Raw genomic sequence first — 57,671 nt, 5'->3', positions numbered from 1 at the left:
GCGAGCTCGTGGCGCACGTGCGTCTTGCCCTCCTCGTACGGCGAACCGTTCATGGTCATGAGCACGTCGATGTTCCGGCCGGCGAGTTCGGCGACAGGGCCGCCGTCCTGCCAGATGTCCTCGCAGATGGCCACGCCGATGCGGGCGCCGTCCACGTCGAGCACGACGGATCGGTCGCCGGCGGTGAAGATGCGGAATTCGTCGAACACGCCGTAGTTGGGCAGGAAGTGCTTGTCGTAGCCGGCCCAGACCACGCCGTCGTGCAGGACGACCATGCGGTTGCGCGGCTTGTCGGAGGCGTGGTCGGTGCCGACCGTGCCGACCGCCACGTACAGGTCGCCGAGACCGTCGGCGGCCAGTTCGGTGGCAAGCCAGTTGGCCTTGTCCCATGCGGCCTTGCGGAACGTGCGGCGCAGGGCGAGGTCTTCGATCGGGTAGCCGGTGAGGGTCATTTCGGGGAAGACGACGACCTGCGCGTGGCTTTGCGCGGCACGATGGGCGTATTGCATGATCTTGTCGGCGTTGGCGTCGAGGTCGCCGACGCAGGTGTCGATCTGGGCGAGTGCGAAACGAATCTGTGTCATGGTGCCTAGTGTAATGCGCGTGTTTTACCGCAACGCGATGGATGCTCGCTTTGCCGTGTCCGTCGCGACGTCCCGTCGGGGATGCGCACCGGCTATCGCAGTTCGTCGAGCACGCGCAGCGCGGCGTTGACGTAGAAGTTCACGGCCGGTTCGACCGCCTCGTCCAATCCGACGAACCGCGGGCTGTGCCAGTCGGCGCATCCGGGTTGTCCGTTCGAGCCGATGAACGCGAAGACCAGCCGCGATTTGACGCCGAACTCCACGAAGTCCTCCCCCGCCATGCTGGCACGGATCGGTTTGAGCGTGGCGTATTGCGGCACGTCGGCTGCGACCGCCTCGGCGAGCGGCGCGTCGTTGACCAACGGGATCTGGATGCAGTCCCAGTCCACGTCCGCGTCGATGCCGTACGCTTCGGCCGTGTGCTTGACTTCGGCCTCGAAACGGTGGTGGACCAGCGTCTCGTCGTCCGTGTCGAAGAAGCGCACGGTGCCCTGGAATCCGGCTTCGGCCGGCACCACGTTCCATACGTGGCCGCCGTGCACTTCGGTGATGGACAGGACGACCGCGTGGAACGGGGAGATGTTGCGGCTGACGATGGTCTGCAGGGCGAGAATCATCGTGGCGAGCGCCTCGATGGGGCCGGTGCCTTTCTGCGGATAGCCGGCGTGCGTGCCCTGCGCGTGCAAAGTCACCTTGAACTTGACGCAGCCGGCCATCATCGGCTCAGGGCCGACGGCGATCTGGCCGGGCGCGTAGTTCGGGTTGTTGTGCGTGCCGATGATCGCCTCGACGTCGTCGGCGACGCCGGCCTCGACCATCGTGCGAGCGCCGAGGCCGAGTTCCTCGGCCGGCTGGAACACGATCTTGATGCTGCCGGCGATCTTCTCGCGGTGGTCGGCGAGCCAGAAGGCGGCTCCGAGCAGCCCGCTCATGTGCAGGTCGTGGCCGCAGCCGTGCATCACGCCGTCGTTGAGCGAGGTGAACGGCAACCCGCTTTCCTCCCGGATCGGCAGTCCGTCGATGTCGGCGCGCAGCGCGATGCGCGGACCGGGACGCGCACCTTCGATCAGGCCGACGCAACCGGTTTCGAGCGGCGTGTCGAGTACGGCGATGCCGTGGTCCTCTAGCTGGCGCTTCAGGTAGGCGGTGGTGTCATGCTCCTCGAAGCTGCGTTCGGGATGCTCGTGCAGATAGTGGCGAATGGCGATCAGATCGTCGCCGACGGTGATGTGTTCGACCATGATGTTCCCCTGTGACTCGGCAGCCGGCCGTTGCCCTTGGCGATTGCGGATTGGCGTTTGCCGCAACGCCCCCATCATACGACGTGCCGCCGCATCCCGCCTCGGGACGGCTGGACCGTACACTGGACGGTAGGTTTTTCGTTGCGTGAGGCGGAGGTGTTGCCATGACCATGATCGATCCAACTGCCGGTGTCCGGCTTCCCGACGGCGGCGACATCCGCGCCGCGTTCTTCGACATCGACGGCACGCTGACCAGTTTCGTCACGCATGTCGTGCCGGATTCCACCGTCGACGCGCTGCACCGGCTGCAGGATCGCGGTGTGAAGGTGTTCATCTGCACCGGCCGTGCTCCTTCGCATATGACGGTCGTGCTCGACACGATTCCGGTGAGGTTCGACGGCATCGTCGGCCTGAACGGCCAGTACTGCTTCGACGACCACGGTTTTCTGGAGAAGCAGTCGCTGGACAAGGACGATATCGCGACGATCATCCGCTGGCTGGACGCGCATCCGGACGTGGTGGCGAACTTCTGCGAGAAGGACTACGTGTACTTCAACCAGATCACCGATGCGATGCGTCGCACATGGGCGCAGCTGGGCAAGACCGCGCCGGCCGTGCATGTGGACGATCCGCACGAGCGGGCGATGAGCATCGAGACGTTCCAGATCAGCCCGTACATCACGTTGGAACAGGAGGCCGAAGTGACGGCTCTGTGCCGCAACGTCAAGGGCGTGCGCTGGCATCCCGATTTCACCGATCTGATTCCAGCCGATGGCGGCAAGCCCGAGGGCATGAAGCGATTCATGCGCCATTACGGGTGGACGCGCGAGCAGACGATCGCGTTCGGCGACGGCGGCAACGACGCGGCGATGCTCAAGTTCGCCGGGATCGGCGTGGCGATGGGCAACGCCACCGAACCGGCCAAACATGCGGCCGACTACATCACCGACGACGTCGACCACGACGGCATCATGAACGCCCTGCTGCACTTCAACGTACTGTGAACGCTCCGATATCCGCCCAGACTTCGTACAAAGCGAGGATCGAATCGCCGATCATCCCGCAGGATGACGGTCGATTCTTCCGCATGGGAAACGACGCGGAAGATCACCCATGCGGATGAGGGTGGGCGGCTGCGATTCAGGGAAGAATGGGGAATGTCCCCGATGGTGCGTCACGACCGAGTCGGCCATGATGGAAACCGTCGGAGAACGAACGATCTTTACCAGGAATCGAGGCAATCATGTGGTTCGCACACAGGCGGCGCCCCGCATTGGCGCAGGTGGCACGCACCAGCAACGCACGACGTTACGACCGCAACGGCAACGTCACCTCGGAGACGACGGTGGAAAGCATCGTCAGGCAGTTCCGGACCATTCCGCAGTCGGCCCGCGAACGGCTGACCGGCTCCCCCACGGTGTACGCGCGCTGACGGCAAACCGGCCCCTATACGCGGCAAGCTCCCGCGGAACGGGAGCTTGCGTGACGATCACCCAACCGGAAACGTCCGGTCGACGGTTTGCATTACAGCACTTCGATCGATTCGATCATGGCCGGTTCGAGCGGCGCGTCGGAACGGTCGGTCGGCACGGCCTCGAGCTTGTCGACGACCTTCTTGGACTCGTCGTCGGCGACCTCGCCGAAGATCGTGTGATGACCGTCGAGCCACGGGGTCGGCACGGTGGTGATGAAGAACTGAGAGCCGTTCGTGCCGTGGATCTTGCCGTCGCGACCGCGGCGCAGACCGGCGTTCGCCATCGCGAGCAGATACGGACGATCGAACTTGAGACCGGGGACGATCTCGTCGTCGAAATCATAACCCGGGCCGCCGGTGCCGTTGCCGAGCGGGCAGCCGCCCTGGATCATGAAGTCCTTGATGATGCGGTGGAAGGTCAGGCCATTGTAGAACGGCTCGTGCGACGGCTGGCCGGTGAACGGGTCCGCCCACTCCTTCTCGCCGGTGGCCAGGCCGAGGAAGTTCTTGACCGTGATCGGCGTCTCGTCGTCGAACAGGTTGATCTTGATGTCACCTTCGGAGGTGTGCATAGCAATAGTAGTCATAACGGTACAGTCTTACAGACGCCGCAGACTACCGGCTACTCCTGCATCTTGCGCAGCCTCGGCTCCTGCGATTCCTTGGTGCCGGTGATACGGTACACGTCGAACACGCCGTCGATCTTGCGCACGGCGGCAAGCAGCCGGTTCAGATGCTGCGGATCGGCCATTTCGAAGCTGAACTGGCTGATCGCCACGCGGTCGCGGCCGGTGGCCTGCGCGCCGGAGATGATGTTCACGCCATGATCGGCGAGCACGCGCGTCACGTCGGACAGCAAATGCTGGCGGTCCAGCGCCTCGACCTGGATCTTGACCATGAACAGGCCCTTGGTGCTGGTCCACTGCACGTCCACCACACGTTCGGGCTGGCGTTTCTTCAGATCGATCATGTTCTGGCAGTCGACGCGATGCACCGACACGCCCTGATTGCGCGTGATGAAGCCGACGATCGGATCACCCGGCACCGGCATGCAACATCGAGCGAGCTTGACCCACACGTCGCCCACGCCCTTGACGGATATGCCGAGGGAGCTGGTGGTCTTCTTGGTGGACTCCACCTGACGCAGCGGCAGCGCCTCCTGCTCGACCTCCTCATCCACCTCGTCGCTGCCCGCGTCCTTGACGAGGTGCGCGATGACGTTCTGCGTGGAGATCTGCCCGTCGCCGATCGCGGCGAACAGGTTGTCGGGACTGGAGAAGTTGAGCTCGTCGGCCACGCCGACCAGCGCGCTCGGCGTGAGCAGCGTGGCGATCGGCAGGTTGCGCTTGCGCATGGCGCGCGTCAGCTCGTCGCGCCCCTCCTCGATCGCCTCGGTGCGGCGTTCCTTGGAGAACCACTGACGGATCTTGTTGCGGGCCTTCGGGCTTTTGACGAAGCTCAGCCAGTCGCGCGACGGCCCGGCCGTTTCGGACTTCGACGTGAGCACCTCGACGGTGTCGCCGTTCTCGAGCTTCGTGTCGAGCGGCACGAGTCGTCCGTTGACGCGCGCTCCCATCGTGCGATGGCCGACCTCGGTGTGCACGGCGTACGCGAAGTCCACCGGTGTGGCGTCGGCCGGCAGGGAGACGATCTTGCCCTTCGGCGTGAACACGTACACTTCGGCCGCGCCGAGATCCTCCTTGAGCGAGCCGAGGAACTCGTTGGAGTCCGGGGTTTCGGAAGTCCAATCCGCAAGCTGCTGGATCCACTTGAGGTTGTCCGCCTCGCTCAGTTCCTGGTTCTCGGCGTTCTCGCCGCTGCCGCGTTTGAGATCGGACTTGTCCGGCAAGCTCAGCGCACGGCCGGCCTGACCGTTCTCCTTGTACTTCCAGTGCGCGGCGATGCCGAATTCGGCGCGCCGGTGCATGTCCCATGTACGAATCTGGATTTCGACCGGCTTGCCGCCCGGCCCCACGACCGTCGTGTGCAGCGACTGGTACATGTTGAGCTTCGGCATGGCGATGTAATCTTTGAACCGCCCCGGAACCGGGCTCCAACGGGCGTGGACCGCGCCGAGCGCCGCATAGCAGTCCTGGATCGTGTCGACGATGATGCGCACGCCGACCAGATCGTAGATGTCGGAGAAATCATGGCCGCGTACGATCATCTTCTGGTAGATCGAGAAATAGTCCTTCGGACGGCCGGTCACGTACGCCTTGATGTGCTGTGCGCCGAGATCCTCGTTGATCTCCGCCAGGATCTGCTTGAGGTATACGTCGCGCTGGCCGGCGCGACGAGCGACGAGCACGACGATCTCGTTGTAGATCTTCGGATAGAGCACCTTGAAGCTGAGCTCTTCAAGCTCGGTCTTGATCGCGTTCATGCCGAGGCGGTTGGCGAGCGGTGCGTACACGTCCAGCGTCTCACGAGCCTTCTTCTGAGCACCGGACGTCTTCACATACCGCCACGTGCGCGCGTTGTGCACGCGGTCGGCGAGCTTGACGACGAGCACGCGCACGTCGCGGCTCATCGCGACGACCATCTTGCGGATCGTCTCGGCCTGCGCCGAATCGCCGTACTCCATCTTCGAGAGTTTGGTGACGCCGTCGACCAGACCGGTGACCGTGTCGCCGAACTCTGCACGACATTCGTCGAGCGTGTAATCGGTGTCCTCCACCGTGTCGTGCAGGAGACCGGCCGCCACGACGAGCGGCCCCATGCCCAGATCGGCGAGGATCTGGGCTACGGCGAGAGGATGGATGATGTACGGCTCGCCGGACTTGCGCCGCTGGGGCGCATGCTGGGTCACGGCGCGACGGTAGGCACGTTCGAGAATGGACAGATCCTCGCCCGGATGGTGGAACCGGCACGCCTCCATGATCGGCTTGAGCGGATTGACCGGATCATCGCTGATTTCGCAACCCAGCTTCCGTGCCGCCGCATATTCGCCTTCTGCGTTCGCCATGATCCCACCTCTCTCGTGTATGTGTTTATCCTACTCTCTTCACCGCGCGCCGGTGCACGGTCACGACGACACGCCGGTCGATCCGAAGCCTCGCTCGGCCCGATCCGATCCAGGCAGCGTGGCCGCAGGGATGAACGTCGCCTGGGCGTAGCGTTGGATCACCATCTGCGCGATGCGGTCTCCGGGCTTGAACTCGACCGTATGCTCGGGGTCAAGGTTGATGAGCGGCACCTTGATCTCGCCGCGGTATCCCGCATCCACGGTGCCGGGCGCGTTGAGCACGGTGACGCCCTGCTTGGCGGCCAGTCCGGAACGCGGATGCACGAGCGCGACGTATCCCGCGGGCAGCGCGATAGCCACGCCCGTGGGCACGAGCGCACGCTGGAACGGCTTGAGCGTCACCGCCTCGGTGGTTCGCAGATCGGCGCCGGCATCGCCGGCATGGGCGTAGAACAGTTCGGCCGGATGATCGGGGTCGAGGGACTTGACCAGCACCTCGACGGTTTCCGGTTCGTTGTAGGTCTCGTCGATCGCCATCAGGCGGCGCACTCCTTGCAGACCGGCTGGCCGTCGTCGGTGGTGTAGGCAAGCTGGCTGCGATGCTTGACCAGATAGCATTCGGAGCAGATGAACTCGTCGCCCTGCATCGGGATGACGGTCACCGAAGCGTCCTCGTTGCTCAGATCGGCGCCGGGCAGCTCATAGTCCTCGGCGATGGCGTTCTCGTCGTCGTCGATATCGCTGGAGGAGTTCTGCGATCCCTTGCCGAGCTCCTGCAGGGACTCCTCGTCCTCGTCCTTGTTACGAGGGGAATCGTAATCCTGAGCCATCGTGATCCTTTCGTCGAAGTGACTTCTTCTGCGCCATAGAATACATGACTTTTACTCGGCATAGGATACACGATTCGAAATACTCGTAAAATACGACACGTGGGGCACAATAGAAACAGTTGGCCCGTTGGACGAGGAAAGTGGTGCGAATGCCTGAAAATCCGCTGGAGCAAGCCCATTTCGACCATGTCGATGACACCGGCGATCTCGTGTTCGCGGCCGGAGCCTCACGTTTTTCCGTCGCCGTGGACGACACGCTGGAACGCGCCATTCTCGAAGCCAAGCAGATCCGTTCCGAATCGCGGCCCGTGCAGCCGCAGACCTCGGCGACGTTGCCGATCTCGCAGATCCAGTCGCTGATCCGCGCGGGGGCCGACCCGCAGAAGGTCGCCGAACGCTACGGGCTGAGCGAAGCGCTGGTACGTCGCTTCTCCGCCGCCGTGGAAACCGAGAAGCAGTATGCGATCGACCAGTTCCTGACGGTTCCCGCGCCGAAGAACAGCCGTATGCGCACCATTTCGGAACTGATCGAGCATACGCTGGCCACGGCGAGGATCGGCATGGAGACGCTGAACTGGCAGGCCACCCGGCGCGGGCTGGAACCGTGGCGGATCGTCGCCACGTTCTCCGTGTCGGGCCGTGCGATGCGGGCCGAATGGACGTGGAACATGCACGGCAACACGGTGGCGTGCGTCAACGCGACGGCGAAGCAGCTGCTGGGCGAACGCACCGACACCGTCGGCGTGCCCTATGCCGTGGAGGCCATCGGCCGTGACACGTTGACCGATTTGACGGCGAACGGCGATCTGCCGGGCGATTCGCTGCGTTCGGCGCGCATCGAGCGCGCCGTGTCCCAGTGGAACGACGGGGACCGGCCGCAGCAGACCGCCCCTCGCGCACCGTTGTGGGACCCGCCGCATTGGGACCCGTCCCCCGAAGGCGGCGATCGTCTCATCGCCGGACCCGTCACGGCGGCCTCGGCGGACGTCTCATCGTCGAATCCCGCCGATTCCGGCAGCGCTGCGTCAAACGCACCGGCCGATACGCGCACGACGTCCGAAACGTCCGAGAACGAGTCCGCCGCATCCTCCGTGCCGGCCGACGCAGCCGCCGCCGATCAGGCAGCGGACCCAATGGCGACCTCCCAGCAGTCTTCGGCGGGAGATGCCACCGATCGGCCGCCGTTTGCGAAACCGGAAAAGCGCAAGTCCGGTCGTTCCCCCATGCCCAGCTGGGACGAGATACTGTTCGGCGAGTAGACGACGGTCTTTCCGGTCCGGGTAACGGTTGCGCGCGGACCGGAAAAGCCGGCCGATCATCAGTCGACCGTCACGCCACGTCGATCAGGCAGGGGATGTCGGATTCCAGCCAACTGTGGGAGCCGTGCACGCTCGGCAGCTGCATGGCCTTGTCCGATTGGATGCGCGAGTCCACGATCGTGACGGCCTGACGGGCCGAAACGATCACGTCGCCGAGCATCGGGCGGATGCGCTCGTCCACCGGGCCGAACAGTCCCTGGCCGATCGCCTCGTCCTTGGTGCGCACCAGCGCGAGATCGCCGAGCCGCTCACGCCAGTGCGAGGCGATGTCGGCCGGATTCTCGTCGTCCTGCGCATAGAGCATGAGCGAGCGCGGCTCTCCCCCGACCACGGCTACGCCACGGCTGAGTTCGGGTTCCGCGGCGATGTCGATGCGCTGTTCGGGATCGGCCGTGATCATGCCGTGGTCGGCGGTGATGACGATCAGCGTGCCGGCGGGCGCGCTGCGTTTGAGCAGGGCGAGCTGCGCGTCGATGCGTTCGAACACGGCGATCCACTTGTCGGAATCCCAACCGTAGCCGTGGCCGATCTTGTCGGCGTCGCGGATGTACAGGTAGGTCAGTCCCGGTGTCTTCGCCGCGTTGCAGGCGACCATGACGCGGTCGCGCGGGGTGACGGAACCGATGTAGTCGCTGCCGCGCAATGCTGCTTCGGTCAGCGGCGAATTCTTGAATTTCGGCAGACCGGAACTGGTGACGCGCACCTCCTGCTCGCGCAGCCGTTCGAATACGGTGGGCTGGCGTTGCAGGTCGGCCGGCTCGGGCGCGTCGGTGAATTGGATGAGCTGGCAGAGCTTGCCGGTGTGCGGGTTGAGCTGTGTGTATCCGGCCATGCCGGTCAGCCCCGGGCATGTGCCGGTGCCGAACGCGGCCATCGCGGCGGTTGTGGTGCTGGGGGCGCAGGTGGCGATGGGTCGCTGGTTGGCCGGCTCGTTCATCAGCGAGCGCAGGTAGGGTGCGTGGCCGAGCCGCATGGCGATGTTCCAGTAGCCGAGTCCGTCGACGAGCACGACGATCGCGGATGTCGCGTCGGGCAGTCCGAGCGCACGTTGCGCCGCGGCCGGATCATGGTGGATGGCGGTGGCGATGGGGTGGCCGATCGCGGCGCTGACGGCGGGCAGTACGGCCGACAGGTGCAGCGCTCCCCCTCGCGTGCCGTCGCCGTTATCATTGACGTTCGCGTGACCGTTCGAGGCATCGGCCGGGTCGCCGGTTTGGCCGGGGTCGTGATCGTCGTATCGTGCGATCGGCGCGAATCGCAAGAGTTCTTCCATGTCCGGAACATCCACATTCATGGCTCCCATTCAATCACTGCGGGGTGAATTTCGCATGGCTTGGCGTGCGGTTTCGATATCATGGTGCGGTTGGCCGGCATGAATCGCCGGCGTGAGGGATCATCGACATTCATCGACACAGTGGGGAGCACGCACGCATGGCATCGCATCGCAAGCCGGCACAGCCCGCCTATGATCTGCGCAAGGTCAAGGAGCATATCGTCGAAACGCCGTTGAACGAGGAGATGAGCAAGTCGTTCCTCGAGTACGCGTATTCGGTGATCTATGCGCGCGCCCTGCCCGACGCGAGGGATGGTTTGAAGCCGGTGCAGCGGCGCATCATCTACCAGATGGGTCAGATGAACCTCAATCCGGATCGTCCGTACATGAAGTCGGCGCGCGTGGTCGGCGAGGTGATGGGCAAGCTGCATCCGCATGGCGATTCGGCGATCTACGAGGCGATGGTGCGTCTCGCGCAGCCGTTCGCGATGCGTCTGCCGCTAGTGGACGGCCACGGCAATTTCGGTTCGCTGGATGACGGCCCGGCGGCCTCGCGTTACACGGAGGCCCGTCTGGCTCCGGCGGCGCTCGGCATGAACGCGGACATCGACGAGGATACGGTCGATTTCACGCCGAACTACGACAACAAGCTCAAGGAGCCGACCGTGCTGCCGTCGGCGATTCCGAACCTGCTGGTCAACGGCGGTTCGGGCATCGCGGTGGGCATGGCCACGAACATGGCGACGCATAATCTCGGCGAGGTGGTCGCGGCCGCCAAGCATCTCATGAAGTATCCGACGGCATCCCTCGAGGAGCTGATGCGCTACGTGCCGGGGCCGGATTGGCCGGGCGGCGGCATCATCATCGGCCGCGACGGCATCCGCGAGGCGTATGAGACGGGCCGTGGGTCGCTGACGACCCGCTCCAAGACGCATATCGAGAACGTGACGGCCCGCAAGAAGGCAATCGTCGTGACCGAACTGCCGTACATGGTCGGTCCCGAACGCGTGCTCGAACGCATCTCCGAGGGTGTGAAGAACCATAAGTTGGAAGGCATTTCGGGCGCGATCGACCTGACCGACCGGCATAACGGCACGAGGCTTGTGATCGAGGTGAAGACCGGGTTCGATCCGAACGCGGTGCTCGCCCAGCTGTTCCGCAACACGCCGCTGCAGGACAACTTCACGATGAACAACGTGGCGCTGGTGGACGGCCGTCCGCACACGATGGGCTTGAAGGAGATGCTCTCGGTGTGGATCGACCATCGGCGCGTGGTGGTGCGCCGACGCAGCGAGTTCCGTCGCAAGAAGGCGTTGGAACGGCTGCATCTGGTCGAGGGCCTGCTGCTCGCGCTGCTCGACATCGACGAGGTGATTCAGGTGATCCGCACGTCCGAGGATGCGGATGCGGCGAAGAACCGGCTGATCGCGGTGTTCGATCTCGACGACATCCAGGCGCAGTACATTCTCGACCTGCGGCTGCGTAGGCTCACGAAGATGAGCCGCATCGAGCTGGAGGCGGAGCGCGACGATCTCAAGCAGCGCATCGAGGAGTTGGAGCGCATCCTCGCGTCGGCCGAGGAGCTGGACCGCGTGGTGGTGCGTGAGATGGACGAGGCCGTGGCGGCCTATGGCTCTCCGCGACGCACGGTGCTGCTGGATGAGGGGCCGGATGGCGCGCTCACGCCGGTGACTGCGCATGGCGACGATGCGGCGTCGTCCGCGGCGTTGGAGGCGGCCCGTACCGCGACCAGGCTGTCGTCGGCCGCTGCCGATGTGGCCGCGGCCGCGGCGGCGGCGAAGAAGGCCGGCGAGGACGGTGCCGCGGTGACGGCGGCCGCCTTGCAGATCGACGACGAGCCGTGCGTGGTGATGCTGAGCGCGTCCGGTCTGATCGCGCGTACGTCGCAGACCGCTTGGGATGTGTGGGAGTCGCGTTCGGTGTCCGATCCGCGCAAACCGGATGATCAGATCGTGTCGATCATCCGCACGTCCACGCGTTCCTCGTATGGACTGGTCACGTCGGCCGGCCGTCTGGTGCTGGCGCATGTGGTGGAGCTGCCGTCGCTGCCTGCGGCCGAATCGTTGAGCGTGACCGGCGGCGTGCGCGCGGACGAGCTGATCGGCATGACCGAAAGCACCGAGCCGGTGCATGGCGAGCATGTGGTGGCGGCCGTGGCGTTGACCGGCACGCTGAACGGTGTGGAGCAGCCCGAGTTCGCGGCGGGCCGTGATGCTTCGGGCGATGCGGTGACCGAGCTGCCGCCGTTGGCGATCGGTACGCGCGGTGGCGTGGTGAAGCGTTGGAACCGTGAGGCGCCGACCACGATGGATTCGTGGAGCGTGATCGATCTGAAGGACGGCGACCGCGTGCTGTCCGCGGCGGATGCGGCGGATGATGACCGGCTGGTGTTCGTCTCGTCGGATTCCTCCCTGCTGACGTTCGAGGCGAAGAATGTGCGTCCTCAGGGACGCACGGCGGCTGGCATGGCGGGCATCCGTCTGGCCGACGAATGCGTGGCGTTGTCGTTCAATGTGGTGCCGGCTGGCAAGATCGCGTGGACCGGTGGCGATGATGCGGAAGCCGGTTCCGGCACGGTGGTGCTCACGGTGGCGGGAGACAAGGATGCATTGGCCGGCACGGAGAACGGTTCGGCGAAGGTCACGCCGTTCGAACTGTACCCGACCAAGGGCCGTGGCACGGGCGGCGTGCGTTCGCAGCGCTTCCTCAAGGGGCAGAACACGCTGATCCTTGCATGGGTCGGCGCCTACCCGCTGCATGCCTCCACCGAAGCCGGTTCGCCGGTGGCGTTGCCGGCGCCCGACATGCGTCGTGACGGTTCGGGCGTCGATCTGCCCGCTCCGATCACGTTCATCGCGTAAGTGCGGACCGGGGAAACGGGCAGGGGTAACGACCATCTCCTGCCCTGCTGGCGCACGTTCGCACATGCCGTTCCATGCCGTTGCCGGACTTCTTTCTCCGGTCCTGATCCATTCCGTTCACCGGTAGAGCTTCATCCCCTGTGGGCAAGGAGTGAAGCCGGCGGCGTGCAGGATACGGGTTGCGTCGCCGCGCCGGGTCAATGGCTCGCCGTTGAGGTCGGCGAAGGTGACGCCGCCCGGCAAGGCGCCGGGCAGACCTGTTTGCCGCTGCAGGGTATAGGCAAGTTCGGCGCAGGCGGGACGCAACACGTTCTCGTCTTGGTCGAAGGCGAGCAGATGGTGGGTGCGCGGCGCGGCGTACAGTACCGGCTTGCCGTGTTCGAGCACGATCATGGTGCCGGCTCTGCGTGTCGGCCGGCCCGTGTTGGCCGGCCATGCGATGACCGATCCGGTGAGGTTGGCGGGATCGGTGGCATCCAGTGCGACGTCGGATTGGCTGTGCCATTGGCCGTTGCTCTCGCGCAGCATGTTCACCGTATCGGAGGCGGCGAACTGGGCCGCGCCGAACCCGGTGACGAACATGCCGCGCGTGAGCAGACCGTGCTCTTCCATCCGTTTGAGCACAGGATACAGCGCGGAGAATCCGCCTTCGATGTCGTCCTGCTCGACCAGTGGCTGCGCGATGACGCCATAACGGTCGAGTAGTATCTCCACCTGTGCGATGGCACGGCGTTCGGGCGTGACCGTCTCGCCGCCCACCGATGCGTCCATATCCGCCGTCGATGGAGGCAACGGCTCACTGTCTTGTTCGGGAATGTCTTGCGCAATGGGCGCTGACCATAGTCCGCCAAGCGTCGCTGGCGTACGCGCCTGTACGCGGATGCGCCGCCGGGAGGCTCGCGCCGGGGTGCGTGCCGACTTGTTCCCCGCGTCCAGCGCCCGCACCGAGTTCAACGAGCTGTTGGTGATCTTGCCTTGCCAGACAAGCGACCAGAGGGCTCCCTCGAACTGGTGTTGCGACCATGCCTGCGGCACGATCTCGCCGGTGCTTGGATCGACGATGTCCGTGCCGGCCTCATGCCATCGTTCCCGTGCGAGTTGCGCCAACTGGTCGGCGCGGTAGGCTCCCCCGGACGACAGCGCGGCAAGGATTGCCTCGGGTATGGTCAGAGGGTTATCCTCTGACCATGTTCGCTGCCCATCGGCGTTTGCTCCGATGCGATCCTGCATGTCCCGGCCGTACAGGAGCGAATCGGCGGGATGGAACATGATCTGTCCCGGTTCGCTGGCCTTGGTGTCCGTGGCTTTGCAGCCTTCCCATACCACGTCCCCGTTGGCGATCAGCTCGTCCAGCATGGCCGGCGCATAGTCGCCCACCCGTGCGGGAAATACCGAGGCTTCCCACACCGTCAGCGGCAAGGCCACGCCCTCGAGCTGTTCGATGACGCGCATCAGCCCGTCCTGGCCCTGCCAATGCGCTCCGCCGACCGGGCCGACGCCTTGCCGGTCAAGCAGGAATGCCTGGAACACGGCTGGTTCGACCGGCCGTATCGCCTTGCGCGCCTTGGCCAGCGACTTGGCGCGAATACGACGGAAGACGTCCCGGTGCAGCCATTGCGTGCCCTCAAGGCCGCTCATGAACGTGCCGGTCAACAGTTCGCCCCGCTGTTTGAGCCGGTCCAGCGCGTGCACGGCGTCGTCGGCCGCAACATGCAGATCGACGATCATCCGGTCGGCGGTGAACGGCCCGTGGGTTTTGGCGTAGCGGGCGACCCGGCCATCGATGTCATGATCGTCCAATTCGTTCCAGAACGTACGATCGGCAAGCTGTTGTTCGACTTCCGCGATCACCTCCGGGTCGAGCACCGTGGACATGTCGGTGGTGCCGAGCAGTCGTTCCAGCACGTCCGGGTCCATCGACAGCATCTGCGTGCTGCGTTCGGCCTGAGGCACGTCGTACTGGTACATGACCGCGCCGACGAATCCGAACAGCAGGTTCTCCGCCAACGGCGACGGTACCTGCGTATCCGTGACGTGCAGGACGATGGTGCCGGCATCGAGTGAGGTCATGATCTCGCGCAGGGCCGGCAGATCGTAGACATCCTGCAGACATTCGCGCGCGGTTTCCAATAAGAGCGGGAAGTTCCGACGCAGTCTGGCGGCGTTGAGCAGCTGAGCGGCGCGAAGCCGCTGCTGCCAGAGGGGCACACGCTTGCCGGGTTCGGTGCGTGGCAGGAACAGGGATCGCGCCGCGCATTCGCGGAACCGCGCGGCGAACAGCACGCTCTCCCCCACCTGCGTTTCGATGATGCGTTGCAGTTCGTCGGGGTCGAACCTGACGAGCTCCTGAACGGGTATGGACCCTTCCCCGTCGGGCAGACGGATGATGATGCCGTCGTCGGCCGCGTACACCTGCCCGTCGAATCCGTACCGCTGCTTCAACCGGGTGGTGATGGCCATCGCCCACGGTTCGTGCACGCGTCGGCCGAACGGCGAGTGCACGATGATACGCCAGTCGCCTTCCTCGTCGGGGCACCGTTCGATGACGATATCGCGGTCGCCGGGCAGGATACCGGTTGCCGCCCGCTGCTCAGAGAGCAGCGTGGCGAGATTGTCGATGGCGTTGTCGTCAAGGCCGTCCTCACGCAGACGCCGTTCCGTGTCTTTGTCGAAACGTGGTTTGCTTCCCGCAGATATGTCCCCGCTCATATCGCCGGCGAGCGTCGCAGATCGCGTCGGGTCGGGCAGCCCTCGGGCGATGTCGCGGATGAACCGGCCCTTGGCTTTGCCGAACCCGTAGTCGCGGCCGTTGCCTTCCCCGTGCCAGAACGGCAGTCGTGCGGTGCGTCCCGGCGCGGGGATGACGACGACCCGGTCGCGTGTGATCTCCTGGATCTGCCATGTGGAGGTGCCGAGGGTGATCACGTCGCCGACACGTGATTCGTAGACCATCTCCTCGTCGAGTTCGCCGACGCGTCGTGGCCCTTTGCCGGCGTCCGCTTCGGGAAGGACGACCGTGTAGAGTCCGCGGTCGGGAATGGTACCACCGCTGGTGACGGCAAGCCGCTGCGCACCGGGCCGAGCGGAGATGATGTCGTCCTCCCGGTTCCACATGAGCGGTGGCCGGAACGCGGAGAAGTCCTCGCTGTTGTAGGCGCCGGCCATCATGCCCATGACCGCGTCGAACATGTCACGCCCAAGGTCGTTAAACGGGGCTGCCTTGCGTACCGTCGCATACCAATCGTCCGGTTTGAGGTCGCCCATCGCCGCGGCGGCGACGGTTTGCTGGGCGAGGATGTCGAGCGGGTTGCGCGGTATGGCCAGCGACTCGAGTGCTCCAGCCTTCATGCTTTCGAGACTGGCGGCGACGCCGATGATCTGTTCGCGGGTCAACGGATAGAACAGCGCGTGTGAGACACCTCCGACACGGTGGTCGGCGCGGCCCACACGCTGCAGACCGGATGCGACCGATAACGGCGGCGAGATTTGGATGACCAGATCTACCGATCCCATATCGATGCCGAGTTCGAGGCTGCTGGTGGCTACCACGCAGCGCAGTTGGCCTCGTTTGAGCTGTTCCTCGATCTGCTTGCGCCGGTCCTTGGAGACGGAACCGTGATGGGCCATCGCGATCACGTCGCCCGGTTCATGCGATTGCACGAGCATGGTGGTCGACCCGACCACCGCGTCGTAATGGCCGGCGAAGCCTCGTCCTTCCGGAGAAGTAATGGGATGGGCGGCGCCACGCCGCTCGGTGTAGAGGTCGTTGAGCCGCGCGGTGAGTTTTTCCGCCAATCCTCTCGAATTGACGAACACCAGCGTGGTGTGGTGTGCGAGGATCTCGTCGAGCACGCTGCGTTCCACGACCGGCCAGATGGAGCCGGAGGTCCGGTCGCCGTTCGCGCCGACAAGATCGACGGTGTCGCCGGAGTCTTCCCGTGCAGAGGACGACGGTGCACGCCTGCTATGCGCAGGTTCTGCATCGGCCGTCAACCCGCGTCGTTCGGCGAGTCGTCTCATGGCCGGCGTGACGCCGGAGATGGGCTGGGTACCGGCACGCTGGACATCCACGCCTCCGGCGCGCGACGACGCGTTGGCGGATTGCAGGTCACGCATGTTCGCCAATGGTTCGATCACGCGCAGGTCCATCGCCGGACTGGACTTGGGGTTGACGATGTCGACCGGCTGTACGCCGCCAAGGAACCGTGCCGCGGCTTCGGGCGGGTTGACGGTTGCGGACAGCCCGATGCGCTGCGCCGGCGCACCGGTGAGCAGATCGAGCCGTTCGAGACTGAGCGCGAGGTGCGCGCCGCGTTTGGTGCCGGCGAGCGCGTGCACCTCGTCCACGATCACCGTATCGACCGTGTTCAGGATACGACGCGCCTTGGAGGTGAGCAGCAGGTACAGGGATTCCGGCGTGGTGACGAGGATGTCCGGAGGATGGGCGACGATGGCCCGCCGCTCCTGCGGTGTGGTGTCGCCGCTGCGGGTCGCTACGGCGATGTTCGGCGCATGTAGCCCCATCGCTTCGCATTGGGCGGCGATGCCCTCAAGCGGCGTTTGCAGGTTCTTGGCTACGTCAACGGCGAGCGCTTTCAACGGCGAGACGTACAGTACCGTGACGCCTCGGCGATCGGCCCGCCGTTTGCGGCCGGCCGCCGATGGACCGGATGGAGACGGCTTGGCGGCAAGGACCGTCTCGGGCGCTGGACGTGCGGCCCGTTCCCCCATCAGCCGGTCGATGGCCGAAAGGAATGCGGACAGGGTCTTTCCCGAGCCGGTGGGCGCGATGACCAGCACGTTCCTGCCTGATTGGATGGCCGGCCATGCCGCTTGCTGGGCATCGGTCGGCCTGACGAACGCATGTTTGAACCATGCCTTGGTGGGCTCCGAGAACAGATTCAAACATTCGTACATGTGTTCGATTATGCCCGGAGCCGCGGACGATGCGACACGCGACGCCCTTGTCTACGACGCCCCGTCCGCATCATCATCGTCGACCCATTCGAGCACGTCGCCGGGCTGGCAATCAAGCACCTCGCAGATGCGGTCGAGCGTGGAGAAACGGATGGCCTTGGCGCGGCCGTTCTTGAGCACGGACACGTTGACCGGCGTGATGTCGATGCGCTCGGCGAACTCACTCACGCTCATCTTGCGTCTGGCAAGCATCACGTCGAGGTTTACGCGAATCGTCATCAGATCACCGCCTCAAGCTCGTCGCGCTGAGCGATGGCCGCCGCAAGCAGCGAACGCATGACGAGCATGAGCAGGATGAAGGCGACGATGAGCAGCAGCGCGACGACACAGGCGAGGCTCAATGCGAACGCGCCCATCGCCACGTCCGTCATCACACCCTGATACGCGTCGTAGTAGGCGTTATGGACGAACGAGTTGTACAGCAGCACGAACAGCACCAGCACGCCTTCCGCGCCGGCGCATCCGATGATGACGTTGTCCCACAGGATCGCCTTGCCGGAGAATACGTCTCGCCGCTTCACCAACGTCAGCAGGTTCCACAGCGGCACCAGCGCGACCTCGAAGCATGTGACGCCGAGCAGCCCGGCAACGGTGTATGGCCATCTCGCGGCCGCAAATTCCGGGAATGCCGTCACGAAATCGCCAGCCGCAACATACATGACGATTTGCCCCCATAGGCAGATCAGCTCGAACAATACGATCAGCACCTTGAGCGCGGCGATCGCCCGCGGATGGAATTCCCTCCATGTCCGCGCGTCGTCATCCGCCGACGGCACGGCGGATGCCACGCAACCTCGTAACCGACTGATGCCTCCCATATCAACACCGCCTTCCCATTCGACAATCACTATCGACAATCGATTATCACTAAACGTAACTCGATAGTAATCTATCGTTTTTCGATATGCAAATTTGGTGAAGAACCAGACTCTGACCACCCGACGCCCCACAGCGCGACCTTACGCTGGCAGCATGAGCACTTCGCGTCACGAATCAACCGAAATCCAATCCGAAGATATATCCGGCACCCAGTCCGAATCCGGCATCACGCCCGTCGAACAGGCCTACGAACCGAGCCAAACCGACACCGCCGCGGTCTCCCCCAACACGCAGCCCGCCGCAACTGCCGAACAGACACCCAAACCTCGCACCATCCAGCTGCTCGTCGCTTCGTTCATTATTCCGCTGCTGTTCGATCGCATGGTGTTGGCCGGACCGCCATCGACCTACGGACACATCCGCACCGCGAGTCTGTTATTCGCGGCATTCTGGCTATCCTGCGTCGCCATCGTCACCGCGCTGCACTGGCATGCCGCATGCCGGCGTCCGCTGACATGGTTCACCACCGCCGCCATCGCCGCGCTTGCCGTCTGGCTGGTCATGTCGGCGCACGGCATGTTCTCGGACAACCTCGAATACGGCCTCATCACCGGCATATGCGCCATTCCGTCGCTGCTGATGCTGCACGTACAGCTGGCCAACGGACGCTACGACGCCCGCCATCCGTTCGGCATTGCGCTGCGCTGGCTGACAGGCTGGCTGATCCAGCCGTTCACCGGGCTCGGACGGTTCGGACGGGCAATATCGTCGGCGGTCCACGCCGCCATCAGCGGCAGGCAACGTCCGACGATGCGTCGCATCGGCGTCGCACTGCTGATCTCCGTGCCGGTGCTGACCGTGCTGGTCGCGCTGCTGGCGAGCGCCGACATGGTGGTGTCGTATGGCATCTCGCGTCTGTTCGGCGACCTTGATCTCACGTCGTTGCTTATGCATGCGCTCGCGGTGCTGCTGCCGATGCCGTTCCTGTTTTCGCTGCTGGACAATCAGGAGCGTTCCGATGGCGAGATGGCGGCGCTGTACGGCAAGTCCGTGTCACTGTCGTTGGACACGCTGGTGACTGCCATCGTGCTGGGTCTGGTACTGGCGGTGTATGCGTTGTTCTGCGTGGTGCAGTTCACGTTCCTGTTTGCCGGCGAGGGGCTTCCAGGCGGTCTGACGTATGCCGAATACGCGCGCGGCGGGTTCTTCCAACTGTTGTTCGTCGCGGCGGTGAATCTGGCGATGTTCGGCCTTGTACTGACATATGCGAAGCGCACTCGCATGATCGAGGCGATGCTGGTCGGCCTGGTTGCGGCGACCGGCGTGATGTTGGCGTCGGCTGCGACGAGGCTGGGATTGTATGTGGGCGCGTACGGCCTGACGTGGCTGCGGTTCGCATCGCTGACGTTCATCGGACTGCTCGCCGTGATGCTGGCGCTGTGCCTGGCGCGGATGCGGTTCGCACGGCTGCCGCTGACCACGACGTGCTTCGTGCTGTTCGTGGTCTGGTATGTCGTGCTGGGGTATTGCGATCCAGTGGCGCTGATCGAGCGATACAACATGGCGCACGGGTTCCCGCCGTTCATGTAGTCGATAGGCCGACGAATCGTTTCGTCCTGTCGTCGCACTGCCGGTGGAGCACCATCGCAGAGCGCGGCCGGCGAGCGCCTCAGCCACGCTTCCTACGCAACGTTTCGTGCATGGCGACCATGAGCGCAAGGAAGGCGAACAGGTAAAGCGGGAACAGGCGGATGGTCACGTATTGGGCGATGAGGCCGAACAGCGGCGGCATGAGCATGGTGCCGACATAGGCGCAGGCCATCTGCACGCCGACGATGGCCTGCGAGTTCTCCTCGCCGAAATAGGCGGGCGTCGAATGGATGATGCACGGGTAGACGGGGGCGCAGCCGAGGCCGAGCACGGCGAGTCCGGCGTAGACGCCGAGATGGTTCGGCAGCGGCAGCAGCATGACGATGAGCCCCGCGAGGATGAGCGCCTGGCCGAGGCGGATCATGGCGGGGTCGGACAGGCGCATGGTGAGGAATCCGCTCAGGGCACGGCCGATGGTGATGCCGAAGTAGAGGACGGCGATGCGGCTGGCGGCGGTCACCTTGTCGACGCCGTCGGCGAGCACCATGTAGCTGCTGCCCCACAGCATGGCGGTCTGTTCGATGGCGCAGTAGCACAGGAACATCACGAGGATCTCCTTGGCGCCGCGGATGGCGAGCACGCCCCTGACGCCCAACGGCTTGCGCGGTTCCGCAGCGGGCGCGGCCCCGCCCGTATCGCCCGCCTCGCCGCCGGACGTCTTGCGCGACCTCCACAGCGGCAGGCTGAACACCAGCATGACGGTGAGCATGATCTGCAGCATGCCGATGTACCGGTAGCCCCACGGCCATCCCTGGCCGTTGGACAGCGCATGGCCCATGACGTACGGCCCGACGAGCGTGCCGACGCCCCACATGCAGTGCAGCCAGCTCATGTGCTTGCTTTCGTAGTGGATGGCGACGTAGTTGTTGAGCGCCGCGTCCACGCCGCCGGCGCCAAGCCCGTACGGGATGGCCATGCCGATGAGCGCCCAGTAGTTCGGCGCGATGGAGAAGCCGAGCAGCGCGGCGGCGGTCATGCCGACCGATACGGCGGTGACGCGGCCCGCGCCGAACCGCAGCGTCATGCGGTCGCTCAGGAGCGCGGAGACGATCGTGCCGGCGGAGATCGTCATCGAGATGCCGCCCGCCCACGAGACGGGCGCCCCCAGATCCTGGCTCATGGTCGGCCATGCGGAGCCGAGCAGCGCGTCGGGCAGACCGAGGCTGATGAAGGCGATGTAGATCACGGCGAGCAGCAGATTGACCACGACGGTTCCTTTCGCGATATCCGGTCGAAGATCATGTCGTCATTCGACGAACCCAATATGTACGTTCGTACACACCATACCGGAACAGTTTGATAATTACCAGTCGGTAAGCAGCGACACGCCGGGCGTCGCCGAACTTTCCCGAGCGACGGTCGCGTCAACGACCCTTCGCGCACGGCGAACTATGGCATGTCGCGCGCAAACCCGTCATGATGGTGACGGAACATAAGGCCACAAGCCGAATAAAGGAGCAACATGATGACCACAAGCGATACGATGCGGCAGACCAGGACCGAGCACGACTGCATCGGCACGATGGAGGTGCCGGCGGACGTCTACTGGGGCATCCACACGCAACGCGCGATCGGCAACTTCACCGTCTCCGGCATCCCCGATTCCGCCCATCCGCAGCTCGTGAAGGCGTACGCCACCGTCAAGCGCGCCTGCGCCGAAGCCAACGAGGAACTCGGTCTGATCGACCACGCCAAGGCGCGGGCTATCATCGCCGCGTGTCTCGAGATCGAGGGCGGCAAACTCGCCGACCAGTTCCCCGTGGACGTGCTGCAGGGCGGCGCGGGCACCTCGACCAACATGAACATGAACGAGGTGATCGCCAACCGCGCGCTCGAGATCGCCGGCCACGCCCGCGGCGACTACTCCTACATCCATCCCAACGACGACGTGAACCACTGCCAGTCCACGAACGACACGTATCCGGCCGCATGCAAGATCGCATTGATCGACGCGCTCGGCCCGCTGGCCGAGGAGACGAAGAAACTCGCCCGAGCGTTCCACGATCTGGCCGACCGGCACATCAACGACGTGACGATCGGCCGCACGCAGCTGCAGGACGCCGTGCCGATGACCTACGGCCAGGAGTTCCACGCGTTCGCGAGCTTCATGAAGGCCGACACGCACGAGCTCGAACGCGTCGTGCCGCAGCTCATGTCGCTCAATCTCGGCGCGACGGCCATCGGCACCGGCATCTGCGCCGATCTGCGATTCCGCAAGGCCGCCACCGAGCATCTGGCCCGCATCACCGGCTTGCCGATCACGGCCGCGCCCGATCCGATCGCCGCGATGACCGACATGAGCGCGTACATCGCCGTGTCGCAGACCGTGAAGAACCTTGCGATCCATCTGAAGAAGGCGGCGGACGACCTGCGTCTGCTCAACTCGGGCCCGCATGACGGATTCAATGATCTCAACGTGCCGGCGCGGCAGGCCGGCAGCAGCATCATGCCCGGCAAGGTGAACCCGGTGATCCCCGAATGCGTGGACCAGTGCTGCTTCATGGTGTTCGGCATGGACACGACCGTGACGTGGGCCGCATCGGAAGGCCAGCTGCAGTTGAACGCCTTCGACCCGGTGATGATCCACGCGCTGCTCGGCGGCATCGACCTCATGACCCGTGCGATGGCGATGTTCCGCGAACGCTGCGTGGACGGCATCACCATCAACGCCACCGTGGGACGCCGCTACGCCGAGTATTCGCCGTCGATCGCGGCCACGCTCAACGATGCGATCGGCTACGAGCATGCGGCCGACATCGCCAAGGAGGCGGCGGTCAGCGGACGGTCCGTGCGCGAGGTCGCCGGCGAGCGCACCGACCTGCCGGCCGAACAGCTCGACGCACTGCTTGATCCGATCGCCTTGTCTCGCCGGCTCGGGCAGACCTGCCGCGAACATCAGTGACGACGACAATGGGGTCGGCTCTCCGGCATTGCGTCCGGAAAGCCGACCCCATCATCTATCCGTCATTTCGACCGAGCGAAGCGAGTGGAGCAATCTCCTCTCCCCCGGCCACATGCATCGTATAAGTTTTCTCGACTCGGCTTCGCCTCGCTCGAAATGACACTCGACGATCAGGCCGATCAGGTGTCGATCTTGGAGCGGTCGAAGTCGTCGGCGTTGTCGACGATGAACGCCTTGCGCGGCGGTACGTCGTCGCCCATGAGCAGACTGAAGATGCCCGCTGCCTGGGCGGCGTCCTCCATGCGGATGCGCCGCAGCATACGCGTGCGCGGGTCCATCGTCGTGTCCGCCAACTGGTCGGCGTCCATCTCGCCCAGACCCTTGTAGCGCTGGATGTCCGGGTTATACGAGATCTTGCGCCTGTCGAGGTCGGCGAGCTTGCCGGCGAGTTCGTCGTCGGAATACGTGTAGATGTACTCGCCCTTGTGCGAGCCGGCCAACGCGATGCGATGCAACGGCGGGACGGCCGCATACACGTGCCCCGCTTCGATGAGCGGGCGCATGTACCGGTAGAACAGGGTGAGCAGCAGGATACGGATGTGCGCGCCGTCGACGTCGGCATCGGTCATCATGATGATCTTGTTGTACCGCGCCTGTTCGATGTCGAAGCTCTGGCCGGAGCCGGCGCCGACGACCTGGATGATCGCCGCGCATTCCTTGTTGGACAGCATTTGCGCGAGCGACGCCTTCTGCACGTTGAGGATCTTACCTCGAATCGGCAGCAGCGCCTGGAACGCGGAGTTGCGCGCGGCCTTGGCCGTGCCGAGCGCGGAGTCGCCCTCGACGATGAACAGTTCGGCCACGTCGTCGTTGCCCGGCTGGCAGTCGGACAGCTTCGGCGGCATGGAGGCGGATTCGAGCGCGTTCTTGCGGCGCGTGACCTCTTTGGTCTTGCGCGCCTGGATGCGCGCGTGCATCTCGCCGACGATCTTGTCGAGCACGCGGCCGGACTGTTCCTTGTAGCCGCGCTTCGAGCCGGTGATCATCTCGCCGAACTGCCGGTCAGTCATTCTCGTGACGATCGGCTTGACCTGCGCGGTGCCGAGCACGTCCTTGGTCTGGCCCTGGAACTGCGGTTCGGCGATGCGCACGGTGACGACGGCCACGAGTCCGGCCATGATGTCGTCGCGTTCGACCTTCTGCGCGGGGTCCTTGAGGTTGACTTTGAGCTTGCGGGCGTTGTCTTCGACGGTTTTGCGGATCTGCTTGGTCAGGCTCAGGAGGAACCCGTCGACGTGCATGCCGCCGCCGGGAGTCTCGACGACGTTGACGAAGCTGCGGATCACCGTATCGTACCCGTTGACCCAGCGCAGGGCGATGTCGACGCCGCAGTCGCGCTTGACCTTCTGCGCATGCAGTTCGCCGTTCTCGCCGACGGCCTGCGTCTCCTCGACGTACGTGTCCTGGCCGCTGATGCGCCAGATGTCGGACACCGGCTCGCCGTTCGACAGGAAATCCACGAAGTCCTTGACGCCGCCGGTGTGGCAGAATTCCTCGACACGCCGGTGCGTGTGGCTGGCCGCGTCGGCCTTGGCGACGGCGACTGCGGCGGATTCGCCGGCAATGGCCGCAGTCTCATCGGCATCGTCAAGGTCCGGTTCGCCGCCATCATTCTGTGTCGATTCGACCGTCGCTTCCGTCACAGCGGCGTCCTGCGCGTCGTCGATCTCACGCAGTTCGTCGACGGTTTCGTCGCCGGTCGCCGGAATATGTTCGTCGATGACGGTGATCCTCAGCCCGGGCACGAGGAAGCTGGTCTGACGGACGCGGTCGATGAGCTGCTCGTAGCTGAACTGCGCGGTGTCGTTGAAGATCTCGGGGTCGGCCCAGTACCGGATGCGCGTGCCGGTGGTCTTGGGGCTGACCTTGCCGATGATCTCGAGTTCGGTCGGCTTGTTCTTGCGGGTACGTTTGAACGGCGAGTCCGGAGACGGATGCGTCGGATCGGCGTCCGCATACACGCCGGGATGTCCCTGATGGAACGCCATGTGGTGCGTTTTGCCGTCGCGGTCGACCTCCACGTCAAGACGCGAGCTCAAGGCGTTGACGACCGACGAGCCGACGCCATGCAGACCGCCGGCGGCGTTGTAGGAGGCGTTGCCGAACTTCGCGCCGGCATGCAGTTTGGTGAGCACGACCTCGACGCCGGTGAGCTTGGTCTTCGGTTCAACGTCGACGGGGATGCCGCGACCGTTGTCGGCCACTTCGACGGAGCCGTCGGTATGCAGGGTGACGGTGATGTGGTCGCACGCGCCGGCCAAGGCCTCGTCCACGGAGTTGTCGATGATCTCCCACAGGCAGTGCATCAGGCCCTGGCTGTCGGTCGTGCCGATGTACATGCCTGGACGCTTGCGTACCGCGTCAAGGCCTTCGAGCACGGTAAGACTGTCGGCACCGTAGGATTCGGGCATGGTTCTCCTTATTCAGTCAACACGTGGGAAAAAATCGTGCTCCCCGGTCATGGGGAGCACGAAGGCGGATCATTGATCCAGGAAGTCGCGCAGGGTCTGCGAACGCGAGGGGTGGCGCAGCTTCGACATGGTCTTGGACTCGATCTGGCGGATGCGCTCACGGGTCACGCCATACACGCGGCCGATGTCGTCGAGCGTCTTCGGCTGGCCGTCCTCGAGGCCGTAGCGCATCTTGATGACGCCGGCCTCGCGCGGGGACAGCGTCTCGAGCACCTGCTTGAACTGCTCCTGCAGCAGCGAGAACGCGACCGCGTCGGACGGCGCGATGGCGTCGGTGTCCTCGATGAGGTCGCCGAACTCGGAATCGCCGTCCTCGCCGAGCGGGGTGTGCAGCGAGATCGGCTCGCGGCCGTACTTCTGCACTTCCTGCACCTTCTCGACCGGCATGTCGAGCTCGCGCGCCAGCTCGTCGGGCGTGGGCTCGCGGCCGAGATCCTGCAGCATCTGACGCTGCACGCGGCTCAGCTTGTTGATCACTTCGACCATGTGCACGGGCACGCGGATGGTGCGCGCCTGATCGGCCATGGCGCGGGTGATGGCCTGGCGAATCCACCACGTGGCGTACGTGGAGAACTTGAAGCCCTTCTTCCAGTCGAACTTCTCGACGGCGCGGATCAGACCGAGGTTGCCTTCCTGAATGAGGTCGAGGAAGAGCATGCCGCGGCCGGTGTAGCGCTTGGCGAGCGAGACGACGAGTCGCAGGTTGGCCTCGAGCAGGTGGTCCTTGGCCTTCTTGCCGTCGTTCGCGGCCCACTTGAGCTCGCGCTTGCGCTTGAAGTCCATCTTGTCGGACTCGGTGTCGAGCAGGTGTTGCGCGTACAGGCCAGCCTCGATGCGCTCCGACAGGTCGACTTCCTGTTCGGCGTTCAGCAGGCTCACGCGGCCGATCTGCTTGAGGTAGTCCTTGACCGGATCGGCGGTGGCGCCAGCGGCGATGACGCGACGCTTCGGATTGCCCGACGGGGTCAGGTTGTCGTCGTCCTCGTCGTCGATCTCCTCGTCGTCCTCGGACTCGTCATCGTCGTCGCCGTCCAGATCGTCGTCATCGTCGGCAACGTCGTCCAGATCGTCGTCCAGATCGTCCAGATCGGCGTCGACGTCCTGATCCTCGTCGTCCTCGATCTCGTCTTCGTCGGTGACGTCGGCTTCCTTTACGGGAGCCTCCTTCTGGGCGGTCTTGCGCTTCGTTCCGGCAGAGGTTTTCGTCGAAGACTTCTTCTTCGCCTTGGCTGCGGTCTTGCGTGTGGGCGTCGCCTTTTCGGTTTCCTCGGCGCCGTCCTGGGTTGCCGTCGCATCCTTCTTGGCCAAGCTTATCCTCCTATTGATCCTGCCGCCGCACGCTTATACCACATAAGGCGCACTTCTGGCAAGGGCAAATCGTCAACTATTGGAGTTAACCACCTTGCAAGGACGATTATTCCCGTTCCACCACGCGCGAACGAAAAACGCGACGTGCCGCATCGTCAGGAGCCGCTCCAGGCCGGGCGGATGTCGCGTTCGGCCAGCGACACCACGATGCCGGCGAGCGTGCAGTTCTCGTCCAATGCGAGACATTCCAGCGCGCGGATTGCGGCACGATCGTCGTTCATCCACCACAGCACATAGGCGAGCGCGGCCAATGGCTGTACCTTCCACCGTTCCGGCACCGCACCGCTCATCCGCTCCAGCATTGCCGTTCCCCTCAGGCAGCGTTCGGTGTCGGGCCTGGCACGCGCGTCATGGAAGGCGCTCGTCATCATGTCCGACATGCCGCATCGTACGCGGTCGGAATGCGGCTGCGAGGCGATTTCGATCATCATCCGTTCGTCGCAGGGGCTTCCGACGACCAGTGACACGATCGCGGCGTCCCGGATCGGCAGCGACTCGGCCATACCCACGGCGAATACGGCCATGTTGCCGTCGCTGAGCAGGCTTGCGGGGTCATGTGGCCGCCGTACCGATTCCAGAGTCCGCATCCATTGCGAGAACGGGTCGCGCACCCATGCGCGGTTCCCGTCGGACGGCCCGATGGATCGCCGCATGTCGCGGAATCGTCGTGTCAGCAGTTCCAGTTCGGCGTCGATGAACGATTCCTCGGCCAAATCATGATGGATATCCGACGATGGGAACATGTCGTCGTCGATGACGCGCGGCGGAAGCGGCGACGCCGATCGCACCGGCGGCGGGTCGCCCTGGCGGCGGCGCTGTCGCGTGTTGCGCCTCGACGCTCGATTGGTCGGTGGTGTCGTGGTCATGATCGTCCTCCTTGACTATGTGGGTTGCCCGGCGAACCGGTCACGCGCATCCGCGCGCGTTGCATACCACTATGCACGATTCGCGTCGTTTGGGTGGTGTTTTTCGGCCTATGTGGTCGAAAGGTTGAAATCGTTGGAATTCCGCCACTCTTGTATTCGACAACCTATGTGGATAACCTTAGAGGCATGAATCTTGACTTGGATAAGGCCGCCATCGAGGCGCGAATCGCCCATCTGGTACACGCCACCGTCGGCCCTAGGGGCGAGCAGGGCACCCTCGTCGCGTCGTGCCGCACCGTGCTGGACGAGGTCACCCGGCAGGCGTTGACCTCCAGCGAAGGCGGCAAACGGCTGCGTGCGCTGCTGCTGCTCGACGCGTTCGACGCGACCGCGGCAGACGCGACGGCAGCCGGCCGCGACGAGCGCACGGCGGACGTACGCGATCATGCGCTCGATCTGGCCTGTGCGATCGAAGTGTTCCAGACCGCGGCGCTGGTGCACGACGACATCATCGACGATTCCGATCTGCGGCGAGGCAAACCGTCCGCGCATCGAGCGTTGGCGACGGCGACGCGTTCCGATGCGATCGGCAACGGTCTGGGCATCATGCTGGGCGATCTGCTGGCCACCGCCAGCGTGGACATCGCCAACGCCGCGGCCCGCAACCTGCCGTCGTCGGATGCGGTCGTGGCCGCGTTCCTGAACATGCACCGCGAGGTGGAGATCGGTCAGGTGCTCGATTTGGCCGTCGAGCTGACGCCGTTGGACGATCCGCGCACGTTGGCGGAGGCGTCGTTGAACGTGTTCCGCTGGAAGACCGCGAGCTATACGACGATCGCCCCGATAGAGCTGGCGCTGCTTGCCTCCGGATGTTCCCCCGCCGACGCGCGGGGCAAGGCGTTGGAGGTCGGCAAGCCGCTGGGACTCGCGTTCCAGCTTGCGGATGATCTGCTGGACGTGATCGGTTCGAGCAAGAACACCGGCAAACCGGTCGGCGGCGATATCCGCGAAGGCAAGCGCACCGTGCTGCTGGCGGATGCGCTCGACGCCGCCGCCCCGGCCGACCGAGCTGAGCTGGTGCGCCTGTTCGAGGCCGCGCACCGCGATGACGATCAGGTTCGCCATGTCATCGAGCTGTTCGGCTCGACCGGCGCGGTGGATCGTTCCAAGGAGCGCATCGGCGACCTATGGCGGCAGTCGCGGGCGGCGATCGAACGGCTTGGACTGTCGGATGACGGGACCGCGATGCTGACCGAGGCGTGCGCACGTTTTGTACCTCTTGCGTAAGAACGGCCGTTTCACGCGCCTTCCCGGCATGCCACCGGGTAGACTGGCATGAGATTTCCATGATGATATGAGGGGTCAGACGTACAAGATGAGCGAAGCCGTGCACACTCCCGAAGATCCGCTGATCGGGAGGATGATCGAGGATCGTTACCATGTCGTCCGCAGGATAGCCGAGGGCGGCATGGCCACGGTGTATGAGGCGTTGGATACGCGGCTTGACCGCACGGTCGCCATCAAGGTCATGCACATGCAGCTGGCGCAGGGGCCGCACCGGGACCAGTTCGTGGAACGCTTCCGCCGCGAGGCGAAGTCGGCGGCCTCGATCGCGAACCCGCATATCGTGCAGGTGTACGACACCGGCGAGGTGGACGGCCTCGATTTTCTGGTCATGGAGTTCGTGCATGGCGTGAACCTGCGCCGCGAGATGAACGAGCAGGGCACGTTCACGGTGCGCGAGACGCTGCGCATCGTGGCCGAAACGCTTGATGGCCTCGCCTCGGCCCATCGTGCGGGCGTGGTGCATCGCGACATCAAGCCGGAGAACATCCTGCTCAACGATCGCGGCCATGTGCAGATCACCGATTTCGGCCTGGCGAAGGCCGCATCGCAGGCCACGCTCTCCTCGACCGGCATGCTGTTGGGCACCGCGGCGTATCTTGCGCCGGAGATGATCGAGAACAATCAGGCGACACCGCAGGGCGATCTGTATTCGGTGGGCATCATGGCGTGGGAGATGCTCGCCGGAGAAGTGCCGTTCATCTCCGATAATCCGGTCACGCTCGTGTTCAAGCACGTGCATGAGGACGTGCCGTCGATTTCGACCGTCTGTCCCGGCATCAATCCGCTGGTCGCCGCGTTCATCGCGCATCTGACCGCGCGCGCGGTCGACGCGCGCCCTGCGGATGCCGGTGCAGCGGCTCAGGAGCTGCGTCAGCTGACCGGGCAATTGGACATCGCATCCTGGACCTACCGCAAGGGTTCGTCCGCGCCGACGACGGGCAGTGCCGCCCCGGCTGCGTTCCCGGTCCCGGCGCCTCCCGCCACGCAGGTGATTCCTCCCGCTCCCCCGTCCCCGCAGTCCGCCACACGTGTCATGCCGGCCACCGGGGACGGCAACGGCGGCACTGCGACCGAGACGCTGCCTACCGGAGCGGATCGGAACGAACCCACGCAGACGCTTCCGTCCACGCCGATCCTGTCCGTGGCCGATCTACCGGATGAGGACGACGCAGTCGGCCATGGCCGTCACAGCGATGGCCATGTGATCGGTACAGCCACACGTTCGAGGATGCCGATCATCATCGGTTCGCTTGCCATACTGTTGATCGCGGCCGTCGCAGGCGGCGTGTCATGGTGGTATTTCCTCGGTCCCGGCAGCTACTGGACCGTGCCGAAGCCGGACGACGTGACCTGCACCGGCAACCAGTCGTGCAGCATCGCCGGCGCGAATTGGAACGCGTACAAGAGCACGCTGGGCGTATCCGACATCCCGTTCACCGTGACCGAACGCAACGACGACAACGTTCCGGCCGGCGCGATCATCTCCGCTGATCCGCAAACCGTCGGCTCGCATATCAGCAAGCGCGGTGGATCGTCCATGAGCGTGGTCGTTTCGAAGGGCGTGAAAACCGCAACGGTCCCGAACGACATTCTCGACTCGTCGTCGGATAACGGCAAGAACGTGCTGGACGCGTTGAAGTCGGCGGGTTTCGACAATGTCGGTCATGACGAATCGCAGGACCAGTATTCCGAAACGCTGCCAGAAGGCGCGGCGATCAGTATCACCGACGCGGATGGCAATGCGATCGAACCGGGCACGACGTTGCCGCACAATGCGACCATTACCGTCACGCTGTCCAAGGGACTGATGCCGGTGACCATGCCGGATATCACCGGCATGACGCAGTCCGAAATGGAATCGGCGTTGGCGCAGTTGAAGCTGACCGCGAACGTCACCGAGGAATACGACGACAAGGTCGCCAAGGGAACGGTGGTGTCGGCGTCCGAGGATACCGGTGCACAGCTGCACTGGGGCGATTCGGTCGACGTGGTGATCTCGAAGGGACCCGAAATGGCGAAGATTCCGTCCGGACTGGTCGGCAAGCAGGAAAGCGACGTGACCAAGACGCTGAAGGCGCTCGGCTTCGACGTGAAGACCGAGAAGGTGCTGGGAGGCCTGTTCGGCACGGTTCGCTCCGTGAAGAACGGGGACACCGATCTTGCGGACGGCGGTGAGGTCCGGCTGCGTGACGAGAACGGCAAGGCGACGGTGATCACGCTGACGATCGTGTGACCGCTGATTATGGAGGTATGTTTTGGGGGTGCAATCCAAACGGATTGCACCCCCAAAACATACCGGCGACTTTCCGCTACCGGCTGGTCGCCTAAGCGGCTTCGAGTTCTTTCTTCAGCCGCGCCTTGACCGCCTGAGCGTACTCGTCGACGTATTCCTGACCGCTCATGGCCTGAATCTCGCGGGTGACGCGGTCGGTCAGCTCACGCAGCTCGTCGTGCGTCACGTCCAGCTTCTTTTCGACCGGAATCGGCTTGCCGTAGATCACCTTCGTCTTGCCCTTGGCGGGAATCACCGTGCCCGGAGCCTGCAGTTCCCGAGAACCGATGATCGCGGTCGGCACGATCGGGCATCCGGTCTCGAACGCGAGACGCGCCGCACCGGTGTGGCCCTTGTACAGTTTGCCGTCGGGGCTGCGCGTGCCCTCGATATGGATGCCGAACAGGTGACCGTCCTCGATGATCTCACGCGCGTGCTCCAACGCGCCGAGCGATTTGGAACCGCCGGAACGGTCCACGGGGAACACGCCGACCGACGTGAACCACCACTTCTTGAACTTGCCCTTGATGCCCTTGCCCTCGAAGTATTCGGCCTTGCCCATGAAGTGCACCATGCGCGGGCAGGTGATCGGGATGAGCGCATCATCGATCACGGCCAGATGATTCGCGGCGATGATCGCGCCTCCCTCGCGCGGGATGTTGTTCAGCCCGGACACGGACGGTCCGAGACGGTGACGGGCGATGGGTCCGAACACTTTGACGAAGAACCAGTAGAGCATGGCGACGCTCCTTTCAGCCACTTGGCTTTGCCGCTGATTACAGTGGTGGATATGACTGACCTCAACAATAGCAATGGCGGTGAACGCCCGGGCCAATCGCCGAACGGCAATGGCGACAAGGACGATCTTGACAGCGCGTGGGCCGCGTTCGCAGAGGCGCATGCCGACGATCTGAAGGATGTGGAGCGCTCGCGCAGCGCCAAGCGGTTCGAGAAGCATGCACAGCGCAAGGAAAAGGAGGCATTGCTGTCCGTCAAGGACTTGGACAACGGCGTGTTCGTCGATGATCTGACGCCGCTGGGCCGACGGATGCGCGGGCCGCGAGACAACACGAATTCAAGTTGGCTGGACACGGATGACGTCATGAACCGTTACGGCGACGATTTCGTGCCGCCGAATCCGACAATCGGCCCGGTGAAGGCTTCCAAACTGGTGTTCTGGGTGATGCTGGTCGCCGGTATCGCCGGTGTCATCGCCTCGGTGTTCGTACCGGCGTTGGCGGCGATGCTGGGCACGATCTTCGGTGTGTGCGCATTGGTCGGTGCGGTGGGACTGATCATCCAACACAAGGGCCACACCGAAACGCGTAACGGTTACACCGACGACGGCGCCCGCGTGTAACCGCTGCGGCACGCGCGCAACAAACGCATTGGGGGTTGGTTCCCGCACGAATTGAATTGCCGGAACCAACCCCCAAACTATCTATACAGGTATCGTTGTCAGGCCTTGGCCTGTGCGGTTTCGATCCACTTGGCGAACAGCGCTTCCGCCTTGCCGGAATCGACGGCGTCCTGCGCGGCCGCATAGGCCTGCTGGAACCGCTCCCCCAGCGTGCCGTCGCCGACCAGATGTCCATCGGCCACGATCGCGGAGGCGGCGTTGAGCAGCGCGGTGGTACGCGCCGGGATATCCTTGCCGGCGAGGAAGTCGCGGAACGCGGTGGCGTTGACCTCAGGCTCGCCGCCCTTGAGATCGGCGACACTGACCGGGGCAAGCCCAAGTTCGACGGTCGGATCGAATTCAGTTTCCGTCACTTTGCCGTCGCGGATCTCCCACACGGACACCGGGCCGGTCGGGGCCAGCTCGTCAAGGCCTTCATGCGAGGTGTACACCATGCCGGACTGGCCGTTGGCGGCGTAGACGGCGGCCATGATCGGGCTCATCGCACGGTTGGCGCAGCCGATGGCGACGTGCGCCGGCTTGGCCGGGTTGGTCAGCGGGCCGAGCACGTTGAACACGCACGGGATGCCGAGCGCGGCGCGGATCGGGCCGACGAAGCGCATGGCCGGGTGGAAGGTGCGGGCGAACGCGAACGTGATGCCGACCTCGTCGCCAACCTCGCCCACCGCTTCCGGGGCGAGCGTCAACGGCAGCCCAAGCGCCTCGAGCACGTCGGCCGCACCGCACTTGGACGATGCGGCACGGTTGCCGTGCTTGACGATCTTCACGCCGGCTGCCGCGGCGGCGACCGATCCCATCGTGGACAGGTTCACGGTGGCGAATCCGTCACCGCCGGTGCCGACGATATCGGTCGTCTCGCCGCTGACGTGCAGCGGTACGGCGTGCGAGACCATCGCCTTGGCCGCACCGGACACCTCGTCGGAGGTCAGGCCCAGTTGCTGCTGCATGGCCAGCGCCGCGCCGACCGCGGCCGGATTCGCGTTGCCCTGCATCAGGTCGTCCACGAACCACTCCGATTCCTCCGCGCTCAAGTGGTTGCCCCCGACCAACTTGGTGAGAATCGACTTCCATGTGATCTCGGCCATGATGCCCTCCTTGGCGCTAACGGCGCCGTTATGTATGTATTCGCCGTTCATTGTAACGAGCTGACGTTTCGGCCAAGCCGATCTTCCATATAGCAAAACGAGAAAGCTCCCTTGCGGGAGCTTTCTCGTCATCGGATCAGAAGACCGTTTGCCCGGTCATCCGTCACTGCTCGTTCTGGCCGTGGCACATCTTGTACTTACGGCCCGAACCGCACGGGCACTGCGCGTTCTTCGGCGTGCCCGGGAAGGTGCGGCCGTCGGCCCACGGCGTCTTGAGCTCTTCGCTCTTCGGACGCTTGTTGGCCGGGACCTTGCCTTCGGCATGGCTGATCGGAGCCGGGCCGACGACGACCGGCGCGGACGCCTCGCCCGCTTCGGACGACTTCGCGGCTTCGGCGATCGCCGCGGCCTGTTCCTCGTCCACCTCGTCGTTCTCGTCCTCGGACGGTTCGGACGTGACCTCGGACTCGCCCTCGGTGGTTTCGGCGGACTGCTCGTCCTTGTCCAGCGTGTTCTCGACGGCTTCGACCGCGGCATCCTCATCGGACTCGGTGGTCGTGTCCTCGGTGCGGGCGACCTGCTCGACATCCACGTGGAAGAGCAGCTGGACGCTTTCCTCCTTGATCGCCTCGATCATGGAGTTGTACATCTGGTAGCCTTCACGCTGGTATTCGACCAGCGGGTCGCGCTGGCCCATGCCGCGCAGGCCGATGCCGTCCTTGAGGTAGTCCATCTCGTACAGGTGCTCGCGCCACTTGCGGTCGAGCACGGCGAGCACGACGCGGCGTTCGAGCTGACGCAGACCGTCGGAGCCGATCTTCTCCTCCAGCTTGGCGTATTCGGCCTTGATGGTTTCGACGATCGCGTCGCGCACGGCCTCGACGGCCTTCTCGCCCTTCGCCTTGCCGGCCGCATCCTTGGCGGCGTCGACATCGAAGGCGATCGGGAACACGGTCTTGAGCGCCTTGAACAGGCCGTCCCAATCCCAATCCTTCGGCTTCTCGGAACCGTTGTTGGCGCCCTTGATGTAGCTTTCGACGGTGTCCGCGAAGAAGCGCTCGATATCCTCGTGGATATCCTCGCCCTTGAGCACGGCCTGGCGCTCGGAGTAGATGACAGTGCGCTGCTTGTTCATCACGTCGTCGTACTTGAGCACGTTCTTACGGATCTCGAAGTTGCGCGACTCGACGGCCTTCTGCGCGGTGCGCACGCCCTTGGACACGCTCTTCGACTCGATCGGCTCGCCCTCAGGCATGCCCTTGGCCATGACGCGGGCGACGAGCTGCGTGTTGAACAGACGCATCAGATCGTCTTCCAGCGACAGGTAGAAGCGGGACTCACCCGGGTCGCCCTGACGGCCGGAACGACCGCGCAGCTGGTTGTCGATACGGCGGGACTCGTGGCGTTCGGTGCCGAGCACGTACAGGCCGCCAAGTTCGACGACCTCGTCATGCTCGTCCTTGACCTGGGCCTTGACCTCCTCCAGCACGCCCGGCCAACGCTTCTCGTACTCGTCCGGCGTGTCGTCCGGCGAATAGCCTTCGGACTTGAGCTTCTGGTCGGCGAGGAACTCGACGTTGCCGCCGAGCATGATGTCGGTACCACGGCCGGCCATGTTGGTGGCCACGGTGACGGCGCCCTTGCGGCCGGCGACGGCCACGACGGCGGCTTCCTTCTCGTGCTGCTTCGCGTTGAGGACCTGGTGCGGGATCTTGGCGATGTCCAGCAGCGAGGAGACGACTTCGGAGGATTCGACGGACGCGGTGCCGAGCAGGACCGGCTGACCCGCGTGGTGGCGCTTGGCGACGTCCTTGACGATGGCCGCCAGCTTCTCCTTCTTCGTGCGGAAGATGAGATCGTCCTGATCCTTGCGGATCATCGGCTTGTTGGTCGGGATCGGCAGCACGCCCAGCTTGTAGGTGCCCATGAACTCGGCCGCCTCGGTCTCGGCGGTACCGGTCATGCCGGCGAGCTTGTCGTACATGCGGAAGTAGTTCTGCAAGGTGATGGTCGCGAAGGTCTGGTTCTCGGGCTTGACCTCGACGCCTTCCTTCGCCTCGATGGCCTGGTGCAGGCCCTCGTTGTAGCGACGGCCCGGCAGGATACGGCCGGTGTGCTCGTCGACGATGAGCACCTCGCCGTGCGTGACAACGTAATCGCGGTCCTTGAGGAACAGTTCCTTGGCCTTGATGGCGTTGTTGAGGTAGCCGATCAGGGCGGTGTTGTTCGGCTCGTACAGGTTGTCGATGCCGAGGAAGTCCTCGACCTTGGTGATGCCCGGATCGAGGATGCCGACGACCTTCTTCTTCTCGTCGACCTCGTAGTCCTCGTCGCGGGTCAGCTTCGGCACGAGGCGGGCGAACTGCATGTACCAGCGGGTCACGTCGCCTTCGGCCGGGCCGGAGATGATCAACGGGGTACGGGCCTCGTCGATGAGGATGGAGTCGACCTCGTCGACGATGGCGAAGTGGTGGCCGCGCTGCACGAGGTCGGACTTCTCCCACGCCATGTTGTCGCGCAGGTAATCGAAGCCGAATTCGTTGTTGGTGCCGTACGTGATGTCGGCGTTGTACTGCTTGCGGCGCTCCGGCGGCTTCTGATCGGTGATGATGCAGCCGACCGACATGCCGAGGAAGCGGTAGATGCGGCCCATCAGCTCGCTCTGGTAGCTGGCGAGGTAGTCGTTGACGGTGACGACGTGGACGCCCTTGCCTTCGAGCGCGTTCAGGTAGCTCGGCAGGGTGGCGACCAGGGTCTTGCCTTCACCGGTCTTCATTTCGGCGATGTTGCCCCAGTGCAGGGCGGCGCCGCCCATCAGCTGCACGTCGAAGTGACGCTGTCCGAGGATGCGCTTGGACGCCTCGCGCACGGTGGCGAACGCCTCCGGCATCAGGCTGTCCAGCTTTTCGCCGTTGTCAAGACGCTGCTTGAACTTGGCGGTCTGGCCCTTGAGCTCCTCATCGCTGAGGGAGGAGATCTCATCCTCCAAAGCGTTCACGGCCTTGGCCACATTCTCAAGCTTCTTGATCTGGCGGCCTTCGCCCATACGCAGGGCCTTGTCGACAATATCTACCACGTTTCGCTCCCTATAGAGTCGGTTACCGTAAACGAGCATAGCCCAACTTGGCCGGTTGGGCATAAACTTCGTCCATACTACGCGAACGCGACGATTTTTACCGGTATTTCCGGCATTCTGCATAGAAAAAGGTCCGCACGAAGCGGATTCGTGCGGACCCATACCCTATCATGCGCCGTTACCGCGCCGGATCAGACCGAAGGACCGGCACCGGCGTATGAACGGCGATCATGCCTACTTGGCGACGTTTTCGGGAGTGTCGATCTCGAACACGCCGTAGCTCCAGCCGTGACGGTGGTACACGACGGACGGACGACCGGTCTCCTTGTTGACGAACAGGAAGAAGTCGTGTCCGATCAGCTCCATCTCGTACAGAGCCTCATCGATGGTCATCGGTTCGGCGATGTGCAGCTTGCGACGAATGACGATCGGCGTGTCCCCAACCTGGACCTCGACCGACTCTCCCGGACCCAGATCGGATGCGACGGCGGCGGCCGGGCTGTTGTTCGGCTCCTCCTCCACGCTCTCCTCGGGCTCCGGCTCGATGACGCCCATATCGACCGGGACCGGGTTGGTGTAGCCGCGACGGTGGTCCTTACGGCGATCGCGGGTGCGACGCAGACGCAGCGTCAGCTTGTCAAGCGCCATATCCAGCGCGCTGAACTCGTCGGTGCTCGACGCCTCGGCGCGCACCACGGTGCGTCCTGCGATGACGGTGATTTCCACGCGCTTGGCGGTGTCCGCCTGACGCGGGTTGCCCTCGTGCGTCAGCACGATCTGCGCGCGCTGGGCGTCCGGGGCGATAGCGGTCACACGATTCATCTTGCTTTCAACGACATCACGGAACCTCTGCTTGATCTGCGTATGACGTCCGGTAACGACGATTTCCATGTGGACCTCCTAGACTCAAGCGGTGTTACCCGCTATTTGACGGGCCGAACGGCGACTTCGCCGTCGGTATGTTTTATTGTAGCCGAACGAACGGTAAACAGTGGGAAACTCGCCCGAAGAAAAATGTTTCTTTTCTGCGTGTTTCGTTCACGTTTCCATGATTGTATGGATGACATGCGTGTGCGTTGCGGCATGCGCGCCGACCCGTAATATCCCGACCTCGTGTATGATGGTTCGCCTGAGACCCCTTGACGGCCGCGATCCCACCGTACACGGTGTGGGTTGAGGAACTTCCGGGCTCCGCAGAGCACGATGGCGGATAACGTCCGCCCAGGGCGACCTGAGAGATAGCGCAGCAGAGAACAGACCGCCAGCTTCGGCTGGTAAGGGTGAAACGGCGGTGTAAGAGACCACCGGGCCGCTGGCAACAGTCGGCCGCATGGCAAGCCTCATCGGGAGCAAGGCCAAGCAGAAGGCGTTCGAGGGCTGCTCGCCCAATGCCTTCGGGTAGGCTGCTAGAGCCTGGCGGTGACGTCAGGTCGAGATGGATGGCCGTCCGCACCGGTTCGCCGGCGCGACAGAACCCGGGGTATAAGGGGTCTCATTTTACTTACTCCCCTATTCGCCGTATGCGATGATCAGAACAGATCCTGTGCGACACGCCGCAGCGTTTCCGGATCATGCCCCTTGCGACCTCCGGCCGACCAGAACCGCTGGCGACGCTTGTTGGGATCCAATCCTTGCGTCTTGCCTGCGTATTGGCGGCCAAGCTCCCATGCGGCCTCTTCGAACAGGCCCCGGTCACGTGCCTCGTTCACCGCATGTTCCGCGGTCTGCCGATCGACCCCTTTGCGTGTCAGCTCCATCAGCGCGCCCCGCGCGCCCATCAGCCGATGCACGCAATAACGCACCGTGCATTGCGCGTAGTCATCGTCATCCAGAAGGTTCACGACGATCAGCCGTTCGATCACCTCGTCCACGACGGCAACGTCATACCCTTTGTCGATCAGGCGTGCGCGCAGGGCGCCGGACGATCGTGGCGCCGCATCGAGCAGACGCAATGCAGCCTCGCGGCAGGCATCAATATCCTTGGGATCATCCACCGTCGAGGCCGTGCCACCGGACCTGCTCCAGGCACCGGCACGCCGTCTTGCAGGGACATCCTGTTCTTCCGCATGCGCGCCGAACCGGCCTTTCGAGGTCGCGCCACGGCCCGATGCCGCACGGGACGCCACGCCGGACACGGCGCCATGAGAGGTGTCGTCCGGCATCTGACGTACCGGATGCCGGACGAGAAATTCCTCCGCACTGATCATCGTCAGGCTTTCGACTCTTCCTTGGCGGCCGTCTTGCCGGATTTGGCCGGCGCCGCGGCATCGTCCGCGGATGCCGCACCATCGGCCGCACCGTCATCCTGTCCCTCGGCGAACTGGTCCTCGGACGGGATCAGACCGAATGATGCCTTGACCTTGTTGCCGATCTCCTCGGTGATGGCCGGATTGTCCTTGAGGAACTTGCGGACGTTCTCGCGTCCCTGGCCGAGCTGGTCGCCCTCGTAGGTGAACCACGAGCCGGATTTCTTCACCACGTTGCACTGCAACGCCATGTCCAGCACCGATCCCTCGGTCGAGATGCCCTCGCCGTACAGCACGTCGAATTCGGCGGACTTGAAGGGCGGGGCCATCTTGTTCTTGACCACCTTGACCTTGGTGCGGTTGCCGATGGCCTCGTCGCCGGCCTTGATGGTCTGGATGCGACGAATATCGAGACGCACGGACGCGTAGAACTTCAGCGCCTTGCCGCCCGTGGTCGTTTCCGGGCTGCCGAAGAACACGCCGATTTTCTCGCGCAGCTGGTTGATGAAGATGGCGGTGGTGCCGGCCTGGGCCAGGGCGCCGGTCATCTTGCGCAGGGCTTGGCTCATCAGTCGGGCCTGAAGGCCGACATGGCTGTCGCCCATATCGCCTTCGATCTCGGCCTTGGGCACCAGAGCCGCCACGGAATCGATGACGATCACGTCAAGGGCACCGGACCGGATCAGCATGTCGGCGATCTCCAGCGCCTGTTCGCCGTTGTCCGGCTGGGAGACGATCAGCGAATCCGTGTCCACGCCGAGTTTGCGGGCGTACACGGGGTCAAGGGCGTGTTCGGCGTCGATGAACGCGGCCACGCCACCGGCCTTCTGCGCATTGGCGACCACATGCAGCGCAAGCGTGGTCTTGCCCGAGGATTCGGGACCGTAGATCTCGACGATGCGCCCCTTGGGCAGACCTCCGATGCCAAGCGCCATGTCCAATGCGAGCGAGCCGGTGGGGATGACCTCCACGTTCTGTTCGGGCTTGTCGCCCAATCGCATCGCGGAGCCCTTGCCGAAGCTTTTCTCCACCTGAGCGAGCGCGGTGTCCAGCGCCGCCTGCCGGCGTGGATCGACGCCGGGTCTGCCGTTGTCCGGCTGCTTCGCCGAAGCGTTCGACTGCTGTGCCATAATGGTTCTCCTTCATTCGGTGGCGTCACGTACCCTCACGCTACGGAACGCGCATCCGCGGCGCAACCGCATCCGACCATTGTGGTCGAACGCTTGGCCCCGGGCGTGTCGCATCCACGATGACCCTTACTGCCGTAAGGGCGCATGCGAGTTGTCCACAACGGACATCACCGTTTTCGTCATTCCGTCGATGTGGATAACTATACCCACAGGCGCGAACATTTGTTCGAATTCCGTCATTTCGACACGCCGATCAGATGCGATCATCGTCGAATCGGGCCGGCATCGGCGGCGCGGCATGGTCCCGCCCCCAACGCCGCTCATCGGGGATGTCCATCTGGTCGCACAGCACGTTCCAGACCACGCGAGGCTCCTCGCCAGCCGCCAACGCCTCCACAACGGTCATCCCCTGCAACTTGACCAGCCCCTGATCACGCGACAGGCTGCGGCCATAGCCACGGCCGAACACCTCTTCAAGCAATTCCCAGAATTCCCGCTCTCGCACAGCGCTCCAGTCTACAGCATGCACAACATGAAAAGCCCTTCCCCACGCAGATGACGCAGGGAAGGGCCATATGCAAAGAACGGTTACGCCTCGAGCGAATCCAAGTAATCGGCCACCATACGCAGCATCTGCGCGGTGGTCACACCCAGCGACTCGGCGATCGAGCTGAGCAGCTCGGAGCTGGCCTCCTTCTGCCCACGCTCGACCTCGGACAGATATCCGAGCGACACGCCGGCCTTTTCGCTGACCTCACGCAACGTCTTACGGTCACGTGTGCGCAGGTCGCGCAGCACATGGCCGATGGCCTCGCGCAACGAAACGGAACGCGGCTCGCCCGCCGTTTCGCGAGCACCATCCACGCTGCGCGCATGCGTCTGCGGGGCGTCCTCCTCCTGCCACATACGGGTCAGCGCGGCCTGACGCTCGTCCTTGGCCTTCTTGGCCGCACGCGCAGCCAGCACCTGCTGCTGCGCGAACATCACCGCACGGCGCTGCGCCGGAGTCAGATCGCGCATGCGGGCGCTTCCCGGGCGCGCAGCCACCGGGCTCAACTGTTCGACATTCATGGTTTCGGCAGTACGGGTCATCGTTTCCATCGCAACCCTCCTTACAGGCGTTCGTCAGTGTTTCCATTACCTACAACATCGACAGCCGTGGTTTATTCCTGAAAAGTCGCTGTGAATACGCGCAGGTTTCGCTGAAATCACCGTTGCGGTCGATCATCGGATGCAAGTTCCTTCCACAGCGCGTCCAGCACGGACAACACCACGGCACGGCGCACCTGTTCGCGCGAACCGGCCAAATGCAGTTCGTGCGCGACCGTTCGACGCGTGTCGCCGTCGTCTCCCGGCATCGACAATCCGATGTACACCAGCCCCGCCGGCTTGTCGCCATCCGGACCGGGACCGGCCACTCCGGTGGTCGACAATCCGATGACCCGGCCGCCATACTGCGGCTGCGCATACAGACGCGCGGTCGACGCGGCCATCTGCCGTGCGACCTCGGGATGCACGGCTCCCTCGCGCTCGAGCAGCCCGCGGTCGACGCCCAGCACCGACGCCTTCGCGTGAATGTCATAGGTGACCGCTGAACCCAGCAGCACGTTGGACGCGCCCGGAATCCTCACGAAGGCGTCCGCAAGCAGTCCCCCCGTCAACGATTCGGCAGCCGCGATCTTCAGCTTCCGTTCCTCGCACACCCGCAGTATCCGAGCGGCGAGCTCATCGCAACGCGCGTCAATATCATCAGTCATGATCGTCTCCTTACCGTATGCGAAGGCTCCCCGCCCGGCACGGTGTCCGGCACAGGGAGCCTCATGATGAACAGCGATGCCGTTTACTTCTTGCGCCCGTGGAATGTGTTGTACAAGTACACGCCGCCCGAGTACAGGCACAGCACCAGCGCCACGTAGATCATCAGGTACGTGACGAACAGGTAGACGGTCAGCCACATCGGGTTCTCCCCGGTGCCACCCGCGAACTGCCAGAACGGCAGCAGCAGCATGGCCAGGCCGATGCACTGGAACAGGGTCTTGAGCTTGCCGGGCCATTCGGCGGCGATGACCTTGCCGCCGGTGTCGATCACGAAGAAACGCATGACGGTGATGCCGATCTCGCGCACGAGGAACAGCGCGACGACGATCCAGCCGAGCACGGCCGGGCCGAGTTCGCCGAATGCGGCAGCCACGATCAGCGTGGCGCAGGTGAGCAGCTTGTCGGCGATCGGGTCCATGAGCTTGCCCAGTTCGGTGACCTGATTGAAGGTACGGGCCATCCACCCGTCGAGTTTATCGGTGGACGCGGCGATGATGAACAGGATCGCGGCGGCCCAGCGCATGCCGTAGTTCTCGACGCCCCACGGACCTGCCGTGATGTACAGGCCGAGGAAGATCACCACCAGTACGATACGCGAGTAGGTGACGAGGTTCGGCGGGGCGTTCCAACCGTCCAGCAGTGACGACTTGGAGGATTCCTTGCTTTCAGTCTTATCGTTCATACCATTCACCATACCTTCATGTTGCTACCTTGAATGTGGGTATCGTCTGCCGTTTTCCTGCGATTTTCCATAATACGTCCGCGATATGGGTCTCACGCCGGCTCGTTGCCGGAAGCGTCGGCCGTCGCTTGCGAGCCGGACGACTGGATCGAACTGGTCTCGCCGCGAATGAACGCGAGCACGGCCGGCAGATCCTGCGGCTGGACCAGCACCTGCCGGGCCTTGGAGCCCTCGGACGGACCCACCACGCCGCGCGATTCGAGCAGGTCCATGAGGCGGCCGGCCTTGGCGAAGCCGACGCGCAGCTTGCGTTGCAGCATCGACGTGGAGCCGAACTGCGTGGTGACGACCAGTTCGGCGGCCTGCAGCAACACGTCCATGTCGTCGCCGATCTCCTCGTCCGGTTCGACGGCGGTCTTCTCCGCCTCCTTGGCCATCTCCTCGATGTCCTCGCGATAGCGCGGCTTGCGCTGGGTGCGCACGAATTCGACGGCCTTGCGGATTTCGGATTCGCTCACCCACGAGCCCTGCACGCGCAACGGCTTGGCCTGGCCCATCGGCAGGAACAGCGCGTCGCCTTGTCCGATGAGCGTTTCCGCGCCGGTCGTGTCGAGGATGACGCGCGAATCCGTAGCCGATGAGGTCGCGAACGCGAGACGCGATGGGATGTTCGCCTTGATGAGTCCGGTGACGACGTCGACGGACGGGCGCTGCGTGGCGAGCACGAGGTGCACGCCGGCGGCTCGCGCGAGCTGCGTGATGCGCTGGATGGAGCTTTCCACATCGTTCTTGGCGACCATCATGAGGTCGGCCATCTCGTCGACGACCACGAGGATGTACGGGTAGGGGGCAACCTTGCGCTGCGAGCCCGCCGGAGCATGCACCTTGCCTTCGCGCACGGCCTTGTTGAAGTCCTTGATGTGGCGGAATCCGAAGAACTCGAGGTCGGAGTAGCGCGCGTCCATCTCCTTGACGACCCATTCGAGCGCCTGCGCGGCCTTTTTCGGGTCGGTGATGATCGGCGTGAGCAGGTGCGGGATGCCCGCGTAGGCGGACAGTTCGACGCGTTTGGGGTCGACCATGATCATGCGTACCTGTTCGGGCGTCGAACGCATGATCAGCGAGGTGAGCATCGAGTTGATGAAGCTCGACTTGCCGGAACCGGTCGCGCCGGCCACCAGCAGATGCGGCATCTTGGTCAGGTCGGCGGTCACGAAGTGGCCTTCGACGTCCTTGCCCACGCCGGTGAGCATCGGTGCGGGATCGTTCATCGCCTTGTCGCTTCGCAGCACGTCGCCCAAGTGCACGATCTCGCGGTCGACGTTCGGGATCTCGATGCCGATCGCGGACTTGCCCGGGATCGGAGAGAGGATGCGCACATCGGAGCTGGCCACCGCATAGGCGATGTTCTTCTGCAGGTTGGTGACCTTCTCGACCTTGACGCCCGGTCCCAATTCGACCTCATACTGGGTGACCGACGGGCCGCGCAGGAAGCCGACGACCTTCGCATCCACGCTGAACTGCTGGAACGTGTTGGTCAGCGCGCGGATCACATTGTCGTTGGCGGGGGTGCGTGCGGCGTGCGGCTGGCCCTTGACCAGAATGTTGAGATCGGGCAGCTGGTATGGCGCGACGGCATCGTCCGCGGCGGACTCAAGCATTGCCGCATCGGACGAGACCGGGGAATCGACGACCTCGCCGGTCACGGCGTTGACCACCGGCGTTGCCGCAGCCGTAGGGACCGCGCCGGCGGGTGCGACGGTCGCGGATACCGGCTGAGACGCCGGCTGGACGACCGGCTGAGACGGCACAGCGACGGCGGGCATGGATGATGTGCCGTCACTGCCGATTCCCGCCCACGGATCAGCCGACGGCATGCCCTGCAACGGCGCGATCTGGGCTGCGCCGCGGGGCAGCGCGACGGTACCGGTGCCGCCGTTGCTGCTGACCATACGGGTGGGCATGGCTCCCATGCCAAGATCCGGCTCGTCGGCGGCGGATGCCGCCATCGGCGTCGAAGACACCGAACGCGCCGGAACCGCGGCCGGATCGATCAGCGATGTCTCCGCGGCCGCACCGTGACGGTCCGCGGCGTGAATGAACGGATCGTCGCCGGCATACCGGTCCAGCGACCGGTCCTCGTCATCATCGTGCCGATGACCGAACAATCGTGACAGGAATCCCCATTTCGGCTTCCGGTCACGCTCGTCATCATCCGTGTCATCGTCCGAACCGTCGTGGGACGGCACACCGTCCGCAAACGGCAAGGTATCGTCGCCGACCTTCACCTCGTTCGGGAACTGGTCGTCGTCATCGGCGTCCTTGTCTTGGCCGGCGCGACGCGCGCGCGACGTCTTATCGGCCAAGGCGCGCATCTTGTCCGGAATATCGGTGACATGCGTGCGCGTGATCATCAGGATCGAGAACAGGCCGACCACGACGAACACGACGATCGCGAACGCGTCGGACAACCCCCAGGCCAACGGCGAGCCAAGCATGAAACCGAACAGGCCGCCGGCCCGTTGCAGCACCGTGATGTCGAATCCCGGCGTATCGGCCGCGACCACGACATCGATGATCGAGCAGATCGCCCACAGCAGCAGCACCCAGCCGGTCACCACGCGGGGATTGTCCGAATGTTTGCCGGAATTGCGCATCAGACGGATGGCGACCATCGTCAGCAGCACGGGTACGATCACGCTCATCACGCCGAACAGTCCGGCCGCGCAGGCGTGCAGGAACCGGCCGAGCACGCCGTTGACGCGAAACCATTCGGACGCGCAGAAGCAGATCGCCAACACCAGCATCAGGAAGCACAGGCCGTCGCGGCGATACGCGGGGTCATACTCCCCCACGCCGCTGACCGCGCGCACGCCGGAGCCGAACGCGCGGGGAACCGCGAGCAGGACCTTCTTCCAGACCGGTTCAAGAGGCGACTCCACACGGGTGTCGTCGTTGCGGGATGCGGACGGTTTCGATGTTTTCTTGCCTGATGATGCTGTACGTGCCATAACGGTTCCCGATTCTACCCAGACCCGGTCATTTCGGCGCATATGACGCTCATCACGGCAAACATCGGATAGGATAAGCCTATGACTCCAGCTGAACGTGCGAGCGCAGTCGCATTTGCACTGAAGAACTGCGCGTTGGAAGCGATGCGGCCCGGCGATGCGACGATGCATGCGCTCGGCCGGTACGAGCGCGGCGAGATCGACGTCTCCGCTCTGATCGATGCTGCGGATGCGGAGACGTCCGGCATCGTCACAGGACGGTTGGCCGACGGCAGCCTTGACGATCACGCGGCGGACCATGCGAGCAGCATCGTCGCCCGGACCGTGCTGCTGGTCGAGCGCGGCTGGCGCGCCGAAGGGGATCTGGACGAGCTGACCGCGATCCATAAGGGTCTGTTCGAAGGCGTGTTCTCCGATGCGGGCCGGTTGCGCACGTCGAACACGACACGCGAAGTGACCTCGGACAGGACTCTTGCCAAGAACCCGGAGATGTTTTTCCCGGCTTCGCTGATCGGCACCGGTGCGCTCAACATCGCGACCGAACTGGCCGACAAACGTAATCTGGCCGCGTTGGACCGTGATGTGTTCGTGCGCGAGCTGGCGCATATCTACGACGAGCTGGGGTATCTGCATCCGTTCAAGGGCGGCAATGCGATGACACTGCGCATCTTCGCGTCACGGCTCTCGCATGACGCCGGCTGGGATCTCGATTGGGGCCCGGTGAGCCGCGACGGGTACAAGGCAGCGAAGCATGCGGCATACCGGGGCGACACGGGCGGCTTTGAGCGGATGTTCGCCGCGATCGTGCGGCCGGCGAATCCGACGCGCACATTCCTGATCGCAGGCTGGGAGCAGGGGCCGGCGCACTGATCCGCGTGCTTGCGGCCCCTGCCGTCTTTGTTGTCTCGTCGATCGGCGGTCGGGTCAGTCGATGTCGCCCAGATGATGCTGCACGTATTCGTCGGCGTGCGCGTCGATCGGATCGTACTGTCCCGCGTCCGCGTGGGCGATGATCGCCAGCGCGTTGTCGACAAGGCTCGGGTTGAGCGCCTGCAGCCAGTGGATGCGCGGGTCGCGTCCGAACCAGCCCATCTGCTTGCGGGCAAGCCGTTTGGTCTTCTGCGCGATGTCCATATACGTGTCGTTGAGGTCGGCAAGGCCGTCAAGATAATCGATGACCTGCTGGTAGCCGAGCGCACGGCTGGCGGTGACGCCAAGCCGGGGACGCAGCCGTTCGACCTCCTCGACGAATCCGCCGGTGAGCATCTGCTTGGTGCGGATGTCGATGCGCCGGTCGAGTTCCTCGCGCGGCAGGTCAAGGCCGATCTGCACGGTGGGGATCACGTACCGGTAGCGCGGCAGGCTCGCCGAATACGGTTTGCCGGTCACTTCGATGACTTCGAGCGCGCGGATGGTGCGCCGCGGGTTGCGCGGGTCCATGCGGGCGGCCGCGGCCGGGTCCTTGTCCTTGAGCTCGTCGAACAACGCGCCCGCGCCCTCGGTCCTCTCGCGCTCCTCAAGCCGCTGCCGCACTTCGGGGTCGGTGCCGGGGAACGAGATGTCGTCGATCGCGGCGCGCGCGTACAGGCCGGAGCCTCCGACCATGATCGGCCGGATGCCCCGCGATTGCAGGTCGCGGATGCATTCGCGTGCGATGTGCTGGAACCGCGCCACCGTCATCGTATCGTCCGGTTCGATGATGTCGATGAGATGATGCCTGACCTCGGACTGCTCCTCAGGCGTGGCCTTGGCGGTGCCGATGTCCATGCCGCGGTACATCTGGTAGGCGTCGGCGTTCACGATCTCGGCTTGTTCCCCGCGCGCTTCGAGCGCCTTGGCGATGGCGACGCCAAGCCCGGTCTTGCCTGATGCGGTGGGGCCTACGATCGAGACGACGCGCGGGGTGACGGTGCCGATTTCGGCCGGCTGTCCCAAGGTCTGCCCGTTATGTTCAGTGGCGCACATGATACGTCTGTCCCTTGGCCGGATCAGGATCGGCGATGAGATTATGCCGACCCGCGTGGGTGACGGTCGCGGTGACGAAATCACCGATCTGCGGCATCGGCTCGCCGTCGGGCACGCCGATATGCACGAGCACGCCGGTCCTCTCGCGGCCGGTCACACGGTGCGTGGCGGAATCCTTCTTGCCCGCCGCACCGGTGATCATCACCTCAACGTCACGTCCCTCGAACTTCGCCAGCTCCTCGGCCGTGATCTGCTCCTGCAGCGCCACGAGCCGCTCGAACCGCTCCTGCACCACCTCATGCGGCACCTGTTCCATCGCGGCGGCCGGCGTGCCGGGACGCGGCGAGTATTCGAACGTGAACGCGGATGAGAACCGGGCCTCACGCACCACGCGCATCGTCTCCTCGAAGTCCTCGTCGCTCTCGCCCGGGAAGCCGACGATGATGTCGGTGGAGATCTGCGCATCCGGCATGGCCTCGCGGATCTTGCGCAGGATGTCGAGGAACTTCGCGGAACGGTACGAGCGGCGCATCGCACGCAGGATGCGGTCGGAACCGGATTGCAGCGGGAAATGCAGCTGGTGCATGATGTTCGGGGTCTCGGCCATCGCGGCGATCACGTCGTCGGTGAACGCGGCCGGATGCGGCGAGGTGAAACGCACGCGTTCCAGCCCGTCGATCTCGCCGCAGGCGCGCAGCAGCTTGGAAAACGCGTACCGGTCGCCGATGCCGTAGCCGAACGAGTTCACGTTCTGACCGAGTAGCGTGACCTCCTTCGCGCCGTTGTCGACGCACTGGCGGATCTCCGCGAGAATGTCTCCCGGACGGCGGTCGTGCTCCTTGCCGCGCGTGGTCGGCACGATGCAGAACGTGCACGTGTTGTTGCAGCCGATCGAGATCGACACCCAGCTTGAGACGCGCGAGGCGCGTGCGGTCGGCAGCTGGCTCGGAAAATAGTCGAGCTTGTCGACCACATCGACCTGCGGCTCGCCGATCATGCGTGCCTGGTCGAGCAGACGCGGCAGGGAGCCGATGTTCTTCGTGCCGAACACGGCGTCCACCCACGGGGCCTTCTTCGCGATCTTCTGGCGATCGAGCTGGGCCATGCATCCGCCGACCGCGATCTGCAGGTTCGGGCGCTCACGCTTCATCTTCGCCCACAGGCCGATCGTGCCGTACATACGTTCGGCCGCGTTCTCGCGCACCGCGCACGTGTTCATGACGATCAGGTCGATGTCCTTGTCGATCACCTGCTCCTCGGTGGCCGGCACATAGCCGTCGGATTCGAGCACGCCGGCGATGCGCTCGGAATCATGCACGTTCATCTGGCATCCGAGCGTATGCACGTAGTACACGCCCTTGCCGCGGTTGGGAGTCTCGGCAACGCCGTCGCCCGCCGGCTCGGCCAGTTTCGAGGCGCGCTCCGCCTCGGTCATCATGTCTTCGTTCATAACCGTCCATCGTAACGATTGCCCCCGCCAGACGGCACGGACGAACGTCGCCATCGCGCCGTCCCAGCGGTTTTTCAGTTCCTCCGCAAAGTTGCGGCTATGATATTGACCGTGATACTTGACCGACAAAGCCGCATCAACACGAACGATCTCAAGGCGCGACTCAAGGCCCTCGGCCCGGACAGCACGCCGTTCCCCACCGAGGAGATCACCGAATTCGTCAACCTCATGCAGGTGTACGAGGGCGCGATGTACGAGATCAGCACCAAGCTGGAGATCCTCGATTCGGAGTTCCAGGTACGGTTCGCGCACGATCCGATCCATCACATGGAGCGTCGTCTCAAATCGGTCAATTCGATCCTCGGCAAACTGGAACGCAAGGGGCTGCCGCTGGAGGTCTCCTCGATTCGCGACAATCTGTTCGACGTGGCCGGCGTGCGCGTGATCTGCAACTACCGCGACGACGTGTACTCCGTATCGAACTATCTGTCGGCGCAGAACGATATTTCGGTGCTGCGCGTCAAGGACTACATCAAGAACCCGAAGCAGAACGGCTACCGTTCGCTGCATGTGATCTACGCGGTGCCGGTGTTCCTGTCGTCGGGCGCGCACTACACGCCGGTCGAGGTGCAGTTCCGCACGATCGCGATGGACTACTGGGCCAGCCTCGAGCATGCGCTGCGCTACAAGACCGACCTGCCGGACGCGAAGCTGAGCGAACATTCGCAGACGCTGCTCGACTGCGCGCGTTCGCTGCAGAACATCGAGACGCAGATGCAGAACATCCACCGCGACATCAACGGCGCTCCTCAGGTCGGCGAAGCGCCGAAAGCGGACTGAGTGGGTCGGAGGGGAGGGTGTATATGATGCTTGACACGCTCCGGGCTGAGCCGTTAAACGGACAGTTCAGCGAACTGTCCGTAGGCGAAGTGAGCAGCTATGCTGCGAAGAACGCACGGAGTGCGTTGCCGAGTCTTACGGTCAAGCATCATATACACCCTCCCCTCCTCGTGTTCAGACATCGTTTTTCTTGAGCGGATTAGCGGGAAGTTGGGCGAGCAGGGTGCCGGTGAAGATGAGGGCGCAGCCGAGATAGCCGCGCGCGGTCATGACCTCGCCGAGCAGCAGTGCGCCGCCGATCACCGAGAAGAACGATTCGAGCGACATGATGAGCGACGCGCGGGTCGGCGGCACCCACTGCTGGCCGACCACCTGCAGCGTGTAGGCGATGCCCACCGATCCGATGCCGGCGTACACGACCGCCTCCCACGCCTGCGCCGCGCCCGTCCAGTCGATCGATCCTTCGCATAGCGAGCCGATCCAGCTCAGCATGGCCGTCGTCACGAACTGGCCGAACGACAGCGTCAGCGCGTCGATGCGCGAGCCGAGCGTGTCGATCACGAGGATATGCGCGGCGAACAGTACGGCCGTGAACAGCAGCAGCAGATCGGCCAGCGTCAGCGATCCGAATCCGTCGGTGATGCACAGGAAATAGAATCCGACGACCGCGATCACGACGGCGGCGACCGTCATCAAATGTACGCGACGATGCAGGAACACGAACGCGAGCAGCGGCACCATGACGATGTACAGCGCGGTGATGAACCCCGCGCGTCCGGCCGAGCGTCCGTAGAGGATGCCGTACTGCTGCAGGGTGCTGGCGGTGAACAGGAATATGCCGCAGATCATGCCGACGACGGCCGGGTTGGCGAGCAGCCGCGCGAGACGTGGCGATTGCGATTCGGACGGCACGGCAACGGCCGCAGGCCGCTCCCCCGCCTCGACGGCCTCCGCGCCGCGACGGATCCTTCGCCAGATCAGCAGTGGCATGAGCGATATCGCACCAAGCGTGAAACGGGTCGCGTTGAAGAACAGCGGGGTCATGGAGTCCATGCCCTGCACTTGGGAGACGAACGCGAATCCCCAGATCAACGCGGTCAGCAGCAGGCATGCCATGCCCATCGGTTCCTGTCTCTTCATGAGGCACTACGGTAGCCGCGGCGCGCGCCGGCATGCAAAAAGCCCGGCCATATCGTGGCCGGGCTTTCAAGCGCGTGACCGTCCGTCATCGATCAGCGGCGGTCATCGTCGGATAGCATCAGTCCCTGTTGCCGAACAGCTGCAGCAGGTACAGGAACATGTTCACGAAGTCGAGGTACAGGTTGAGCGCGCAGATGATCGACACCTTCTTGATCATCTCCGGACCCTGCGCCTCGTACTGGGCGAACAGCGCACGCGCGACCTGCGCGTCATACATCGTCATGCCGGCGAAGATGATCAGGCCGACCACGCAGATGATCTGCGTCATGCCGCTCACGCCCGGAATGAACGCGAGGATGACCTGCGCGATGATGAGCGCGATGAGCGCGGCCATGAGGATCGGACCGGCCTTGAGCATGTTCATCTTCGTGGTCAGGCCGAACATGGTGAGCACGAAGAAGAACAGCGCGGTCATGCCGAGCGCGAGGCCGATCGAGCCGAGATCGTAGATCATGAAGATCGAGCTGAGCGTGAAGCCCATGAGCGCGGCGTACACGTAGAACATGACGCGGGCCGTACCGGACTTGATCGTCATGATGCGCGCGCCGAGGTAGACGGCCAAGCCGATCTGGATGGCGGCGAACAGGAACACGCCGATCAGGCCGGTCGCCTGCAGGAAGCCGATGTAGGCGCCGGTCATCTGGGCGATGACGGCGACGGCCGCGGTGATGAGCAGGCCGATCGTCATTTCGCCGTACGCGCGGGTGATGGACACGCGCTCGGCTTGCTGCACCTGCTCGTACGAGTATGCGGTCTGCGCGTTCATCGCGGCGGTGCCGTTGGGAGCGTACGCGTACTGCGACTGGCCGTACGGGTTCTGCGCGTACTGGTATTGCGGCTGGCCATACTGCTGTTGGCCATTGGAATTGCCGTATTGGTTGTTGTTGCCTTGCGGCTGCTGGCCGAATGTCATGATGACTCCTTGTTTTGTTTGCCTAGGCTTATCCTACGGGAGGAAACCTTGGAATTCCATGAATTTCAGCCTGCAGCGTCGCGTATTCGCCGAAAAGCCACGTTCGGGGCCTGTTACCGGCCCGAACGTGGCTTGCATGATCGGCGAACATCAGTCATTCAGATGTTCGATGGCGTAATTGGCTTCGTCGGCAGTGAATTTCTCGCCATACTCGCTGGTCAACTGGTCGCGTATTGCCTCGGGAGACATCGCCATGTCGTTCTGGTAACTTTTCGCCTTGGCCAGCGCGTTCGCGTTCCAGTCGGCCTTCACGTTATCGATGGCGTATTGGGCCGCCTCGGCTGAGAATTTGCCGCCGTATTCGCTGACGAGCTGATCGTAAACGCCTTGTTTGGACATGTGCATGACGTTGGCGTAGGTGTCGGCTTGTTTGAGCGCGGACTTATATTCCGCGGGAATCTTGGATTCTTCCGATTTCGACGTCTTGTCCGATTGACTCGAAGTGTCGTTCTTCGATGATTCGGATTGCTGACTTTGGCTGGTTGGCGACTGTTGCGTGTTGGATTCCGATGGGCCGCTGTTGCCATTCATATTCATGGCGATCGCGACGACAATGATGACGGCTACGATCCAGAACCACCAACGTTTCCATATCGGCTTCTTGCCGGCTTTTCGCGTGGGCTGCTGAGGCTGGATCGGCGGTTGCTGTACGTTAGGGACAGACATGGCAGTTTCTTCTTTCTCGTTCGTAGGTGACGTATTCGACGCTACAGAAAACGGCGGCGGAACGTCAGTGGACGAACGGTCATAGTTCGTTGCCCGTTCGGGCACTGGACGGACGGCAATGTCGCCCGCATGTCCAATGGCGTGGCATCGCGTTCGGCAATACAGTGGGAGGCATGCCTTCCTTGACTGCGATCACTGCCCGGCTGCGGCCGGCGAACGATGATGACGACGTGCCGGTGCGCACGCGGCGTTGGCTGACCGTGCCGATGGTCGCCGGTTCGATGGTCATGTGCCTGATCCAGGTGTCGGTGATGGCACGGCCCCAGCTGAACAACCCGCACGGGGCCGTCTACGTGTGGTATCTGTTCAGCACGTTCGCGGCGTTCGCGTTCCCGTTTCTGCTGTTGAGCCGCAGCCGACATCCCGAACCGACATTTTGGCTGTGCCTGACGATCGTGGCCGTGTTCCCTTACGACCCGCTACTCATGCTGATGGCGCTGACCGGGTTGGTCGCCCGACGTTCGGATGCCGTGCGTACCGTACGCGCGGTCGCGGCGGCCGTGCCGGTGGCCATCTGGGCACAGGTGCGCGACGCGTTGCAGCCGGCGGACGCCTCGTTTTGGCATATGCTGTTCACCAAGCCGAAGACCGGGGTCAAGGGAGAGCCGATCGTGTTGCTGACCGGTGAAGGCACGATCATCGCCACCGCGGCAGTCGTTGCGGTGATCAGCGTCGCTGTCGCCACGCTGATCGGACTGCATATCCGTTCGAGGGCGCGCCTCACGCAGGCCGACGCGCAGACGCAGGCGGCACAGCATCATGTGCAGCATCTGCAGAGCGATCTGGACGATCAGAAACTCGCGGATGCGATCGCGGCCGAAGCGCACGACACGCTCGCGCACTCGCTGTCGCTGATCGCACTGAATGCGAGCGCGCTGCAGGCCGAGGCGAACAGGCTGGCCGCATCATCCGGTTCGGATGCCGATACAGCAATCGGCACGGGCATGGCGTCCGTTGCCGCCAAGGCGGACGAGATCCGGCGTCAGGCGGCGGGCGCTTTGGACGAGGCGCATGCGATCATCGACATGCTGCGCCATCCGCAACAGGCGTGGGAGCAGCTTGCGCCCACCGACGACACGTCGCTGACCCGCGACTCGTTGGACGCCCTGATCGCGGACGCCCGGCAGGCCGGCGCGCAGGTCAACACGTGGATCGACATCCGTCAGTTGGGCGATCTGGACGAATCCATCGGCAAGGTGGCGTACCGGGCCGTTCAGGAGAGTCTGACGAACGCACTGCGCCATGCGGCGGGCATGCCGATATCGCTGGAGGTGACCGTCAATCCGCAGACCGGCGTGCATGTCCATGCCAGCAATCCGGTGGCGCCGGCTTCGGCACGCACCGCTAGCGCTTCCGCCGGTTCCATCGAGGTGCAGCCGGACGGCCCCGTGTCGCCGGGGCCGCGAATCGGTTCCGGACTGCCCGGGCTTACGGCACGGGTGCGTTCCGCCGGCGGTTCGTGCCGGTACGGCGTTGACGAACGCGGCGTGTTCCATGTCGACGTGACGTTGCCGTGGACGACGATGACGTCCGGATCTCACGCACCCGTCGGTTCCGGCGCATGATCGCCCGCGTCGTTGCGGAGCCGTCCGCTCATGCCCGGATACAATGAAGCCGTGAACACGCACGACCACGATTCCCGTCCATCATCCGGCAGTGCCGGCGCATCGCAGCCCGTCGTCACGGTGAGCATCGTCGACGATGATCCGATGGTCTGTCAGGCGATGCGGCTGATACTGACCGATTATTCGAACGGCGGCATCCGCGTCGTCTCCACGTCGACCGCTGGCACGGATGCGGTGGAGCGGGCGTCGCAGGAGCATCCCGACGTGGTGCTGATGGACATCGCCATGCCCGGCACGGACGGCATCGAGACGGCGAGGCGGTTGCGGGCGCTGCCGAAGCCGCCGCATGTGCTGATGCTCACGTCGCTGAACCCGTCGAACACGGTGGAGCGTGCGGTGGAGGCCGGCGCGGAGGGGTTCGTGTCGAAGACCGATGCGCCGCAGGAGATCATCCGCCGTGTGTTCGACGTGTGCGAGGGCGTGCCCCAATTCAATACCGCCAGCCAGCGTCAGCTGATCGCCGATCTGGGCGAGCAGCAGCCGATCGCCCGTCGCGACGAGGCCAGACGGCTGTTGGATTCGCTGCCCGCACGTGAGCGTGAGACCGTGCTTTTGGCCGCGGAAGGCTACACGAACGCTCAGATCGCCGCACGCATGTTCATTTCCGAGCGCACGGCGAAGGCGCATCTGTCGAGCGCGGCGGACAAGTTGAACATGGGACGCGTGCAGTTGGCGCGTCTGGTGGAGCGGGCGGATCTGCCGCCGGTCGAATGACGCATGACAAGTGATGGCGGAATCGACCTTTGCGTCCCGTCTCGCATGGCGCGCGATGCGCAGATGACGGGAACGCCAATCACGACGCGCCCATAGGCATCCGCTGGTAGGCTGGGTGCAGGTTGTTTGGCAGTTGTTGGCAATGGAACGAAGGGGTACGTATGGCGATCAGCGCGACGGAGAAACCGCTCAGCAAGGTGTTCACTTCGGATTATCGGTTCACGATCCCCTCGTTCCAGCGCGCCTATATCTGGCAGCCGGCGAACGTGCTGCAGCTGATCGGTGATCTCGAGGAGGCGTCCAAGATTCCGGATGTACCGTATTTTCTCGGGTCGCTGATTCTGGTGTGCGACGGCGGCACGCAGTATGAGGTGATCGACGGCCAGCAGCGTCTGGTGTCGCTGTCGATCATCATCGCCGCGTTGCGCGATCTGGAATCGGATGAGGAGTGGATGCGTCTGCTGGACGCGCTGATCGTGGAGCCGGGCGACAAGCTGCGTGGCATCAGGAACGAGCCGCGGCTCACGTTGCGCGAACGCGATGCCGCGTTCTTCCGCGAATATGTGCAGGAAGGCAATCTGGAGGCGTTGTTCGACCTCGGCGATGAGGATTGGTCGTCGGTCGCGCAGCGCAACATCACACGCAACACGCGTGCCGCCTATGACGCGTTGTCGGTGATGGACGAGGACGAGCGGCATGCGTTCGCCTCGTATCTGGTGAACGGTGTGACCCTGGTGATCGTGACCACGGATGATCTGGATGGGGCGCACCGCATCTTCGACGTGATGAACATGCGCGGCTTGCCGTTGACGCCGTCCGACGTGTTCAAGGCCCGTGCGACGTCAGGGTTGAAGCCGGCCATGCTGGACGAGTATGCGGCGCGTTGGGACGACATCATGGACCCGTTGGGCGACGACCCGCGCCAGACCGAGGAGTTCTTCTCGTATCTGCATCTGATACTGGCACACAAGCCTGATACCGGCAAGTTGATCGAGGATTTTCTGGGCGATGTGCTGCAGCCATATCTGGAGGCCGGCACGGTGCCTGCGTTCATCGACCGTGTGCTGGCACCGTACGCGATGGCATGGCGGATGCTGGAGTATCCGGGCGATACCGTGCTGTCGGCCGGGATTCGTGATCGTATCGAAGCGTTGAACGATTACCGCAACCATGAGTGGAAGCCCGTGGCGATGTGGGCGCTGGTCAATTCGTTCCGCAAGCTCGGCGAGCCGGGGTTCTCCCCGTTCGTGCGTCGCGGCTCGCACTCGTCGCGTACGACGGTGACGGAATCGTCGCTCGGGCTGCATGACCGGCAGCGTTTGGAGGAACTGTTCGCCGCATTGGAGCGGGTGACCGGCGTGGATACGTTGAACCGCACCGATGCCCTGCAGAGGAGAGGCCATGCCACGGCGGCGATCCGCGACCTCGACAAGGGGTATCCGGTCCGTCTGGTGCGGGGTCTCGCCGTCAGCGCCGACGACCGTGCGAGCGCCTTGGTGCGGTTGCACGGCGAGATGCAGGGCGACGAGGATCTGGTGCGACTGTTGCTGGTGCGTGCGAACGAGCAGTCGGCTCAGGGCCGTATCGCGCGGCCGCGCAAGCTGAGCGCATTGCCGATCATGCCGTTGGAGATCGGTGATGCCGCATCGTTCGCGAACTGGTCGCAGGAGGCCCATGATTATTGGATGTACCGGCTGGGCAATATGGCGTTGGTGCAGGGCGGCGAGGACCAGTTGGACAAGCTGGCCGAATATGATCGCCGTCGCGAACGTATGCTGATGCGTTCGGATTCTCGTCGCTTCCCGTTGACGCGGGAACTGGCCGATTTCGCCGAATGCACGCCGGCGATGATGCAGCATCGGCAGGAGGAGACGATACGGCTGATCGCCGAATACTGGGATATCCGCTATGACGAGAACCATGCCGATCTGACGTCTTCCACCAGTATCGAGCAGTTGGCCGCCGGACTGGAATCCACGTCGCGTACCAGCCGTGGTTCCCGGCGCGTCACCATCGCGCAGGTGGTGAAGGCCGGGCTGCTGATTCCGGGTGAGACGCTGGTATGGGAGCGGCCGCGCAAGGGCGAACGGTATGTGGCGACCGTCACGGAGAACGGCCGGTTCCGTCTTGAGGACGGTTCCGAATACGCGTCGCCTACCGCCGCGGCCCGTGCGGCCGGCGGCAGCAAGGCCGGTCTGGACGTGTGGAAGCGCACATCGAACGGGCAGAAGCTCAGCGACGTGTGGAAGGCGTACCGCTTGAAGGTGAACTGAGGATGTCTTTCACTGCTACTTGTCGGATTGGCGGATTCTAGTGGTGGTTGCAACACCCGTGTTGCTGGTTGATTTGGTTGTGTGATCGTATCATGCCTCGTTGATCAGGTCGAGGATGGCTTCGGACGGTTTCCTGA

The 57,671-nt window shown here is 64.1% G+C and carries 43 protein-coding genes, 1 other RNA gene and 2 pseudogenes (1 of these 46 running past the window's edge); 15 read left to right on the top strand and 31 right to left on the bottom strand.

The features are described from left to right. Positions 1 to 584: the beginning of an NAD+ synthase gene (locus AC1A0G_RS08425; protein ID WP_476528879.1), read on the bottom strand. Its footprint begins 1,114 nt before the window's first position; the window shows 584 of its 1,698 coding nt (coding positions 1-584); its start codon is at positions 582 to 584; its stop codon lies off the left edge, out of view. A 92-nt stretch (positions 585 to 676) separates the two neighbouring features. Then, positions 677 to 1,825, bottom strand: a complete 1,149-nt coding sequence (locus AC1A0G_RS08420) for a M20 metallopeptidase family protein (protein ID WP_476528877.1) — start codon at positions 1,823 to 1,825, stop codon at positions 677 to 679. Between the two features lie 170 nt (positions 1,826 to 1,995). Between AC1A0G_RS08420 and AC1A0G_RS08415 the strand changes: the two genes are divergently transcribed. After that, complete coding sequence (locus AC1A0G_RS08415; protein ID WP_476528876.1) at positions 1,996 to 2,829, top strand: Cof-type HAD-IIB family hydrolase; 834 nt, start codon at positions 1,996 to 1,998, stop codon at positions 2,827 to 2,829. Positions 2,830 to 3,068: 239 nt separating this feature from the next. Further along, the gene (locus AC1A0G_RS08410; RefSeq protein WP_476528875.1) at positions 3,069 to 3,257 is read left to right on the top strand and encodes a hypothetical protein; all 189 of its coding nucleotides are present in this window, start codon (positions 3,069 to 3,071) and stop codon (positions 3,255 to 3,257) included. Between the two features lie 92 nt (positions 3,258 to 3,349). On the opposite strand, the gene AC1A0G_RS08405 is transcribed toward AC1A0G_RS08410, so the two are convergent. Genes AC1A0G_RS08405 through AC1A0G_RS08390 form a run of 4 tightly spaced genes read right to left on the bottom strand, consistent with a single transcriptional unit; the run spans position 3,350 to position 7,094 of the window. Then, positions 3,350 to 3,886, bottom strand: coding sequence for a peptidylprolyl isomerase (locus tag AC1A0G_RS08405; RefSeq protein ID WP_476528873.1), 537 nt, complete (start codon positions 3,884 to 3,886; stop codon positions 3,350 to 3,352). Positions 3,887 to 3,921: 35 nt separating this feature from the next. Then, entirely contained in the window at positions 3,922 to 6,264 is a 2,343-nt protein-coding gene (locus tag AC1A0G_RS08400; protein WP_476528871.1) for a RelA/SpoT family protein, read from the bottom strand. A gap of 60 nt (positions 6,265 to 6,324) precedes the next feature. Continuing rightward, complete coding sequence (gene dut / locus AC1A0G_RS08395) at positions 6,325 to 6,801, bottom strand: dUTP diphosphatase (RefSeq protein ID WP_476528869.1); 477 nt, start codon at positions 6,799 to 6,801, stop codon at positions 6,325 to 6,327. Continuing rightward, the gene (locus AC1A0G_RS08390) at positions 6,801 to 7,094 is read right to left on the bottom strand and encodes a DUF4193 domain-containing protein (RefSeq protein ID WP_476528867.1); all 294 of its coding nucleotides are present in this window, start codon (positions 7,092 to 7,094) and stop codon (positions 6,801 to 6,803) included. The genes dut and AC1A0G_RS08390 overlap by 1 nt, the downstream gene beginning before the upstream one ends. Positions 7,095 to 7,243: 149 nt before the next feature. Here AC1A0G_RS08390 and sepH point away from each other — a divergent pair, with 149 nt between their 5' ends. After that, positions 7,244 to 8,353, top strand: a complete 1,110-nt coding sequence (gene sepH, locus AC1A0G_RS08385) for a septation protein SepH (RefSeq protein WP_476528865.1) — start codon at positions 7,244 to 7,246, stop codon at positions 8,351 to 8,353. Between the two features lie 70 nt (positions 8,354 to 8,423). Here the strand turns inward: sepH and AC1A0G_RS08380 are convergent, their stop codons facing one another. Beyond that, positions 8,424 to 9,707 carry an alkaline phosphatase family protein gene (locus AC1A0G_RS08380; protein WP_476528863.1) on the bottom strand — a complete coding sequence of 428 codons (1,284 nt, stop codon included), beginning with the start codon at positions 9,705 to 9,707 and terminating at the stop codon, positions 8,424 to 8,426. A 137-nt stretch (positions 9,708 to 9,844) separates the two neighbouring features. On the opposite strand from AC1A0G_RS08380, the gene AC1A0G_RS08375 reads away from it, so the two are divergent. Continuing rightward, positions 9,845 to 12,568 carry a DNA gyrase/topoisomerase IV subunit A gene (locus tag AC1A0G_RS08375; protein WP_476528861.1) on the top strand — a complete coding sequence of 908 codons (2,724 nt, stop codon included), beginning with the start codon at positions 9,845 to 9,847 and terminating at the stop codon, positions 12,566 to 12,568. Between the two features lie 117 nt (positions 12,569 to 12,685). Here AC1A0G_RS08375 and AC1A0G_RS08370 read toward each other — a convergent pair whose 3' ends face one another. From AC1A0G_RS08370 to AC1A0G_RS08360, 3 genes are read right to left on the bottom strand one after another with little or no spacing between them, the layout of a single operon-like run. Next, complete coding sequence (locus AC1A0G_RS08370; RefSeq protein ID WP_476528859.1) at positions 12,686 to 17,485, bottom strand: Lhr family helicase; 4,800 nt, start codon at positions 17,483 to 17,485, stop codon at positions 12,686 to 12,688. 51 nt (positions 17,486 to 17,536) lie between these two features. Further along, positions 17,537 to 17,764, bottom strand: coding sequence for a helix-turn-helix domain-containing protein (locus tag AC1A0G_RS08365; RefSeq protein ID WP_476528857.1), 228 nt, complete (start codon positions 17,762 to 17,764; stop codon positions 17,537 to 17,539). Next, positions 17,764 to 18,363: a DUF2975 domain-containing protein gene (locus AC1A0G_RS08360; protein WP_476528855.1), complete on the bottom strand. Its 600-nt coding sequence runs from the start codon at positions 18,361 to 18,363 to the stop codon at positions 17,764 to 17,766. The genes AC1A0G_RS08365 and AC1A0G_RS08360 overlap by 1 nt, the downstream gene beginning before the upstream one ends. 154 nt (positions 18,364 to 18,517) lie before the next feature. Here AC1A0G_RS08360 and AC1A0G_RS08355 point away from each other — a divergent pair, with 154 nt between their 5' ends. Next, complete coding sequence (locus AC1A0G_RS08355; protein ID WP_476528853.1) at positions 18,518 to 19,954, top strand: DUF4153 domain-containing protein; 1,437 nt, start codon at positions 18,518 to 18,520, stop codon at positions 19,952 to 19,954. Between the two features lie 79 nt (positions 19,955 to 20,033). On the opposite strand, the gene AC1A0G_RS08350 is transcribed toward AC1A0G_RS08355, so the two are convergent. Next, entirely contained in the window at positions 20,034 to 21,221 is a 1,188-nt protein-coding gene (locus tag AC1A0G_RS08350; RefSeq protein ID WP_476528851.1) for an MFS transporter, read from the bottom strand. Between the two features lie 258 nt (positions 21,222 to 21,479). Here AC1A0G_RS08350 and AC1A0G_RS08345 point away from each other — a divergent pair, with 258 nt between their 5' ends. Next, positions 21,480 to 22,916 (top strand): aspartate ammonia-lyase, encoded by a 1,437-nt coding sequence (locus AC1A0G_RS08345; protein ID WP_476528909.1) that lies wholly within the window; start codon positions 21,480 to 21,482, stop codon positions 22,914 to 22,916. A gap of 179 nt (positions 22,917 to 23,095) precedes the next feature. Here AC1A0G_RS08345 and AC1A0G_RS08340 read toward each other — a convergent pair whose 3' ends face one another. The 3 genes from AC1A0G_RS08340 to AC1A0G_RS08330 form a co-directional block, all read right to left on the bottom strand. Beyond that, on the bottom strand, positions 23,096 to 25,387 hold the full coding sequence (locus AC1A0G_RS08340; RefSeq protein ID WP_476528850.1) for a DNA gyrase/topoisomerase IV subunit B: 2,292 nt from the start codon (positions 25,385 to 25,387) through the stop codon (positions 23,096 to 23,098). A 69-nt stretch (positions 25,388 to 25,456) separates the two neighbouring features. Beyond that, on the bottom strand, positions 25,457 to 26,755 hold the full coding sequence (locus AC1A0G_RS08335; RefSeq protein ID WP_476528848.1) for an RNA polymerase sigma factor: 1,299 nt from the start codon (positions 26,753 to 26,755) through the stop codon (positions 25,457 to 25,459). A gap of 155 nt (positions 26,756 to 26,910) precedes the next feature. Continuing rightward, positions 26,911 to 27,681, bottom strand: coding sequence for a hypothetical protein (locus AC1A0G_RS08330; RefSeq protein ID WP_476528846.1), 771 nt, complete (start codon positions 27,679 to 27,681; stop codon positions 26,911 to 26,913). A gap of 186 nt (positions 27,682 to 27,867) precedes the next feature. Between AC1A0G_RS08330 and AC1A0G_RS08325 the strand changes: the two genes are divergently transcribed. Beyond that, on the top strand, positions 27,868 to 28,968 hold the full coding sequence (locus tag AC1A0G_RS08325; protein ID WP_476528844.1) for a polyprenyl synthetase family protein: 1,101 nt from the start codon (positions 27,868 to 27,870) through the stop codon (positions 28,966 to 28,968). Between the two features lie 88 nt (positions 28,969 to 29,056). Beyond that, positions 29,057 to 31,261, top strand: a complete 2,205-nt coding sequence (locus AC1A0G_RS08320; protein ID WP_476528908.1) for a protein kinase domain-containing protein — start codon at positions 29,057 to 29,059, stop codon at positions 31,259 to 31,261. Between the two features lie 91 nt (positions 31,262 to 31,352). Here the strand turns inward: AC1A0G_RS08320 and AC1A0G_RS08315 are convergent, their stop codons facing one another. Further along, entirely contained in the window at positions 31,353 to 32,039 is a 687-nt protein-coding gene (locus tag AC1A0G_RS08315) for a lysophospholipid acyltransferase family protein (protein WP_476528842.1), read from the bottom strand. A gap of 51 nt (positions 32,040 to 32,090) precedes the next feature. Here AC1A0G_RS08315 and AC1A0G_RS08310 point away from each other — a divergent pair, with 51 nt between their 5' ends. Then, a complete protein-coding gene (locus tag AC1A0G_RS08310) occupies positions 32,091 to 32,660 on the top strand; it encodes a hypothetical protein (protein ID WP_476528841.1) in 570 nt (189 codons plus the stop codon). A 98-nt stretch (positions 32,661 to 32,758) separates the two neighbouring features. Here the strand turns inward: AC1A0G_RS08310 and trpD are convergent, their stop codons facing one another. From trpD to hpf, 4 genes and pseudogenes are all read right to left on the bottom strand, one after another. Continuing rightward, positions 32,759 to 33,805: an anthranilate phosphoribosyltransferase gene (trpD, locus tag AC1A0G_RS08305; protein WP_476528839.1), complete on the bottom strand. Its 1,047-nt coding sequence runs from the start codon at positions 33,803 to 33,805 to the stop codon at positions 32,759 to 32,761. A gap of 163 nt (positions 33,806 to 33,968) precedes the next feature. After that, a pseudogene (locus AC1A0G_RS08300) lies at positions 33,969 to 34,211 on the bottom strand (SEC-C metal-binding domain-containing protein); the annotation flags it as partial. Positions 34,212 to 34,312: 101 nt separating this feature from the next. Further along, positions 34,313 to 36,881, bottom strand: a pseudogene (secA, locus tag AC1A0G_RS08295) (preprotein translocase subunit SecA); the annotation flags it as partial. 234 nt (positions 36,882 to 37,115) lie between these two features. Then, the gene (gene hpf, locus AC1A0G_RS08290) at positions 37,116 to 37,772 is read right to left on the bottom strand and encodes a ribosome hibernation-promoting factor, HPF/YfiA family (RefSeq protein ID WP_476528837.1); all 657 of its coding nucleotides are present in this window, start codon (positions 37,770 to 37,772) and stop codon (positions 37,116 to 37,118) included. 239 nt (positions 37,773 to 38,011) lie between these two features. Between hpf and rnpB the strand changes: the two genes are divergently transcribed. Continuing rightward, positions 38,012 to 38,380: RNase P RNA component class A (rnpB, locus tag AC1A0G_RS08285), an RNA gene on the top strand. 30 nt (positions 38,381 to 38,410) lie between these two features. Here the strand turns inward: rnpB and AC1A0G_RS08280 are convergent. The 7 genes from AC1A0G_RS08280 to AC1A0G_RS08250 all read right to left on the bottom strand — a co-directional run bounded on the left by AC1A0G_RS08280 (position 38,411) and on the right by AC1A0G_RS08250 (position 45,768). Continuing rightward, positions 38,411 to 39,088 (bottom strand): regulatory protein RecX, encoded by a 678-nt coding sequence (locus AC1A0G_RS08280; RefSeq protein ID WP_476528835.1) that lies wholly within the window; start codon positions 39,086 to 39,088, stop codon positions 38,411 to 38,413. A gap of 2 nt (positions 39,089 to 39,090) precedes the next feature. Continuing rightward, complete coding sequence (recA, locus tag AC1A0G_RS08275) at positions 39,091 to 40,257, bottom strand: recombinase RecA (protein ID WP_476528833.1); 1,167 nt, start codon at positions 40,255 to 40,257, stop codon at positions 39,091 to 39,093. A gap of 253 nt (positions 40,258 to 40,510) precedes the next feature. Beyond that, the gene (locus AC1A0G_RS08270; protein WP_476528831.1) at positions 40,511 to 40,762 is read right to left on the bottom strand and encodes a DUF3046 domain-containing protein; all 252 of its coding nucleotides are present in this window, start codon (positions 40,760 to 40,762) and stop codon (positions 40,511 to 40,513) included. A gap of 83 nt (positions 40,763 to 40,845) precedes the next feature. After that, positions 40,846 to 41,358 (bottom strand): helix-turn-helix domain-containing protein, encoded by a 513-nt coding sequence (locus tag AC1A0G_RS08265; protein ID WP_476528829.1) that lies wholly within the window; start codon positions 41,356 to 41,358, stop codon positions 40,846 to 40,848. Between the two features lie 107 nt (positions 41,359 to 41,465). After that, positions 41,466 to 42,014 (bottom strand): CinA family protein, encoded by a 549-nt coding sequence (locus tag AC1A0G_RS08260; protein ID WP_476528827.1) that lies wholly within the window; start codon positions 42,012 to 42,014, stop codon positions 41,466 to 41,468. A gap of 83 nt (positions 42,015 to 42,097) precedes the next feature. Next, on the bottom strand, positions 42,098 to 42,769 hold the full coding sequence (gene pgsA / locus AC1A0G_RS08255; protein ID WP_476528825.1) for a CDP-diacylglycerol--glycerol-3-phosphate 3-phosphatidyltransferase: 672 nt from the start codon (positions 42,767 to 42,769) through the stop codon (positions 42,098 to 42,100). An 80-nt stretch (positions 42,770 to 42,849) separates the two neighbouring features. Beyond that, entirely contained in the window at positions 42,850 to 45,768 is a 2,919-nt protein-coding gene (locus AC1A0G_RS08250) for an FtsK/SpoIIIE family DNA translocase (RefSeq protein WP_476528824.1), read from the bottom strand. 81 nt (positions 45,769 to 45,849) lie between these two features. On the opposite strand from AC1A0G_RS08250, the gene AC1A0G_RS08245 reads away from it, so the two are divergent. Beyond that, entirely contained in the window at positions 45,850 to 46,638 is a 789-nt protein-coding gene (locus tag AC1A0G_RS08245) for a Fic family protein (RefSeq protein WP_476528822.1), read from the top strand. A 54-nt stretch (positions 46,639 to 46,692) separates the two neighbouring features. Here the strand turns inward: AC1A0G_RS08245 and miaA are convergent, their stop codons facing one another. Both miaA and miaB read right to left on the bottom strand, forming a co-directional pair. Further along, positions 46,693 to 47,733 carry a tRNA (adenosine(37)-N6)-dimethylallyltransferase MiaA gene (miaA, locus tag AC1A0G_RS08240; RefSeq protein WP_476528821.1) on the bottom strand — a complete coding sequence of 347 codons (1,041 nt, stop codon included), beginning with the start codon at positions 47,731 to 47,733 and terminating at the stop codon, positions 46,693 to 46,695. Beyond that, positions 47,720 to 49,183 carry a tRNA (N6-isopentenyl adenosine(37)-C2)-methylthiotransferase MiaB gene (gene miaB / locus AC1A0G_RS08235; protein WP_476528819.1) on the bottom strand — a complete coding sequence of 488 codons (1,464 nt, stop codon included), beginning with the start codon at positions 49,181 to 49,183 and terminating at the stop codon, positions 47,720 to 47,722. The genes miaA and miaB overlap by 14 nt, the downstream gene beginning before the upstream one ends. 99 nt (positions 49,184 to 49,282) lie before the next feature. On the opposite strand from miaB, the gene AC1A0G_RS08230 reads away from it, so the two are divergent. Continuing rightward, positions 49,283 to 50,023 (top strand): GTP pyrophosphokinase, encoded by a 741-nt coding sequence (locus tag AC1A0G_RS08230; RefSeq protein WP_476528818.1) that lies wholly within the window; start codon positions 49,283 to 49,285, stop codon positions 50,021 to 50,023. 174 nt (positions 50,024 to 50,197) lie between these two features. Here the strand turns inward: AC1A0G_RS08230 and AC1A0G_RS08225 are convergent, their stop codons facing one another. From AC1A0G_RS08225 to AC1A0G_RS08215, 3 genes are all read right to left on the bottom strand, one after another. Continuing rightward, positions 50,198 to 51,139 (bottom strand): DMT family transporter, encoded by a 942-nt coding sequence (locus tag AC1A0G_RS08225; RefSeq protein ID WP_476528907.1) that lies wholly within the window; start codon positions 51,137 to 51,139, stop codon positions 50,198 to 50,200. Between the two features lie 142 nt (positions 51,140 to 51,281). After that, positions 51,282 to 52,136 (bottom strand): Bax inhibitor-1/YccA family protein, encoded by an 855-nt coding sequence (locus AC1A0G_RS08220; RefSeq protein ID WP_476528816.1) that lies wholly within the window; start codon positions 52,134 to 52,136, stop codon positions 51,282 to 51,284. A gap of 150 nt (positions 52,137 to 52,286) precedes the next feature. After that, positions 52,287 to 52,862, bottom strand: a complete 576-nt coding sequence (locus tag AC1A0G_RS08215; RefSeq protein ID WP_476528814.1) for an Ltp family lipoprotein — start codon at positions 52,860 to 52,862, stop codon at positions 52,287 to 52,289. A 266-nt stretch (positions 52,863 to 53,128) separates the two neighbouring features. Between AC1A0G_RS08215 and AC1A0G_RS08210 the strand changes: the two genes are divergently transcribed. From AC1A0G_RS08210 to AC1A0G_RS08200, 3 genes are all read left to right on the top strand, one after another. Further along, positions 53,129 to 54,487, top strand: a complete 1,359-nt coding sequence (locus AC1A0G_RS08210; RefSeq protein ID WP_476528905.1) for a sensor histidine kinase — start codon at positions 53,129 to 53,131, stop codon at positions 54,485 to 54,487. A gap of 30 nt (positions 54,488 to 54,517) precedes the next feature. Next, positions 54,518 to 55,261, top strand: a complete 744-nt coding sequence (locus tag AC1A0G_RS08205; protein WP_476528812.1) for a response regulator transcription factor — start codon at positions 54,518 to 54,520, stop codon at positions 55,259 to 55,261. A gap of 161 nt (positions 55,262 to 55,422) precedes the next feature. Beyond that, positions 55,423 to 57,534, top strand: coding sequence for a GmrSD restriction endonuclease domain-containing protein (locus tag AC1A0G_RS08200; RefSeq protein WP_476528810.1), 2,112 nt, complete (start codon positions 55,423 to 55,425; stop codon positions 57,532 to 57,534). The last annotated feature ends 137 nt before the right edge of the window (positions 57,535 to 57,671 follow it).

The sequence above is a fragment of the Bifidobacterium sp. LH_230 genome (assembly GCF_056357555.1).
Note: the sequence above shows the minus strand (reverse complement) of the source record. Positions and strands in the feature narration are given on the sequence as shown.

What these genes read in the sequence shown, in the direction of transcription:
- pgsA (WP_476528825.1), bottom strand. Translation starts at nt 42,769, where the DNA reads ATGGTGAATGGTATGAACGATAAGACTGAAAGCAAGGAATCCTCCAAG.
- AC1A0G_RS08355 (WP_476528853.1), top strand. Translation starts at nt 18,518, where the DNA reads ATGAGCACTTCGCGTCACGAATCAACCGAAATCCAATCCGAAGATATA.
- AC1A0G_RS08280 (WP_476528835.1), bottom strand. Translation starts at nt 39,088, where the DNA reads ATGATCAGTGCGGAGGAATTTCTCGTCCGGCATCCGGTACGTCAGATG.
- AC1A0G_RS08365 (WP_476528857.1), bottom strand. Translation starts at nt 17,764, where the DNA reads ATGACGATTCGCGTAAACCTCGACGTGATGCTTGCCAGACGCAAGATG.
- AC1A0G_RS08420 (WP_476528877.1), bottom strand. Translation starts at nt 1,825, where the DNA reads ATGGTCGAACACATCACCGTCGGCGACGATCTGATCGCCATTCGCCAC.
- AC1A0G_RS08370 (WP_476528859.1), bottom strand. Translation starts at nt 17,485, where the DNA reads ATGTACGAATGTTTGAATCTGTTCTCGGAGCCCACCAAGGCATGGTTC.
- AC1A0G_RS08405 (WP_476528873.1), bottom strand. Translation starts at nt 3,886, where the DNA reads ATGACTACTATTGCTATGCACACCTCCGAAGGTGACATCAAGATCAAC.
- AC1A0G_RS08260 (WP_476528827.1), bottom strand. Translation starts at nt 42,014, where the DNA reads ATGACTGATGATATTGACGCGCGTTGCGATGAGCTCGCCGCTCGGATA.
- miaB (WP_476528819.1), bottom strand. Translation starts at nt 49,183, where the DNA reads ATGAACGAAGACATGATGACCGAGGCGGAGCGCGCCTCGAAACTGGCC.
- AC1A0G_RS08315 (WP_476528842.1), bottom strand. Translation starts at nt 32,039, where the DNA reads ATGCTCTACTGGTTCTTCGTCAAAGTGTTCGGACCCATCGCCCGTCAC.
- AC1A0G_RS08380 (WP_476528863.1), bottom strand. Translation starts at nt 9,707, where the DNA reads ATGAATGTGGATGTTCCGGACATGGAAGAACTCTTGCGATTCGCGCCG.
- AC1A0G_RS08200 (WP_476528810.1), top strand. Translation starts at nt 55,423, where the DNA reads ATGGCGATCAGCGCGACGGAGAAACCGCTCAGCAAGGTGTTCACTTCG.
- AC1A0G_RS08410 (WP_476528875.1), top strand. Translation starts at nt 3,069, where the DNA reads ATGTGGTTCGCACACAGGCGGCGCCCCGCATTGGCGCAGGTGGCACGC.
- AC1A0G_RS08360 (WP_476528855.1), bottom strand. Translation starts at nt 18,363, where the DNA reads ATGGGAGGCATCAGTCGGTTACGAGGTTGCGTGGCATCCGCCGTGCCG.
- AC1A0G_RS08400 (WP_476528871.1), bottom strand. Translation starts at nt 6,264, where the DNA reads ATGGCGAACGCAGAAGGCGAATATGCGGCGGCACGGAAGCTGGGTTGC.
- AC1A0G_RS08325 (WP_476528844.1), top strand. Translation starts at nt 27,868, where the DNA reads ATGAATCTTGACTTGGATAAGGCCGCCATCGAGGCGCGAATCGCCCAT.
- AC1A0G_RS08330 (WP_476528846.1), bottom strand. Translation starts at nt 27,681, where the DNA reads ATGACCACGACACCACCGACCAATCGAGCGTCGAGGCGCAACACGCGA.
- AC1A0G_RS08230 (WP_476528818.1), top strand. Translation starts at nt 49,283, where the DNA reads ATGATATTGACCGTGATACTTGACCGACAAAGCCGCATCAACACGAAC.
- AC1A0G_RS08220 (WP_476528816.1), bottom strand. Translation starts at nt 52,136, where the DNA reads ATGACATTCGGCCAGCAGCCGCAAGGCAACAACAACCAATACGGCAAT.
- AC1A0G_RS08345 (WP_476528909.1), top strand. Translation starts at nt 21,480, where the DNA reads ATGACCACAAGCGATACGATGCGGCAGACCAGGACCGAGCACGACTGC.
- AC1A0G_RS08390 (WP_476528867.1), bottom strand. Translation starts at nt 7,094, where the DNA reads ATGGCTCAGGATTACGATTCCCCTCGTAACAAGGACGAGGACGAGGAG.
- AC1A0G_RS08250 (WP_476528824.1), bottom strand. Translation starts at nt 45,768, where the DNA reads ATGGCACGTACAGCATCATCAGGCAAGAAAACATCGAAACCGTCCGCA.
- AC1A0G_RS08265 (WP_476528829.1), bottom strand. Translation starts at nt 41,358, where the DNA reads ATGGAAACGATGACCCGTACTGCCGAAACCATGAATGTCGAACAGTTG.
- AC1A0G_RS08225 (WP_476528907.1), bottom strand. Translation starts at nt 51,139, where the DNA reads ATGGCATGCCTGCTGCTGACCGCGTTGATCTGGGGATTCGCGTTCGTC.
- AC1A0G_RS08205 (WP_476528812.1), top strand. Translation starts at nt 54,518, where the DNA reads ATGCCCGGATACAATGAAGCCGTGAACACGCACGACCACGATTCCCGT.
- recA (WP_476528833.1), bottom strand. Translation starts at nt 40,257, where the DNA reads ATGGCACAGCAGTCGAACGCTTCGGCGAAGCAGCCGGACAACGGCAGA.
- sepH (WP_476528865.1), top strand. Translation starts at nt 7,244, where the DNA reads ATGCCTGAAAATCCGCTGGAGCAAGCCCATTTCGACCATGTCGATGAC.
- AC1A0G_RS08310 (WP_476528841.1), top strand. Translation starts at nt 32,091, where the DNA reads ATGACTGACCTCAACAATAGCAATGGCGGTGAACGCCCGGGCCAATCG.
- AC1A0G_RS08215 (WP_476528814.1), bottom strand. Translation starts at nt 52,862, where the DNA reads ATGTCTGTCCCTAACGTACAGCAACCGCCGATCCAGCCTCAGCAGCCC.
- AC1A0G_RS08210 (WP_476528905.1), top strand. Translation starts at nt 53,129, where the DNA reads ATGGTCGCCGGTTCGATGGTCATGTGCCTGATCCAGGTGTCGGTGATG.
- trpD (WP_476528839.1), bottom strand. Translation starts at nt 33,805, where the DNA reads ATGGCCGAGATCACATGGAAGTCGATTCTCACCAAGTTGGTCGGGGGC.
- hpf (WP_476528837.1), bottom strand. Translation starts at nt 37,772, where the DNA reads ATGGAAATCGTCGTTACCGGACGTCATACGCAGATCAAGCAGAGGTTC.
- dut (WP_476528869.1), bottom strand. Translation starts at nt 6,801, where the DNA reads ATGGCGATCGACGAGACCTACAACGAACCGGAAACCGTCGAGGTGCTG.
- AC1A0G_RS08375 (WP_476528861.1), top strand. Translation starts at nt 9,845, where the DNA reads ATGGCATCGCATCGCAAGCCGGCACAGCCCGCCTATGATCTGCGCAAG.
- AC1A0G_RS08320 (WP_476528908.1), top strand. Translation starts at nt 29,057, where the DNA reads ATGAGCGAAGCCGTGCACACTCCCGAAGATCCGCTGATCGGGAGGATG.
- AC1A0G_RS08340 (WP_476528850.1), bottom strand. Translation starts at nt 25,387, where the DNA reads ATGCCCGAATCCTACGGTGCCGACAGTCTTACCGTGCTCGAAGGCCTT.
- miaA (WP_476528821.1), bottom strand. Translation starts at nt 47,733, where the DNA reads ATGTGCGCCACTGAACATAACGGGCAGACCTTGGGACAGCCGGCCGAA.
- AC1A0G_RS08415 (WP_476528876.1), top strand. Translation starts at nt 1,996, where the DNA reads ATGATCGATCCAACTGCCGGTGTCCGGCTTCCCGACGGCGGCGACATC.
- AC1A0G_RS08245 (WP_476528822.1), top strand. Translation starts at nt 45,850, where the DNA reads ATGACTCCAGCTGAACGTGCGAGCGCAGTCGCATTTGCACTGAAGAAC.